General features: G+C 71.9%; 48 protein-coding genes (2 of these 48 only partly in view). 38 read left to right on the forward strand and 10 right to left on the reverse strand.

The window, feature by feature from the left end; translation table 11 throughout:
• Positions 1-567, forward strand: partial view of a PQQ-binding-like beta-propeller repeat protein gene (locus OG978_RS42825; RefSeq protein WP_326770500.1) — the 3' end only. 663 nt of this gene lie to the left of the window's left edge; 567 of the gene's 1,230 nt are visible here — the last part of the coding sequence; its start codon lies off the left edge, out of view; its stop codon occupies positions 565-567.
• Positions 568-711: 144 nt separating this feature from the next.
• On the opposite strand, the gene OG978_RS42830 is transcribed toward OG978_RS42825, so the two are convergent.
• Positions 712-1,701, reverse strand: coding sequence for a GNAT family N-acetyltransferase (locus OG978_RS42830; RefSeq protein WP_326770501.1), 990 nt, complete (start codon positions 1,699-1,701; stop codon positions 712-714).
• A gap of 52 nt (positions 1,702-1,753) precedes the next feature.
• Here OG978_RS42830 and OG978_RS42835 point away from each other — a divergent pair, with 52 nt between their 5' ends.
• Positions 1,754-2,353 (forward strand): TetR/AcrR family transcriptional regulator, encoded by a 600-nt coding sequence (locus OG978_RS42835; protein WP_326770502.1) that lies wholly within the window; start codon positions 1,754-1,756, stop codon positions 2,351-2,353.
• Between the two features lie 28 nt (positions 2,354-2,381).
• Here OG978_RS42835 and OG978_RS42840 read toward each other — a convergent pair whose 3' ends face one another.
• The 3 genes from OG978_RS42840 to OG978_RS42850 are packed head-to-tail and all read right to left on the reverse strand — an operon-like array spanning position 2,382 to position 4,232.
• Positions 2,382-3,041 carry an NUDIX domain-containing protein gene (locus tag OG978_RS42840; RefSeq protein WP_326770503.1) on the reverse strand — a complete coding sequence of 220 codons (660 nt, stop codon included), beginning with the start codon at positions 3,039-3,041 and terminating at the stop codon, positions 2,382-2,384.
• Entirely contained in the window at positions 3,038-3,415 is a 378-nt protein-coding gene (locus tag OG978_RS42845) for a DUF4406 domain-containing protein (RefSeq protein ID WP_326770504.1), read from the reverse strand. The genes OG978_RS42840 and OG978_RS42845 overlap by 4 nt, the downstream gene beginning before the upstream one ends.
• A gap of 31 nt (positions 3,416-3,446) precedes the next feature.
• Entirely contained in the window at positions 3,447-4,232 is a 786-nt protein-coding gene (locus OG978_RS42850; RefSeq protein ID WP_326770505.1) for a DeoR/GlpR family DNA-binding transcription regulator, read from the reverse strand.
• Between the two features lie 216 nt (positions 4,233-4,448).
• On the opposite strand from OG978_RS42850, the gene OG978_RS42855 reads away from it, so the two are divergent.
• Positions 4,449-5,861: an alpha/beta hydrolase family protein gene (locus tag OG978_RS42855; protein WP_326770506.1), complete on the forward strand. Its 1,413-nt coding sequence runs from the start codon at positions 4,449-4,451 to the stop codon at positions 5,859-5,861.
• A gap of 51 nt (positions 5,862-5,912) precedes the next feature.
• On the opposite strand, the gene OG978_RS42860 is transcribed toward OG978_RS42855, so the two are convergent.
• The gene (locus OG978_RS42860; RefSeq protein WP_326770507.1) at positions 5,913-6,515 is read right to left on the reverse strand and encodes a L,D-transpeptidase; all 603 of its coding nucleotides are present in this window, start codon (positions 6,513-6,515) and stop codon (positions 5,913-5,915) included.
• A gap of 237 nt (positions 6,516-6,752) precedes the next feature.
• Positions 6,753-7,145, reverse strand: coding sequence for an SgcJ/EcaC family oxidoreductase (locus tag OG978_RS42865; RefSeq protein ID WP_326770508.1), 393 nt, complete (start codon positions 7,143-7,145; stop codon positions 6,753-6,755).
• 103 nt (positions 7,146-7,248) lie between these two features.
• Here OG978_RS42865 and OG978_RS42870 point away from each other — a divergent pair, with 103 nt between their 5' ends.
• The 14 genes from OG978_RS42870 to trpD all read left to right on the forward strand — a co-directional run bounded on the left by OG978_RS42870 (position 7,249) and on the right by trpD (position 22,335).
• On the forward strand, positions 7,249-7,659 hold the full coding sequence (locus OG978_RS42870; protein ID WP_326770509.1) for a VOC family protein: 411 nt from the start codon (positions 7,249-7,251) through the stop codon (positions 7,657-7,659).
• Between the two features lie 79 nt (positions 7,660-7,738).
• Positions 7,739-8,365 carry a glyoxalase gene (locus OG978_RS42875; protein WP_326770510.1) on the forward strand — a complete coding sequence of 209 codons (627 nt, stop codon included), beginning with the start codon at positions 7,739-7,741 and terminating at the stop codon, positions 8,363-8,365.
• 124 nt (positions 8,366-8,489) lie between these two features.
• Positions 8,490-8,945 (forward strand): pyridoxamine 5'-phosphate oxidase family protein, encoded by a 456-nt coding sequence (locus OG978_RS42880; protein WP_326770511.1) that lies wholly within the window; start codon positions 8,490-8,492, stop codon positions 8,943-8,945.
• A 146-nt stretch (positions 8,946-9,091) separates the two neighbouring features.
• Positions 9,092-10,120, forward strand: a complete 1,029-nt coding sequence (locus OG978_RS42885; protein ID WP_326770512.1) for an aminoglycoside phosphotransferase family protein — start codon at positions 9,092-9,094, stop codon at positions 10,118-10,120.
• Positions 10,121-10,184: 64 nt separating this feature from the next.
• Complete coding sequence (locus OG978_RS42890) at positions 10,185-10,817, forward strand: hypothetical protein (RefSeq protein ID WP_326770513.1); 633 nt, start codon at positions 10,185-10,187, stop codon at positions 10,815-10,817.
• Between the two features lie 53 nt (positions 10,818-10,870).
• Complete coding sequence (locus OG978_RS42895) at positions 10,871-12,103, forward strand: serine hydrolase domain-containing protein (protein ID WP_442817881.1); 1,233 nt, start codon at positions 10,871-10,873, stop codon at positions 12,101-12,103.
• Between the two features lie 144 nt (positions 12,104-12,247).
• The gene (locus OG978_RS42900; protein WP_326770516.1) at positions 12,248-12,445 is read left to right on the forward strand and encodes an acyl-CoA carboxylase subunit epsilon; all 198 of its coding nucleotides are present in this window, start codon (positions 12,248-12,250) and stop codon (positions 12,443-12,445) included.
• A gap of 98 nt (positions 12,446-12,543) precedes the next feature.
• Positions 12,544-14,073 carry an acyl-CoA carboxylase subunit beta gene (locus tag OG978_RS42905; protein ID WP_326771053.1) on the forward strand — a complete coding sequence of 510 codons (1,530 nt, stop codon included), beginning with the start codon at positions 12,544-12,546 and terminating at the stop codon, positions 14,071-14,073.
• A gap of 332 nt (positions 14,074-14,405) precedes the next feature.
• Entirely contained in the window at positions 14,406-17,357 is a 2,952-nt protein-coding gene (locus OG978_RS42910; protein WP_326770517.1) for an AfsR/SARP family transcriptional regulator, read from the forward strand.
• Positions 17,358-17,435: 78 nt separating this feature from the next.
• Entirely contained in the window at positions 17,436-18,470 is a 1,035-nt protein-coding gene (gene sbnB, locus OG978_RS42915; protein ID WP_326770518.1) for a 2,3-diaminopropionate biosynthesis protein SbnB, read from the forward strand.
• A gap of 14 nt (positions 18,471-18,484) precedes the next feature.
• Complete coding sequence (locus tag OG978_RS42920) at positions 18,485-20,020, forward strand: anthranilate synthase component I family protein (protein WP_326770519.1); 1,536 nt, start codon at positions 18,485-18,487, stop codon at positions 20,018-20,020.
• Positions 20,017-20,655 (forward strand): anthranilate synthase component II, encoded by a 639-nt coding sequence (locus OG978_RS42925; RefSeq protein ID WP_326770520.1) that lies wholly within the window; start codon positions 20,017-20,019, stop codon positions 20,653-20,655. The genes OG978_RS42920 and OG978_RS42925 overlap by 4 nt, the downstream gene beginning before the upstream one ends.
• 265 nt (positions 20,656-20,920) lie before the next feature.
• Positions 20,921-21,211, forward strand: coding sequence for a hypothetical protein (locus OG978_RS42930; RefSeq protein ID WP_326770521.1), 291 nt, complete (start codon positions 20,921-20,923; stop codon positions 21,209-21,211).
• A gap of 20 nt (positions 21,212-21,231) precedes the next feature.
• A complete protein-coding gene (gene trpD / locus OG978_RS42935) occupies positions 21,232-22,335 on the forward strand; it encodes an anthranilate phosphoribosyltransferase (RefSeq protein ID WP_326770522.1) in 1,104 nt (367 codons plus the stop codon).
• Between the two features lie 91 nt (positions 22,336-22,426).
• Here trpD and OG978_RS42940 read toward each other — a convergent pair whose 3' ends face one another.
• The 3 genes from OG978_RS42940 to OG978_RS42950 all read right to left on the reverse strand — a co-directional run bounded on the left by OG978_RS42940 (position 22,427) and on the right by OG978_RS42950 (position 25,990).
• Complete coding sequence (locus tag OG978_RS42940) at positions 22,427-23,767, reverse strand: cation:proton antiporter (RefSeq protein WP_326770523.1); 1,341 nt, start codon at positions 23,765-23,767, stop codon at positions 22,427-22,429.
• Positions 23,754-24,290 (reverse strand): flavin reductase family protein, encoded by a 537-nt coding sequence (locus OG978_RS42945; RefSeq protein WP_326770524.1) that lies wholly within the window; start codon positions 24,288-24,290, stop codon positions 23,754-23,756. The genes OG978_RS42940 and OG978_RS42945 overlap by 14 nt, the downstream gene beginning before the upstream one ends.
• A gap of 86 nt (positions 24,291-24,376) precedes the next feature.
• A complete protein-coding gene (locus OG978_RS42950) occupies positions 24,377-25,990 on the reverse strand; it encodes a tryptophan halogenase family protein (RefSeq protein ID WP_326770525.1) in 1,614 nt (537 codons plus the stop codon).
• Positions 25,991-26,202: 212 nt separating this feature from the next.
• Between OG978_RS42950 and sbnA the strand changes: the two genes are divergently transcribed.
• The 13 genes from sbnA to OG978_RS43015 all read left to right on the forward strand — a co-directional run bounded on the left by sbnA (position 26,203) and on the right by OG978_RS43015 (position 48,874).
• On the forward strand, positions 26,203-27,252 hold the full coding sequence (gene sbnA / locus OG978_RS42955) for a 2,3-diaminopropionate biosynthesis protein SbnA (protein WP_326770526.1): 1,050 nt from the start codon (positions 26,203-26,205) through the stop codon (positions 27,250-27,252).
• Positions 27,253-27,362: 110 nt separating this feature from the next.
• Positions 27,363-27,626, forward strand: a complete 264-nt coding sequence (locus OG978_RS42960) for an acyl carrier protein (RefSeq protein ID WP_326770527.1) — start codon at positions 27,363-27,365, stop codon at positions 27,624-27,626.
• Complete coding sequence (locus OG978_RS42965; protein ID WP_326770528.1) at positions 27,623-28,915, forward strand: beta-ketoacyl-[acyl-carrier-protein] synthase family protein; 1,293 nt, start codon at positions 27,623-27,625, stop codon at positions 28,913-28,915. The genes OG978_RS42960 and OG978_RS42965 overlap by 4 nt, the downstream gene beginning before the upstream one ends.
• Before the next feature lie 35 nt (positions 28,916-28,950).
• A complete protein-coding gene (locus tag OG978_RS42970) occupies positions 28,951-30,045 on the forward strand; it encodes a beta-ketoacyl synthase N-terminal-like domain-containing protein (RefSeq protein ID WP_326770529.1) in 1,095 nt (364 codons plus the stop codon).
• Between the two features lie 145 nt (positions 30,046-30,190).
• Entirely contained in the window at positions 30,191-30,934 is a 744-nt protein-coding gene (gene fabG / locus OG978_RS42975; protein WP_326770530.1) for a 3-oxoacyl-ACP reductase FabG, read from the forward strand.
• Positions 30,935-30,969: 35 nt separating this feature from the next.
• Positions 30,970-31,686, forward strand: coding sequence for a 2-hydroxychromene-2-carboxylate isomerase (locus OG978_RS42980; protein WP_326770531.1), 717 nt, complete (start codon positions 30,970-30,972; stop codon positions 31,684-31,686).
• Positions 31,683-33,146 carry a condensation domain-containing protein gene (locus OG978_RS42985; RefSeq protein WP_326770532.1) on the forward strand — a complete coding sequence of 488 codons (1,464 nt, stop codon included), beginning with the start codon at positions 31,683-31,685 and terminating at the stop codon, positions 33,144-33,146. Before OG978_RS42980 ends, OG978_RS42985 begins: the two co-directional genes overlap by 4 nt.
• Positions 33,143-34,321 carry an FAD-dependent monooxygenase gene (locus OG978_RS42990; protein WP_326770533.1) on the forward strand — a complete coding sequence of 393 codons (1,179 nt, stop codon included), beginning with the start codon at positions 33,143-33,145 and terminating at the stop codon, positions 34,319-34,321. The genes OG978_RS42985 and OG978_RS42990 overlap by 4 nt, the downstream gene beginning before the upstream one ends.
• Before the next feature lie 162 nt (positions 34,322-34,483).
• Positions 34,484-34,699: an MbtH family protein gene (locus OG978_RS42995; RefSeq protein WP_326770534.1), complete on the forward strand. Its 216-nt coding sequence runs from the start codon at positions 34,484-34,486 to the stop codon at positions 34,697-34,699.
• Positions 34,700-34,767: 68 nt separating this feature from the next.
• Positions 34,768-39,903, forward strand: coding sequence for a non-ribosomal peptide synthetase (locus OG978_RS43000; RefSeq protein ID WP_326770535.1), 5,136 nt, complete (start codon positions 34,768-34,770; stop codon positions 39,901-39,903).
• Positions 39,900-46,454 carry a non-ribosomal peptide synthetase gene (locus tag OG978_RS43005; protein ID WP_326770536.1) on the forward strand — a complete coding sequence of 2,185 codons (6,555 nt, stop codon included), beginning with the start codon at positions 39,900-39,902 and terminating at the stop codon, positions 46,452-46,454. The genes OG978_RS43000 and OG978_RS43005 overlap by 4 nt, the downstream gene beginning before the upstream one ends.
• A 6-nt stretch (positions 46,455-46,460) precedes the next feature.
• Positions 46,461-47,474, forward strand: a complete 1,014-nt coding sequence (locus OG978_RS43010) for an ornithine carbamoyltransferase (protein ID WP_326770537.1) — start codon at positions 46,461-46,463, stop codon at positions 47,472-47,474.
• A complete protein-coding gene (locus tag OG978_RS43015) occupies positions 47,471-48,874 on the forward strand; it encodes an MFS transporter (RefSeq protein WP_326770538.1) in 1,404 nt (467 codons plus the stop codon). The genes OG978_RS43010 and OG978_RS43015 overlap by 4 nt, the downstream gene beginning before the upstream one ends.
• Positions 48,875-48,942: 68 nt before the next feature.
• Here the strand turns inward: OG978_RS43015 and OG978_RS43020 are convergent, their stop codons facing one another.
• Complete coding sequence (locus tag OG978_RS43020) at positions 48,943-49,929, reverse strand: hypothetical protein (protein WP_326770539.1); 987 nt, start codon at positions 49,927-49,929, stop codon at positions 48,943-48,945.
• A 281-nt stretch (positions 49,930-50,210) separates the two neighbouring features.
• Here OG978_RS43020 and OG978_RS43025 point away from each other — a divergent pair, with 281 nt between their 5' ends.
• The 8 genes from OG978_RS43025 to OG978_RS43060 all read left to right on the forward strand — a co-directional run.
• The gene (locus OG978_RS43025; RefSeq protein ID WP_326770540.1) at positions 50,211-51,002 is read left to right on the forward strand and encodes a Tat pathway signal sequence domain protein; all 792 of its coding nucleotides are present in this window, start codon (positions 50,211-50,213) and stop codon (positions 51,000-51,002) included.
• Positions 51,003-51,138: 136 nt separating this feature from the next.
• A complete protein-coding gene (locus tag OG978_RS43030; protein ID WP_326770541.1) occupies positions 51,139-52,326 on the forward strand; it encodes an inositol-3-phosphate synthase in 1,188 nt (395 codons plus the stop codon).
• On the forward strand, positions 52,323-53,384 hold the full coding sequence (locus tag OG978_RS43035) for an SCO3242 family prenyltransferase (protein WP_326770542.1): 1,062 nt from the start codon (positions 52,323-52,325) through the stop codon (positions 53,382-53,384). The genes OG978_RS43030 and OG978_RS43035 overlap by 4 nt, the downstream gene beginning before the upstream one ends.
• The gene (locus OG978_RS43040; protein ID WP_326770543.1) at positions 53,381-54,268 is read left to right on the forward strand and encodes a sugar phosphate isomerase/epimerase family protein; all 888 of its coding nucleotides are present in this window, start codon (positions 53,381-53,383) and stop codon (positions 54,266-54,268) included. Before OG978_RS43035 ends, OG978_RS43040 begins: the two co-directional genes overlap by 4 nt.
• Positions 54,265-54,924, forward strand: coding sequence for an EboA domain-containing protein (locus OG978_RS43045; protein WP_326770544.1), 660 nt, complete (start codon positions 54,265-54,267; stop codon positions 54,922-54,924). Before OG978_RS43040 ends, OG978_RS43045 begins: the two co-directional genes overlap by 4 nt.
• Positions 54,925-55,142: 218 nt before the next feature.
• Positions 55,143-56,000, forward strand: coding sequence for a TatD family hydrolase (locus OG978_RS43050; RefSeq protein ID WP_326770545.1), 858 nt, complete (start codon positions 55,143-55,145; stop codon positions 55,998-56,000).
• Positions 56,001-56,012: 12 nt separating this feature from the next.
• Positions 56,013-57,194 carry a metabolite traffic protein EboE gene (eboE, locus tag OG978_RS43055; RefSeq protein ID WP_326770546.1) on the forward strand — a complete coding sequence of 394 codons (1,182 nt, stop codon included), beginning with the start codon at positions 56,013-56,015 and terminating at the stop codon, positions 57,192-57,194.
• Positions 57,191-57,671, forward strand: partial view of a nucleotide pyrophosphatase/phosphodiesterase family protein gene (locus OG978_RS43060; protein WP_326770547.1) — the 5' end (the start) only. It continues 896 nt past the right edge of the window; only the first 481 of its 1,377 coding nucleotides appear in the window; the start codon lies at positions 57,191-57,193; the stop codon falls past the right edge of the window. The genes eboE and OG978_RS43060 overlap by 4 nt, the downstream gene beginning before the upstream one ends.

Below are 57,671 nucleotides of genomic sequence, written 5' to 3' on the forward strand. Positions count from 1 at the left end.
GCCGTCGGCGGGCGCCTGGTCTACACGGACTACCGGGAGAACGTGACCGTCCGTGACACGGCGACCGGCCGGCAGCTGTGGACGAAGAAGATCAGCCGGTCCAACAACCGCCGCTTCGCCGTGCACGAGGATCTGGTGATCGTGGCGGACGGCCAACGGCTGCGGGCGTTCGAACTGGCCGGGGGCAAGGAACGCTGGTCGCTCCGGACGGAGGAGTTCAGCGCGTTCAACGACCCGCATGTCCTGGACGGGGTGCTCTACGCGGCCGACAGCGCGCGCGCCATGTGGGCGGTGAACCCCGCTACGGGCAAACAGATCTGGCACAACGAGGATCTGCGGGAGTCGGCGACGCAGGCATGGCAGTTCGCCAAGGTGAAGGGCACCCTGTACGGCGCGACCGAGTTCGACAAGGACGGCGGCGTGCACGCCTTCGACGCGGCGACCGGGAAGCTGCGCTGGACCTACAACGACAAGACCGGCGACATCCAGCAGTGGTACGTGGTGGCGGCGGGCAACCGGCTGGCCGTGATGCACGGGAAGCGGCTCTACGGGCTCCCCGCCGTGTGATCCGCACACTCGGTCGCGCGATGGGACCTCGATCGGCGACCGGGTGCCGCAGCTCCTCGAGATGCCCATGTGGGCCCGCGAGACTCGAACCGGCCCGGCCGTCCCGTCCCGTCCCGCCCCGGGCCGGGCCGGGCCAGGGAGTGCCTACTCGTCTTCCCAGGCCAACGAGCTCATCCTCCAGCCGGTGGCCGTCCGTACGAACTGGGTGGTCTTGCGGCCAAATCCCTCGAACCGCTCGCCGTCGCGGATGCCGGACTTCCGGTATTCGCTGAACCGGTGCGCGATGGACCCGAAGACTTCGGTCCGTTCGGCGACCTCCCATTCGGAGAACTCGGTCAGCGTCCCATCGGTGAGCATTTTCTCCCGGGGCTCGATGAACGAGTCGAGGTCGTGGACCAGGGGTTCGTCCCCGATGTTCGCGATGATCGTCCCTTGCGGAATGAACACCTCACGGATGACGTCGAGATTCGGCCGGCCGCCGCCGGTGTTGGTGAACGCACCGAGGAATGCGTGCATCAGCCGGTCGAGCTCGGCCTTGACATCGGAAACGGACACTTCTCCGGCGGGCGCTTCTCCGACAGGCGTTTCTCCCACGGGCGACCACTCCTCGGCGAGGACCGACCAGACCTCGATGTCGCGCCGTACGCCCCGGTACTCGGTGTGCTTCCGCAGCACGCCGTCACGGGTCATCCCGAGCCGGCGCGCGACATCGATGCTGCGGGTGTTGCCCGCCGCGGCCCACCATTCGACCCGGCTCATCCCGCGCTCCGCGAAAGCCCAGTCGATCAACGCCCGGCACGCCCGGGTCACCAGCCCGCGGCCTTCCCCGGCGGCCTCCAGCCAGCAGCCGACCTCGCACACTCCGGAGGCGCTGTCGAAACGCGTGAACATGACGCCGCCGACCAGTGTGCCGTCCAGCCAGATCCCGTAGATCCGGGCGGTGTCCACGGCCTGTTTGTCGGCGTAACGCTGGAGGACGGCCGTGGCGGAAGCGAGATCGGTGCTGAACGTCGCCCAGGGTATCCAAGGGTCCACGTAGGGCCGTGCGCGGTCGATATGGGTGAGGAACTCCTGCGCGTGCCAGGGTTCCAGAGGGCGGAGCTGAGCGGTTTCGCCGAGCGGAAGTGTGAACACGGATACCTCGTCCCTGGGTACGTAACAAGCGTTCGGTACGTAAGGTAGCAGCATGCCGCCCGCACCTGGAGACCGTGAAGCCCGCCGCGACGACGTGTCCCGGGCGGTGTGGCACGTACTCGCCGACAAGGGATTCGGTGGGCTGACCCTGCGTACCGTCGCGGCCGCGATGGGCGTCTCGACCGGGATGCTCATGCACTACTTCCCGGCCAAGCGGGCCTTGATCGAGCATGCCCTGGATCTGCTGGAGAAGCGCACCGCGGAACGTCCCCGCCGCGACCGCCCCACCGAGGGCCTCGCCACCGTGCGAGCCATGCTGCTGGACATCCTGCCGCTGACCGCGGGCGACACCGCCCGCAACCGCATCTGGGTCAGTTCCTGGGATCTGGCCCTCGCCGACGACGGGCTGGCCGCGGACCAGGCCGACCGCTACACCCGGATGCGCTCGGCGATCCGCCCGCACTTCGAAGCCGCGCGCGGCCTGGGCGAGCTTCCGCCGGCCACCGACCCGGAGCAACTCGCCGCCACCGCGGTCGCGTTCACCCATGGGCTCGTCGTCCAGGCCCTCTTCGACCCCGGCCGGTTCCCCGAGGCCGTACAGATCGCCATGCTCGACGACTTCCTCGCCTCTATCGCACTGCCCCGGCCATGAAGGGTACGTACGCGAATCTTCACCGCGCTCATGGCGCGAACGGTCCGTCCAGGGCGGCCCATTGGAGCAGCATGATCGTCTTGGCGTCGGCGATCGTGCCGTTGCGGATCCGGTCGAGTGCCTCGGTGAAGGGCAGCTCCACGGTGGTGATGTCTTCGCCTTCGGCGGCGATCCCGCCGCCGGTGCCGGCGGGGATGTCGGCCGTGTCGTAGGGGGCAGCGAAGAAGTGCAGGCGCTCGGTGACCGAGCCGGGGCTCATATAGACGTCGAAGACGTGCTCGACGGTGCCGACAGCGTGTCCGGTCTCTTCGGCGGCCTCCCGGCGGATCGCTTCTTCCGGGCTGTCGCCGTCCAGCAGCCCGGCAGCGGTTTCGAGCAGCATCCCGTCGGGATGTTCGTTGACATAGGCGGGGAGGCGGAACTGACGGGTCAGCAGCACGGTGCGCCGGTCGGTGTTGTGGAGCAGGATGGTTGCCCCGTCACCACGGTCGTAGGTCTCGCGCTGCTCGCGGCTCCAGTGCCCGTCACCGTGCTGGTAGTCGAAGGTGGTCTTCCGCAGGACGTACCAGTCGCTGGAGAGCAGCTCCACCTCGCGGATCCGCACGTGCGGGTTGCCGGTGAGGTCGCGGCCGTGCTGGTCCAGGCCGGTGCGACCGCGCCGGTCGGGGGTGTCGACGCCGGCGGTCATCGGGCGTCGGGAACGGCGGCGAGGCCGGTGTAGACGTCCTTGCCCTGCGCAAGGGCCTGGGCGACCATCCGGTCCGCCCCCTCGGAGGGGCCGCCGATCCGCAGGACCGCGTCACAGCGGGAGAGCAGCCGCTCGGCGACGGGGTGGAAGATCTCCTGGAAGAGCGCGTCGTGAGGGCCGGTGCTGCCGGCTGTCTCCAGGAGCGGCAGGGCGAGGGCTTCGCCGGTGACGGGCAGGTGCCCGGCGCGGAACAGGACGAGAGCGGCTTCGTTCATAGCCCGCACGTTGGCTTCGAGTTTGCGGGGGTCGTCGTCGGTGCCTGAACGGTAGGGGCCCGCGACGAGAATCATCAGTGCGCGTGGAACGTCGGTCATGGGCGTTCATCACTCCTTGGGGACGGTGGATTCAGACCAGGAGGCTGTCGACGCCTGCGTCCCGCAGGGCCTCCAGGGTCTCCGGGCCACTGGGGTGGGTGGCGGCGTCCTCGGCCGCCTTGTCGGTGACGAAGCGGTGCACCGCGTCGAGGGGTGCGACCCGGCTGAACGCGCGCACTCCCAGCTTGGTCGCGTCCGCCACCGCGATCGTGCGGGTGGCCCGGGTGAGTCCGACCTGCTTGACGGCCGCGTCGTCCAGTGAGAACTCCGACCAGCCGTGTTCGGCGTGCACACCGCCGATGGACATCACGAAGCAGTCGAAGGCCAGGGACTCCAGGGTGCGCAGCGCCAGCGGTCCGACGAGGGAGCGTTCGGCGGGACGGGAGCGGCCCCCCACGACCAGCAGGTCGATGCCGGGCCGGTCGGCCAGGCTCAGTGCCGCCTGCAGGCTGAGCACAGCGACCGTCAGCGGGGCCCGGGCGGCCAGGTGCTCGGCGACGTGCACGGTCGTGGTCCCCGCGTCGAGCAGCACCCGCGATCCCGGCTCCACGAGCGCGGCCACGGCCGCACCCAGGCGGTCCTTGGTGGCCGCCTGCCACGGCTCCCGCGCGGAGAATCCCGCGTCCTCCTCACGCGGACGGGTGGCGACAGCACCACCATGCACCCTTCGCACCAGGCCCTGACGCTCCAGCGTGTCAAGGTCCCTGCGCACAGTCATCTCCGAGACGCCCAGGCGATGGGAGAGCTCCGACACGGAAACCCGGTCGGAGCCCTGCACCAATCGCAGGGTCAGGTCCAAACGATTGGCGACACCCATGCCTCAATTTCTACCATGTGTAGGTTTGAATGAACATTCTTGTGTGAGAAATGTTGATCGCGGGACGGCTTCGCTCACAGCCCCCCGCTGCCTCGGGGCGGGAGACCTGCACCAAACCCGCCATGGGCGAACGGCTCCGCGTGTTCCAGGCTGTTCGGGGGAACGACCTGTGTCGTGCGGGGAGGTGCGGGAAGCGCGGCTCCTACGGTCGCCGGTATGACTCACGTATCGCAGGAGGCATCCCGGTTGAGCCGGCGCACCGCGCTCACCGGGATCGTCGGTGGGGCCGGGGTCGCGCTCGCTGCCGGTTGCACGCCCGTGAACAGAGCCTCCTCCGCGCAAGGGCCCTCGCCCAGGCCCACGGCGTCGGCCACCGGCTCGTCGGCGGGTGCCGCGCCCGGGGTGATGACGCTCTTCCACGACCCGGCGTTCAACTTCAATGGCCTGTGGGCCCTCGGCGGGGCAGGGTTCGGCGGCAGCGAGGTGGGCGAGGTGCTCACCGCCGTGAACGCGATCAACAAGGCCGGCCTCACCGCGCAGACGTACGTCGAGACCTTCAAGAAGCTCGGCGACCAGCTGATGAGGGCGCCCGAAGGCAGCGAGCCCGACCGGCAGACCAGGCGCTTTCGCGCGTTGCGGGCCGCGCAGTACTACGCCCAGGCGCTGTTCTTCGTCCTCGGCTCCGACGCCCCCGCCGACGAGGAGCAGCTGTACAAGGCCGGGCGCGGCGCCTGGGACACGTTCTGTGAGCTGAGCGACCCGGTGCCGGTGACGTCGGACGTCCCGTACGGGAGGACCCCGCTGCCGGTGTGGTTCTTCCGCCCCGACGACTCCGGCAAGCAGCGGCCCACCGTGATCCTCACGAACGGCAGCGACGGGCAGAACGTCGACATGTGGGCCTACGGCGTCTCGGCCGCCCTGGAGCGTGACTGGAACGCCCTCGTGTACGACGGGCCGGGCCAGGGGCAGTTGCTCTTCGTGAACCGCGTGGTCTTCACGCCGCGTTGGGAAACGGTGGTCACGGCGCTCGTCGACTGGCTGGTCGCCCGTTCCGACGTGGACGCCGACCGGATCGCCCTGACCGGGCTGAGCATGGCGGGCAACCTGGCTCCCCGCGCCGCGGCCTTCGAGAAGCGGATCGCCGCGCTGGTGGCGATGCCCGGATGCCTGGAACCCTGGCTGGGCTTCCCGCCGGAGATCCGGAAGATCCTCACCCCGAGCAGGACGGAGACCAACGACATCTGGAACAAGGAAGTCGTCCCCGAGCTGCCCGCGGCCGATGCCGCGACGATGAAGAAGCGCTTCGAACCCTTCTCCGTCCCGGCGATGCTCGCCGCCCGCGAGGGCAAGGTCTTCACCGACTTCTACACCCCCGCCAAACGCATCGAGTCACTGACGCTCACGAGCGTCGTGGACCGCATCACGATGCCCACCCTGGTCCTCGACTACGAGTACGAGCAGTTCTATCCCGGACAGCCGCGCCGGATGTTCGACAGGCTGACGTCCCCCAAGGACTACGTGAAACTCACCGCGGCCACCGGAGCGCAGTTGCACTGCTCCCCGATGGCCCCGCAGCAGCACTGCGATGTCGTCTTCGACTGGTTGCAGGAGAAGTTGCCGGGGCGCTGACAGCAGCGGGTGTGTCCGGGCCCGCGGGCCCGGACACACCCGCTCCCGATGTCAGACGACGACGAGACGGTTGGGGGCCGCGCCCCGGCCGAGGTTGCGGAAGAGCTTCTTGATGTCCTCCGGGGCGAGCTTGATACAGCCCGCGGACTTGTAGTCGCCCACACCGTCCCAGCGCCGGCTCTCGGTGCTGCCCTGCCCTCCGGTACGGGTCATCTCGCTGTGGATGAAGAGTTCCGTACGTGTGGTCCGGCCGTTCTTGCACGTCTTGTTGCTCAGAGGGATGGCGTAGCCCTTGATGAAGTTGCCGTTGTAGCGGGTCTGACGGGCGCCGACGGTGTACGTGCCGACGGGCAGCCATCCCTTGGCCGAGGCGCATTCGTCACGCCCCTTGGCGTGGTTGCGGCCGAGTCCGGAGCCGGCGCGGAAGACGGCCTGCGTCTTGTTGTCGCGTACCACCAGCAGACGCGAGTTCTGAGGGTCAGCGGTGTTCCGTACGAACTTCAAGGTGGTGACGGCGGCGGCAACAGCCGGCCGGCCGCCGGCCGCGGGGGCGGCCTGACCGCTCGGGGCGGTGGCGGCGGCAACGGTCATCAGGGCCATGGCACTCAGACCGATGGCGGCGGCACGGACACGCAGGGGAGAGGTTGCGGACATGGGTGATTACTCCTTCGAGGGGGATGGAGCGGCAAGCCCCGGAGGTCCGGGGTGCCGTGGACCAACCATGGGCCCTCGGGGAGGCGGTACGGAACGCCCGGCGGCGATGCGCCGATGGGCGGTCATGTATGCCCACATGCGCGCCCCATGCACCGCTCCGGCCTGCGCTTATGCACGCCGGATGAAGTCCGGTCGCCGGAACGGCCCGGTTCCGCGCACGAGCGCTCGGACGGGCTCTCAGCCGACCCGTACTTCGGTGTTCTGGCCGACGTGCAGCAGCCAGGTCCCGTCACCCTGCTTCGTCATGACGTACAGCGGGGTGCCCTCCGAGTCGCCCTCTGCCGAGCGGTAGAGCTGCCGGACCTTGACGGCCGCCACATCGGGCCGCAGGAACTCCGTGTGCACTGCCTCGTACGTCACCTCGCCGTCCCAGTTCGAATTGGGAAGGATGACGCGGGTGAACTCGGCGATCGCGTCGAGGCCGATGAGGACCTTGCCATGGGCGGTCGTCCAGACGGCATCGGGATGGAAGAGCGCGAGGAACCCCTCGACGTCCTTGGCCCGCTGAGCGTGTTCGACGGTGGCCACGATGTGTTCGATGGCTTTGATGTCTGCGGTTTCGGTGTTCATGGGGAGCACTCTGATACCTCAAGTTCAGTTGAGGTCAAGTGCTGTGGTCGCCGAGCGGGATTCGCGAAGTGCGATTCACGGAGCCGCGCCTACCCTGATCGTTATGGACATCTCCATTCACACGAGCTTCCTCCCGCACGACGACCCGGACGCGTCCCTGGTCTTCTACCGTGACGTCCTCGGCTTCGAGGTACGCAGCGACGTCGGACAGGGCAAGATGCGCTGGATCACGGTCGGTCCCGTCGGACAGCCCAGTACGTCCATCCTCCTGGCACCGCCGGCCGCCGACCCCGGGATCACCGAGGACGAGCGCCGCACCATTGCCGAGATGATGGCCAAGGGCACCTACGGCTGGATCCTGCTGGCCACCCGGGACCTCGACGGGACCTTCGAGAAGGTGCAGGCCGCCGACGCCGAGGTCGTCCAGGAGCCGACCGAGCAGCCGTACGGCATCCGCGACTGCGCCTTGCGCGACCCCGCGGGCAACCTGGTCCGCATCCAGGAACTCCGCTGAGCCATCCTGCGGCAGCCCGGACCGAACCGATCAGGAATCGAGAAGCACCGGTCGCCGGGCCGTAACTAGCGTGAGGGACATGGCAACCATCGAAACCGTGACCCTTGAGGTGGCCGACCCCACGGCCGCCAACCGCTTCTACACCACCGCCTTCGGTCTGGACACCCAGATCCGCCTGCGGGCCTCGGAGGTACCCACAACCGGCTTCCGCGGGTTCACGCTCTCGCTCACGGTGTCCCAGCCGGCCAACGTGGACAGCCTCATCGACGCCGCACTCGACGCGGGCGCCACGCCGCTGAAGCCTGCCGCGAAGTCGCTCTGGGGCTACGGCGGCGTCGTGCAGGCCCCGGACGGGACGATCTGGAAGGTCGCGACCTCGGCGAAGAAGGACACCGGCCCCGCCACCCGGCAGATCGACGAGATCGTGCTCCTGCTGGGCGTCGCGGACGTGGTCGCGAGCAAGCGGTTCTACGTCGACCAGGGCCTTGTCGTGGCGAAGAGCTTCAGCCGCATGTACGTCGAGTTCGCTGCCGGGGCGAGTCCCGTCAAGCCGGCGCTGTACAGGCGCCGTGCCCTGGCCAAGGACGTCGGCGTCTCTCCCGACGGCACCGGATCGCACGGCCTCCTGATCGGCAGCGATGCCGGCCCCTTCACCGACCCGGACGGGTTCGCATGGGAGGCCGCAGCGACGGCGACCACGCCTTGATGCGCCACTGCTGCCCGTCAGTCCTCCCCGACCTGCCCGCCGGGGAGCCGGTAGGCTCCGGGCCACCGCACCGCGATCCCCTTCCTCTAGGGGAGGGGCTCGCCACGAAGCAACTGGAGGAAGCATGACGGGCGCGCCGCCGCGTGGACTTGAGGAAAGGCTGCGGGACACTCGCGCGAGGCTGGAGAGCGACGTCGATCTCTGGATCGCGACATCGGGCTCCCCGGGCGGCCCCTACCTCATCCCGCTCTCGTACCTCTGGGACGGGACCGCGTTCCTCATCTCGACGCCACGCGCCTCGATCACCGGCCGCAACCTCCTCGCGGACGGCCGGGCGCGACTCAGCCTCGGGCCCACCCGCGACGTCGTCATCGTCGACGGCACCGCCGAACCGGTGGACGTCGCCGGCCTCGGCCCGGAGGCGGGCGACGCGTTCGCCGCCAGGACCGGGTTCGACCCGCGCGAGCTCGACCAGCCCTACCAGTACTTCCTGATCCGGCCGCGGCGCATCCATGCCTGGCGGGAGGCGAACGAACTGCAGGGGCGCGACCTCATGCGCGACGGCCACTGGCTCGGCTGACCGCCGCCGGCAGCGGCACGCTCGTCGAGGCATCGCAGCCACGTGCTCGCCGCGTGCCCGCGTGCCCGCGTGCCCGCGTGCCCGCGTGCCCGCTTCCGGGCCGGGCGCTCCGCGCGGCGTTCGCCCGCGTGGAAGGATGAGCCCCCATGCGGTCGCGAATGCGGTTCGGGGACGAGTTACGGGCAGAGTTGGGCACTCCCAGGCGCTCTCGGCGTCTGGACAGCAGCCCGCGCTCACATGTGTGGCGCGTGGAGCTGGCCGGGGGACCGGCGGTGGTGAAGCAGTTCGTCGACGGTCCCGACGCCGAGGAGCGGTACGCCCGCGAGGTCGCCGCATTGCGGCTCGCCGCCCGGGCCGACGAGCCCGTGGTGCCGGCGCTGCTGGGCACCGATCCCGGTGAGCGGATGCTGGTCCTGGAGTATCTGGACCACCGACGCCCGCCCGGCGACTGGATCGTCGACTACGCGGCGGCGCTGGCCCGGCTGCACGCCGCTGCCCGGCCGGAGGACGCCGGAGTGCTTCCCCGCTGGCTGGGTCCGGGCGAGGCCGATGTCGAATCCTTCCTCGGGCTGGCCCAGGCTCTTGACGCCCCCGTCGCGCCCGGCGTGTCCGGCGAGCTCGAAGACCTCGTGCACCGGCTCGGCCAGGAATCGGGGCACGCCCTTCTCCACGGGGATCCGTGTCCCGGGAATGACCTGCACACCGCCGACGGGATCAGGTTCATCGACTTCGAACAGGCTTCGTTGGGCAGCGGACTGATGGAGCTCGCCTATCTGCGCATCGGCTTCCCGACGTGCTGGTGTGTCACCGCGGCATCAGCTCCGCTGCTGGACCGGGCGGAGGCCGCCTACCGCACGGCATGGCACACCGCGACCGGCACCGAACTCCACGACGACCTCGCCGACGCGTGCGCCGGCTGGCTGCTACGAGGCGACGCGCTGGTCCAGAAGGCTCATCGCGGAACCACCGACCACCTGGCCCGGATCCCGGACCGGGACTGGAAGTGGGGCACCGCGACCGCCCGGCAACGGCTCGTCCACCGGCTCGGAGTCGTCGGCCGGACGACTGCCGACCGCGCCGACCTGAGCGGCCTGAGCAGGCTCAGCACGGACATGCGTCAACGCATGCTCGCCCGCTGGCCCAAGCTCCCACCGGTCCCGTCGCAGCGCCCGTAGCCATGGCGGGTCCGGACGGTCGGGGCCACCTGGGCGCCACCGGCATACTGAGTATGCTCATGGAATGAAGATCATGATGCTCGGCCTTGCGACAGGGGCCGGGTTCGGTGCGGCCACCTCGCTCGCCAACGCGCTCTCCTCGCCGTACACAACTCTCGGCGCCCCACTGGCGGGTACGGTCTGGGCCGGCGCCGCCAAGGTGCTCAGTCTGCTCGTGGGTCTCGGCTGGGCGTGGGCAGCGCTCGCCGTGGTGATGGGGTGGCTGGCCAGGACGTGGACGCGAGGTGCTCCGGCGGCGGCGCTCGCGCTGGTCGCGGCCACAGCGGCGTACTACCTGATGGACGCGCTGGTCCGGGACGAACCGATCGGCTGGTACTGGCCGGAGATGCTCATGTGGTGGGCGGCGAGCGTGCTGTTCGGATCCGTTCTGGGTGTCGTGGGTGCGGCCATCGAGCGTCCCGGCGTGACCGGCTTGCTCGCCGGGCTGACGGTGCCCGTGGGTGGCGCAGTGCAGATGATCGTGCTGCCGCCCCGGCCGGGCGTCGCTTTCGCGCGGGAAACCGTGCTGGCCGAGGTTGTCATCTGGGCGGTCCTGGCAATCGGTGCGGGTCGGGCCGTTCACCGCTTCCGGGCCGCGAGGCGTGCGAGGACCGCCGCCCCTGCTCTTTCCTCTTCGGCTGTGCGCACCGGGGGGTAGCCCTACCTGAGCCGGGCGGTCAGCAGGATCGCCCCGGGCGGTCGCATCCGGAAATGTTGGGCCCGGCGCACAGCGCCGGTTTCCCGAGTTTCCGTAGGAGTTGGCACGTGCGTGAGCAGGCATGGCAGAGGTTCCGTTCTTCCGAGCGGCGGCGGGGCGGTCGGCGCGGAGCCGTGGCGGCCGCGGCCGCGGTGGTCGTGGGCGTCATGACGATGGGCGTCCTGGCGCCGCCCGCGGCGTCCGCCGCCGGGCCGGAAAACGTCCAACGGGGTCTGAACGCGCTGGTGCGATCCGACGGCCTGCCCGCCGCGCTGGCCGGCGTCAAGGACCGTGCGGGCCACAGCCGTACCTACACCGCGGGGGTGGGCGATCTGGCCACCGGCTCGAAGGTGCCCAGGGACGGGCAGGTGCGGATCGGCAGCAACACCAAGACGTTCACCGCGGTGGTCGTGCTGCAACTGGTCGGTGAGGGGAAGATCGACCTCGATGCCACGGTCGACACCTACCTGCGGGGCCTCGTACGCGGGGAGGGGATCGACGGACGCCGCATCACCGTCCGCCAGCTCCTCCAGCACACGAGCGGACTTCCCAACTACACCGACTACCTCGGCGACGACGTCCGGTACTACGACCCCCACGAGCTTCTCGGCATCGCGCTCCAGCACAAGGCCGACTTCGACCCCGGGAAGGACTGGAAGTACAGCAACACGAACTACGTGCTGGCCGGACTGATCGTCGAGAAGGTCACCGGCCGCCCCCTCGCCAAGGAGATGGACCGGCGCGTCATCAAGCGCATCGGGCTGCGCCACACCTACTTCCCCGCGCCCGGTGACGCGACCATCCGGGAACGCCATCCCAAGGGCTACTACCAGGATTCGGCAGGCGCGCCTCTGCAGGACATCACGGAGATGGACCCCTCCTGGGCGTGGGCGGCCGGTCAGCTGATCTCCACCGACTCCGATCTCAACCGGTTCTTCGGCGCGCTCCTGTCCGGCCGCCTCCTCCCGGCGGCCCAGCTCGCCGAGATGCGTAACGCCACCGTCCCCGCCGAAGAAACCTTCGGCCCCGGCGCCCGCTACGGGCTGGGGCTCGTGAGCAAGCCACTGCCCTTGTCCTGCGGCGGCGGCCTCTACTGGGGCCACGGCGGCAGTTTCCCGGGATACGAGACCCGGGGCGGCGCCACCGACGACGGCCGCGCCGCCAACGTCGCGGTGACCATGCAGCTGACCGACGAGGCAGCCAGGGAGCGTGTCGACAGGGTCGTGGAAACGGCCCTGTGCCGCTGAACCGCGCCTCCTGGGCGCTCCAACCGCAGGACGTGATGGCCTCCCCGGCATAGGAGCCGCGTAGCCCCTCGCAAGGAATCCGTCGTCCCCTGAAGGGCCGGGGAGTTCTCCGTCGTGAACTCCCCGGAGGCGAAGGAGGGTGAGATGGGCAGTTCGGACAGCTCCGAGATCGCGCTGAGTGTCGAACGGGGGCAGGCCACCGACGAGGAACTGGCCGCGCTCACCGTCGTGTTGCTCGCGTTGCAGGCCGAACGGGCGGAACCGCCCGAGGAACTGGCCGTCGCCGGGTCGCGGTGGTGGCGGTACGCGGATCGCTACAACGCTCCGCTCAGCTGGCAGTGAAGGGACCCGCCATGACGACGACGATCGACCCCTCCGCCTCCGTGAGCACCACGGAGCCCGCCGCCCCGCCTGCCCCGGCCGATGTCCGGGGGCGCGTAATGGAACTGCACGCCCTGCGTGAACTGGCCCGCAGCGGGCCGAGCGAGAAGGCGACCGAGGCGCAGCACGCCAAGGGCAAGCTGACCGCGCGCGAGCGCCTGACGCTCCTCTTCGACGAGGGCACCTTCTGCGAGGTCGAGCAGCTGCGCCGGCACCGGGCGACGGGGTTCGGTCTGGAGGAGAAGAAGCCGTACACGGACGGTGTGGTCACCGGCTGGGGCACGGTCGACGGCCGGACCGTCTTCGCCTTCGCGCATGATTTCCGGATCTTCGGGGGTGCGCTGGGCGAGGCCCATGCCACGAAGATCCACAAGATCATGGACATGGCCATCTCGGCGGGTGCGCCGCTGGTGTCGCTGAACGACGGCGCGGGCGCCCGTATCCAGGAGGGCGTGAGCGCGCTCGCGGGGTACGGCGGGATCTTCCAGCGCAACACCCGGGCCTCGGGTGTGATCCCGCAGATCAGTGTGATGCTCGGCCCGTGCGCGGGCGGGGCGGCCTACAGCCCGGCGCTGACCGACTTCGTGTTCATGGTGCGTGAGACCTCGCAGATGTTCATCACCGGTCCGGACGTCGTGAAGGCGGTCACGGGTGAGGAGATCACCCAGAACGGGCTGGGCGGCGCGGACGTGCACGCGGAGACCTCGGGCGTCGCGCACTTCGCGTACGACGACGAGGAGACCTGCATCGCCGAGGTCCGCTACCTGATCGGGATGCTGCCCTCCAACAACCGGCAGAACCCGCCCGTCCAGCCCACGCGTGACCCCGCCGACCGCCGCAATGACGGCCTTCTCGACCTCGTTCCCCTCGACGGCAACCGGCCGTACGACATGCACAAGGTCATCGAGGAACTCGTCGACGACGGCGACTACCTGGAGATCCACGAGCGCTGGGCCCGCAACATCGTCTGCGCGATGGCGCGGCTCGACGGTCAGGTCGTCGGCATCGTGGCCAACCAGCCGCAGTCCCTGGCCGGGGTGCTGGACATCGGCGCGTCCGAGAAGGCCGCCCGCTTCGTGCAGATGTGCGACGCCTTCAACATCCCCGTCATCACGCTCCTGGACGTCCCCGGCTTCCTGCCGGGCGTCGACCAGGAGCACGGCGGGATCATCCGCCACGGCGCCAAACTGCTGTACGCGTACTGCAACGCGACCGTGCCCCGGATCTCCGTCGTTCTGCGCAAGGCGTACGGCGGCGCCTACATCGTCATGGACTCCCAGTCGATCGGCGCCGACCTGACGTTCGCCTGGCCCACCAACGAGATCGCCGTCATGGGCGCCGAAGGTGCGGCGAATGTGATCTTCCGGCGGCAGATCGCCCGGGCCGAGGACCCGGAGGCGATGCGGACCCGCATGGTCGCGGAGTACAAGGCCGAACTCATGCACCCGTACTACGCCGCCGAGCGAGGACTCGTGGACAACGTCATCGACCCGGCCGAAACCCGGGAGGTTCTCGTCAAATCCCTGGCGATGCTCCGCAACAAGCATGCCGAGCTACCGTCCCGCAAACACGGAAACCCCCCGCAGTAAAAGGAAGCGCAGGGGTACGGGGCACGGGAGCCTGCCGTGCCCCGTTCGGCCGTGGTCCCGTCCGGGGCACGGGAGCCTGCCGTGCCCCGTTCGGCCGTGGTCCCGTCCGTGGCGGAGCCGGTCGGACGCGTGCGGATGTGACTGCATATGACAGGCAACCGCTCCGGAGAGGCGCGTCCGCGCCCGGAGCCGGAAACCGGCCACCGAGAGTTCGCCGCCGATCACCCGTGTCGAACTCCTGGACGGGTACTGTGATCCCGGAATTCCTCGGGGTGGGGGAAACGGGAGGCCCGGTGGGGGAACGGTTCTTGTTCAAAATCCTTGGCCCACTCATGGTGACGTCGGGCGAGCGAAAGGTGGTCATCGGCGGGGCACGTCAACGGACCACGCTTGCTCTGCTGTTGCTCAATCCCGGTCGAACCGTGCCGGTGGACACGCTGGTGCACGAAGTGTGGAACGGGAACCCTCCCGCCACCGCCCGTACCCAGATCGCCATCGTCATCGCCGCGCTCCGCAAGACGTTCAAGGCGCAGGGCGCGACCGACGACACCATCGTGACCACGCATCCGGGATACCTCCTCGATGCCGAGAGCCACTACATCGACTCGGTGGAGTTCGCCGAGCTCATCGCCCAGGCGGAGGCCGACACGCGGGAGCAACGTCTCGACGATGCGGCGCGCCGGTACCGGCGCGCCCTCGACCTGTGGCGCGGGCCCGCGCTCGCCGGGGTGTCCGGGCTGCTCGTCGAGGAGGAGGCCAACCGTCTCGGCGAGTACCGGCTCAACGCCTACGACGACGCCACCGCCGTCCAGCTGACGCTGGGGCGCCACTACGAGCTGCTGCCCGAACTGAGTGGTGTCGTACAGGAGAACCCGCTGCGCGAGCGGACCCGGTACCACCAGATGCTCGCCCAGTACCGGGCGGGCCGGCGCGCGGAGGCCATGGAGTCCTACCGGGAGGCGCGCGAGCAGTTCATCGAGGAGCTGGGTCTCGAACCGGGACCGGACCTTCAGGAGCTGCACGACCTGATCCTGCGCGACGACCCTTCGCTGGCCCCGGCCGACGGACCGGTATCCGTCGTGACCGGGTCCGCGCAGCCCGAGGTCGTCGTGGTCCCCTCCGAACTTCCCCCGGACGTACCGGGGTTCACCGGCCGTGAGACCGAACTCGCGGCCCTGGACGCGCTGCTGATCGCGTCCGATGCCGCGCTCCAGACGCCCACCGTCGGCCTGATCACCGGTGTCGCCGGGGTCGGCAAGTCCGGCCTCGCCCTGCGCTGGGCACACCGGGTCGCCGACGACTTCCCCGACGGGCGGCTCTTCGCCGACCTGCGCGGCTACGACGAGCAGCACGAGCCCGCATCCGTCGCCGACGTCCTCGGCCGCTTCCTGCGCTCGCTCGGCGTGCCGGGGCAGCAGATCCCCGAGGCGCTGGAGGAGCGGATCGCGCTCTACCGCAGCCTGCTCACCGACCGCCGCGCGCTGATCGTCCTGGACAATGTGCGCACCCATGCCCAGGTGGCCCCGCTGCTGCCGGGCAGTGGTGCCAGCTGTGTGGTCGTCACCAGCCGCGACCAGCTGGAACAGCTGGTGACCTGGCCGCAGGAGGCCCGCGTCCACCTGGGCGTCCTGCCGCCCGACGCGGCCATCGAACTCGTCGCCAAGATCACCGGCGAGGAGCGGGTCGCCGCCGCCCGCGCGGACGCCGCCCGGCTGGTCGAGCTCTGCGACCGGTTGCCGCTCGCCCTGCGCATCGGGGCCGCCCGCCTCGCGTCCAAACCGCACTGGTCGGTGCGGCACATGGTGGTGCGGCTCAGCGACGAGCGACGCAGGCTCGACGAGTTGAGCCAGGGCGATTCCCGTGTACGGGCCGGATTCGAGCTCAGCTACCGCTACCTCTCCGCCGACGCGGCTCGCCTCTACCGGCGGCTCGGCCTCGCCGACGTACCGGACTTCACGTCCTGGGTGGCCGCGGCGCTGCTCGACGTGGACGTGATCGACGCGGAGCTGCTCCTGGAGGACCTGGTGGACACCCAGTTCCTGGAGGTCGTGGGCGTCGACGCGACCGGCCGGCTGCGGTACCGCTTCCAGAACCTGCTGCGTCTGTACGCGGGCGAGCGCGCCCGGGACGAGGAGTCGGACGAGGCCTGGCAGGACGCCTGCCGTCGCGTCTTCCGCACCGCCCTGACCATCGCGCGCGAGGCCCACCGACGGGAGAGCGGCGGGGAGTTCGGCATCGTGCACAGCGGCACCGAGCCGGGCGCCATCGACACGGAGCTGCTGGAGGAGCTGCTCGCGGACCCCCTGGCCTGGTTCGAGGCGGAGCGGCTCTGCCTGGTGGGCATGGTCGAGCAGGCGGCCCGGATGGGCATGGCCGACCTCGCCTGGGACCTCACGGGCTCCGCCTCGGTGCTCTTCGAGACGCGCAGCTACGTGGAGAACTGGCGGAGCTGCGCCGAACACGCGCTGGACGCGGCCCGGACCGCCGAAGACCGCCTGGGTCAGGCGGTCATGCTGCACCACATCGGGGCCGCCGCGCTGATGCGGCAGAGCATGGACGAGGCGAAGGCGTGCTCCGAGGAGGCGCTGGAGCTGTACCGCGACATGGACGAGGGGCTGGGCCGGGCCCTGGTCCTGCGGAACCTCGCGGTCGTCCACCGCCTCCAGGGCGACCCCGACGCGGCCGCGGACCGGCTGCGCGAGGCCCTGCCCATCTTCCGCGAGGCCGGGGACCTGTCGTCGGAGTCGTCCGTCCTGCAGAACATGGCCCAACTGGAGCTGGACCGGGGCAACTACGAGGCCAGCCTCGGCCACGCCGGGGACGCGGTACGGGTCGCGGAGTCCATGGACCCCGGCGCCTCGCGCAGCCTCGCCCAGTGCCTGTACCGGCTGGGCAGCGCGCAGCTCCTGTCCGGGCGGGCGGAGGAGGCCGAGGCGTCGTACCTGCGCGTGGAGGAGCTGTCCCGGGCGAAGGCCGACACCCACGGTCTCGCGCACGCCCTGTACGGTCTCGGCCAGGCCCGCGTGGCGCTCGGCGCGCTCGAATCGGCCGAGGCCGCGTACGTCCAGGGGCGCAAGGTCGCCCGCAGGCTCGGCAGTCCCGTGGTCGAGGGATCGATCCGGCTGAAGCTCGGTGTACTTCTTCGGGAGCTGGGCCGGGACGGGGAGGCCCGGACCGAACTCCTGGGTGCGGAGGAGCTGTTCACCCGCAGGGGGGCCACGCACTGGCAGGAGGAGGTCGCGCGGGAGCTCAGTGACTTCCCGGAGGTGGGTTCCGGCGATTAATCCGGCAATATCACGCCGATAAGGCGGATGCCTAGCGTCATCACAGAGATTCAGTTTCCGAGAACTGTGGAGTCTGTGATGCCGCCTACCCCCGGGGTGCCCTCCTTCGCCGTGATCCCCGGCGCGCAAGTGCACCGAGTCCTCGACGGCCGGCACGAGGAAGTGGTCCGGTTGATCGAGTCGGCCTACCGCGTGCATGGTGCCGGTGACACGGTCAACCCGCCGTCCTACTTCCTGCGTTTCCCCGACCGCCCCGCCTCACGCATCATCGCCCTGCCCGCTTCCCTCGGCGGGGGCGCCCCCGTCGACGGCATCAAATGGATCTCCAGCTTTCCCGAGAACGTGGCGGCCGGGATACCCCGGGCCTCCGCGGTGCTCATCCTCAACGATCCGGAGACCGGCTATCCGCTGGCCTGTCTGGAGAGCTCCATCATCAGCGCGGCCCGCACCGCCGCCTCGGCGGCACTGGCCGCGGCCAGGCTCACCGAAGGGCGCGAGCGGCCGCGCCGCATCGGCTTCTTCGGGACCGGTCTGATCGCCCGGTTCATCCACCAGTACCTCGTGGGCACCGGCTGGAGCTTCGAGGAGACCGGGGTGTACGACCTGTCGGCCGAGCACGCCAAGGGCTTCGCCACGCACCTGGAACGCGAGGGCGACAACGGCACGGTGACCCTGCACACCGACCCCGAACAGCTGATCCGCTCCAGCGACGTCATCGTCTTCGCGACCGTCGCCGGAACCCCGCACGTCACCGACCCGGCGTGGTTCGGCCACAGCCCGCTGGTGCTGCACGTGTCGTTGCGCGACCTGTCGCCCGAGGTGATCCTCTCGGCCGTCAACGTCGTCGACGACATCGACCACTGCCTGAAGGCCGAGACGTCCCCGCACCTCGCCGAACGGCTCAGCGGCAACCGGGAGTTCATCGACGGAACCCTGTACGACGTGCTCACCGGCGATCTGAAGATCCCCGACGACCGGACCGTCGTCTTCTCGCCCTTCGGGCTCGGCGTCCTGGATCTCGCGGTCGGCAGACACATCTACGACACCCTGCGCGCCGACGGCGAACTCGCCGTGGTGGACGACTTCTTCCACGAGATGCGCCGATACGGCTGAGGAATGAGACGACAGTGACCACTCTGCTCGACAGCCCGCCCCGGCCCGCAGGGCCCGGCCGGGGCCCCATCGCCGTACGCGTGGAGGAGACCACCCTCGCCCCGCACGAACCGCTCGACCTGTATGCCGCGCTGCGTGAGCGGTCGGCGCACGACGTCTTCCTGCTGGAGAGCCGCGAAGGCCCCGGGCAGTCCCCCGGGGCCACCGTCGTCGGCCACGGACTGCTCGCCGAGATCCGGGTCTACGCCGACCGGATCCGTGCCGACGGTGCCGAAGCCGTCGTGGCCGCGGTCCTCACGGCGGCCGACGGGCTCGGCCTCACCCCGCGGCCCGGCAACGAACGCGGTCTGCTCCACGGCGACCAGGTCTGGCAGGTGCTGCGTGCCGTCCAGGCCCTGTTCACAGTGGAGACGAGCCGGCCCCACGACAGCTACGCCTTCGGATTCCTCGCCACCTTTGGCTACGGCTCCGCCTGGCACATGGAAACACTGCCCGACCGGGGCGACCGGGACGACGCCGAACCCGACATCGTGCTCGGCCTGTTCCGCGAGACCATCTGGTACGGCCCGGAACCGGACGCCGTGCGCAGGCTCACCGCGCACAGCGACGCCTTTCCCGACCCGGCGCCCTTCGACCTGGCCGAGGAGACCGTCGCGGCGGTCGCCGCGGTCGGCCGGATCCCCGAGGTCCTGCCCGAGGCGCCCCGGCCGCACTCCGTACGGGACACCTGCGACGAGGAGACGTTCCTCGCGCGGGTCGACCGCTGCCTGGAGCACATCGGCGTCGGCGACATCTACCAGATCCAGATCGGCCACCGCATCGACGTCGAGTCCGACCTCGAACCCTTCGAGGTCTACCGGCGGCTGCGCGGCCGCAACCCGTCCCCGTACATGTACCTCGTCCCGCGCGACGGGCGCACCGTTGTCGGCGCCAGCCCCGAAGTGCTCTTCCGGACCGGGGGCGGCACGGTCGTGATGCGGCCCATCGCCGGGACCGCGCCGCGCAGTGGGGACCCCGTCGTGGACGAGGCCCGGGTCGCCCGGCTCGTCGCCGACGAGAAGGAGCGTGCCGAGCACGTCATGCTCGTCGACCTGTGCCGCAACGACATCGGCCGGGTCTGCCTGCCCGGCACGCTGGAGGCCCGGGGGCTGATGACGGTCGAGACGTACTCGCACGTCTTCCATCTCGTCTCCACCGTCGAGGGCACCCTCGCCCCCGAGGACGACACCTGGTCCGTGCTGCGCGCGACCTTCCCGGCGGGCACCGTCACCGGCGCCCCCAAGATCCGTGCCATGGAGATCATCGAGGAGCTGGAGAGCGAGCCGCGCGGCATGTACGCGGGCGCCGTCGGCCTCGTCGACCTGCGCGGCTGGAGCCAACTCGCCCTGTGCATCCGGACCATCGTGCACGACGGCCGCAGCGGCACCTACTCCACCCAGAGCTGCGCGGGCATCGTCGCCGACTCGTCCCCCGGGGCCGAGTGGCGGGAGACCCTGCACAAGATGGGAGCCGCCTACTGGGCGCTGACCGGTGAGGAGCTGCTGCCGTGAAGGTCCTGCTCGTCGACGCGTACGACAGCTTCACCCACATCATCGACCAGTACCTGCGCACCCTCGGCGCCGACACCGACGTCGTCCGGTCGCGCACCCGCACCCCGCAGCAGCTCGCCGGCCTGCGGCCCGACGCGGTCGTCCTCGGCCCGGGGCCCGGGCACGCGGCCGACTCGGGACACGTGGAGCTGGTGCACACCTTCGCCGGGTCCGTGCCGCTGCTCGGCATCTGCCTGGGCCACCAGGCGATCTGTCTGGCGTACGGAGGCCGGGTCACGGTCGCCGAGCGGCTCAAGCACGGCAAGACCAGCCTCGTGAGCCACGACGGCGCCGGGGTGTTCGAGGGACTGGAGCCGGTCATGACCGCCACGCGCTATCACTCGCTGATCGCCGACGAACCGTTGCCGCCCCCGCTGATCGCCACCGCGCACGCCCAGGACGACGGCTATGTGATGGGGCTGCGGCACCGCACGCTCGCCGTGGAAGGGGTGCAGTTCCACCCCGAGTCCATCACCACCGTCGGCGGGCTGCGGCTCCTGGACAACTTCCTGACGGCCGCCCGCCGGGCCGGCCCCGCACGGGAGACCGATATGCGGAACTCACGGTCCGGGTCGACCGGACGTTTAATTCTATGAGGATCGGCGGAGTGGGTGAATCCGTTCAATATGCCGTCGGTCTATTTATGCGATCCGCCCCTCGCAGATCGCATGTGATCCCTTCGGCCCCGCCTTCCCGGTGGCAGGAATGTTCCGGTCCGGATTGGGGTTGAACAGCGGTTATATCAATTTTATTGTCGGGTCGTAGGGTGGGAAGTCCTGGCGATAATGCATCGAAACCGGCCCTTCCTAATGTTCTGGTTGTCGGAACGAACCGCAGCAGTTCATATGGGGGGAAGAAATCATGAAGCTCGACGCGATCACCGGAAAGATCCAGAAGACCGTTGTCGTGACGCTCGCCGGTGCGGCGATATTCGCCACCGTGCAGACCGTCGGAGACAACGGCCCGGGGGACCACGGCACTTCCTACTCCGTCACCGCTGCCACCCTGCTGGACGACCCGTGGCACCCCAGCACCGAGTCCGCTCCGGCGTCGACGCTGGACGACCCGTGGCACCCCAGCACCAAGCCCGCCCCGGCGTCGATGCTGGACGACCCGTGGCACCCGGCGCCGACCCCGACGCCGAGCGACTGACCCGAAGAAGGAGAAGACCAGTGAGCGCCACGACACCCGAACAGGACCGCTGCTGGCCCCCGTTGCTGGGGCAGGTGCTCGACGGCCGGGATCTGACCGCCGCCGACACCACCTGGGTGATGGACCAGGTGATGCGGGGCCGGGCGACCGACGCGCAGATCGCCGGCTTCCTGGTGGCCCTGCGGGCCAAGGGCGAGACCGTGGGCGAGCTCGAAGGGCTCGTACACGGCATGCTGGCCCATGCCGTACACATCGACGTGCCGGGGAGGACCGTCGACGTGGTGGGCACCGGGGGCGACGGCGCACACACGGTCAACATCTCCACGATGTCCGCGATCGTCGCGGCGGGAGCGGGGGCACGGGTCGTCAAGCACGGCAACCGTGCGGCGAGTTCGGCCTCCGGCTCCGCCGACGTCCTGGAGGCACTGGGCGTCACCCTGCGGCTGCCGCCCGAGCGGATCGCCGCCGTGGTCGACGAGGCGGGCATCACCTTCTGCTTCGCGCCGGACTTCCACCCGGCGATGCGCCACGCGGCGGGGCCGCGCAAGCAGCTCGGCATCCCGACCGTCTTCAACGCGCTGGGCCCGCTGACCAATCCGGCGGCGCCCACCGCGCAGGCGGTCGGGGTCGCCGACGCCCGGCTGCTGCCGCTGATCGCGGGGGCGCTGTCCCGGGCCGGCGGCCGGGGCCTGGTCTTCCGGGGCGACGACGGGCTCGATGAACTCACCGTCACCACCACGTCGACCGTGCTGACCGTGGACGACGGGGACATCAGGCGGGAGCGCTTCGACCCGCGCGACGTGGGGATCGCGCTCGCGCCGCTGGAGGCACTGCGGGGGGCGGACGCCGCGTACAACGCGACCGTCGCCCGGCGCGTCCTCGACGGCGAGCGCGGCCCGGTCCGGGACGCGGTCCTGCTCTCCGCGGGCGCCGCGCTCGTGGCGGGCGAACCCACCGGGGGCCGTACCGTCACCGAACGCCTCGGCTGGGCGGTGGAAGCGGCGGGCCGGGCGATCGACTCCGGCGCCGCGGCCGACACCCTCGAGCGGTGGGTGCGGGCCACCGCGGCCCCGCACCCCCCGGCCGTCGAAGCCCCGGTCACCCGGGTCGCGACGGCGGCGTGACCCGCCACTCGGGACGGATGCGGATCGTGGACGGCGCCATGGCGGTACTTCCCGGGAGACCGGTGGGTACGGCCATGGCGCGTCCGCGCGGTCACCGGGCAGCGGTGGGTTCGAGGGCCTGGTCCCGCTCCAGGTCCGCTCCGCCGGCCGTCGCCGGCTCCGCGTCGTCCCGGGCCGGCGGCCCGGACTCCGTCCGTTCGGAACCGCGGAACTTCTCGCGCCGGATCCAGGAGAGGGCCGGCGACGTGAGGCCCGTGGTGATCAGCGCCATCAGTACCAGCATGGTGAACAGATCGGGCCCGATCACACCGAGTTCGAGCCCCAGGTTCAGCACCACCAGCTCGGTCAGTCCCCGGCAGTTCATCAGTGCCCCGATCGCCAGGGAGTCGCGCCAGGACTGACCCGCCAGCCGGGCCCCGCCCGTGCTCCCGCCCCACTTGCCGATCATCGCGACGGCGAGCACGGCCAGCGCCCACAGCCACTGGACCGGGTCGCCGGCCAGCAGTGAGACATCGGTGCGCAGCCCGGTGGCGACGAAGAACAGCGGCAGCAGCACGGGAACCGAGAACGCGCGCAGCCGAGCCGTGCAGCGTTCGATGCCCCTGGATCCCCGAGGAGTGACCAGACCGAAGACGAAGGCGCCGAACAGCGCGTGCACACCGATCTTGTCGGTGGCCAGTGCGGAGAGGCACAGGCCGCTGAAGAGGACGACGAGGACCACACCGTCCACCATCCGCTCGGCCCGCTTCGCCCAGAGGGCGAGCAGCGGACGCAGCGCGTAGATCATGACGGCGAGGAAGACCGCGGCGAGCGCCGCCGTCGTCAGCGCCTCGGCCGGCGAACCGCTCGTCGACACCGCGACCACCGCCGCCAGCAGGCACCAGGCGGTCACGTCGTCGACCGCCGCGCACGCCATGGCCAGCGAGCCGATCCGGGTACCGATCAGGCCCCGGTCGGTGAGGACCCGGGCGAGGACGGGGAACGCGGTGATGCTCATCGACACGGCGATGAACAGCACGAACGGCAACCGGCCCACGCCGGGCGGCGCGAACGAGCCGAACATCGCGAGGGCCAGCAACGAGCCCAGGACCAGCGGCAGGACGATGCTCGCCTGACTGACCGCGACCGCGGTCCCGCGATGGCCGCGCAATGTGCCGAGATCCAGTTCGAGGCCGACCAGGAACATGAAGGCCAGCAGGCCGATGTTGCCGAAGGCGCTGATGAATGGCATCACGGACTCGGGGAACAGCCAGGCCTGTGCCGCGGGCGAGACCCAGCCCAGCAGCGACGGCCCCAGCATGATGCCGAGGGTGATCTCACCGATGACCGGCGGCTGGCCGAACCTGCGGAACAGCTGGGCGCCCGCCTGGCACACCAGGATGACCACCGGGATGGCGATCAGGAGATCGGGCAGGGGGTCACGTGCCGACACGGCCGGCTCCTTCCTTGGCGGCCGCCGTGGCGTCCGACCAGCGTGCGTAGCGGCGCCGCCCGTACAACAGCGGCTGGGCGGACTCGTCGGCGGTGAACCGCCGTACCTGGGCGAAGACGGTGGTGTGGTCCCCGACCTCCCGCGTACCGACCACCACGCAGTCGGCGATGGCGTGCGCGGCCTCCGTCAGGTGCGGGCCGCCCGCGCCCAGCGGCAGCCGCCACTCGCTCAGCGCGAACCGGTCGGGGTTGCCCGAGGCGAACAGGTTGGACGTGTCGTGGGCCTCCTCGTGCAGCAGGTTGAGGGCCAACTGCCCACTGGACAGCACGGATTCGGTGGTGGGGCTCGCCGTGCGCAGGCAGATCACGAGTGTCGGCGGGGAGAGCGCCACGCTCGCCAGTGAACTGCAGGTCATCCCGCGGGGCGTGCCGTCGGCGTCGAGCGTCGTCACCACGGAGACGCCGGAGGGGAAACTGCCCATCAGCGGGCGTATGTCGGCTTCCGGAACGGGCCGGTCGGTCATGGTTTCTCCTGTCGAAGACGTGTGCCGCGCGCCCGGCAGCCGGCCGGAGAGGAGCCCCGGCTGCCGGGCGACGCGGTGCGGCACGACTACTTGCCGTGCAGCTGGCGGAGCGCCTCGTGGGTGCTCGGCAGAGAGTTGAGGAGCTCCTTCTGCTCCTTCTTGACCTGGGCGAACATGGCCTGCGCGGCGGCCACGGACTCCGGCTTGTGGTAGAGGATCGGCAGCGGTGCGTCCGGCTCCAGACCGAGGCCGGCGAAGATGCAGTAATAGCGCTCGTTGGTCCAGAAGTTACGGAATTCCGCCTCGAAATTCCCGTAGTACGTCGTGTCGTCGGTGGCCGCGGGATTGACCGGAAGACCCGCCTTGTACGCGTCGATCTTCTCGCGAATGCTCGCGGGGAGTTTCAGTTCCTTGTTGGCGCGCCAGAAGGGCGAGTCGGTACGCGGCGCGAAGTAGAAGTGCGTCTGGATGAAATCGCGGGTGTCGTCGAACATCACCTCGATTTCCTTGTTGAAGTTGTCGACCAGGGCCTGGTTGAACGTCTTGTCCGGGAAGTGCTTGGCCAGCTGGTAGGCCGCGGCGGTGATGAAGTAGATGCCGGTGGACTCCAGGGGCTCCAGGAAGGCGCTGGAAAGGCCGATGCCGATGACGTTCTTCACCCAGGCACGGCGGTTTCGGCCGACCCGGAACTTCACGTGGTTGAACTCGGTGGTCTCGGGGTCCAGGCCCCACAGTTCGCAGAACTCGGCGGTGGCCTCCTCCTGCGTGGTGAAGCGGCTGGAGTAGACGTAACCGGTGCCGAAGCGGCCCGGCATCGGTATCTTCCAGGTCCACCCGGAGGACATGGCGATCGCCGAGGTGTACGGCTCCACTCCGTTGGCCTCGTCGTCGTGCGGCACGGCCGTGGCGACCGCGCGGTCGCACAGCAGCTGGTCGCTCATGTCGACGAAGGGCTCCTCCATCGCCTGGTTCATCAGCAGGCTGCGGAAGCCGGAGCAGTCCACGAACAGGTCCGCGTCCAGGACCCGGCCCTCCTTGGTGTGCAGGGCCTTGACGAAGCCCCGCTCGTCCTTCTCGACGCGCGTCATCTCGTCCTGGATGTGGTCCACGCCCTGCTTCTCGGTGGCGAACCGGCGCAGGAAGTCCGCGACGAGCGCCGCGTCGAAGTGCCACGCGTACCTGGTGGGGGAGGTGCCGTCCAGGTGCCGCGGCGCCTTCTTGGCGTCCATCAGTGGCGCCTCGCGGAAGCAGGCGTAGTCGTACGGCTCGTCCGTCTTGCCCTCGTACTTGTTCTTGAACCAGTAGTGCGACATCGGGATGTTGTTGTGTTCCGGGCTGATGCCGAACGGGTGGTAGAAGTGGTCCGGACCGCCCTTGTCGAGCTCACGCGGACCGCTCTGGCCCTTGCCCGGAGTACGCCAGTTGATGAAGCGGACCGCCATCTTGTAACTGGCGTTGCACTCGCGCATCCACTCCTCCTCCTCGATTCCGAGAAAGTCGAAGAGAACACGGTGCAGATTGGGCACGGTGGCCTCGCCCACACCGATGCGCGGAATGCTCGGCGCCTCCAGGACCGTGACGTCGACCGTGCTCTGGAGGGCCTTGCCGAGATAGGCGGCGGTCATCCAGCCGGCGGTCCCGCCGCCGAGGATCACGACCTTCTTGATGGCGTTGTCTGTTGCGGTGGAGGTGCGCGTCATATCGAATTCCCTCTTCTCACCGAAGTGGTGGTGTCGGAACTGTGGAGATGGCCAGAGTCGGCAGCGTCCCTACGGCACTTCTATAAACCGGCGGAAAAGGCTGAATGAGATCGTTGGGCGTCGGCACGTATGGAGTACGTATAGCGCGCGGGATCAGTCTGGGACCTGTTGATTCCGCACTCGTAACTCCCAGCAGAGGATGGCTGCATCACATGCCGTGCACAGAACGGGAGCCGGAGACGGGGCTGAAAGGCATCCTTTCCACTGTGGGAGGAACCCCGCTCGTAGAGCTCGAACGGTTGATACCGGGGTTCACCTCGCGTGTGTTCGCCAAGGTGGAGCGTTTCAACCCCGGCGGCAGTGTCAAGGACCGCTCCGCGCTGAACATGGTGGCCACGAAGATCCGGTCGGGAGAACTCGTCCCGGGCCGTTCGACGGTCATCGAGTCCAGCTCGGGAAACCTCGCGATCGGGCTCGCGCAGATCTGCGGCTACTACGGCCTGCGGCTCGTCTGTGTGGTGGACACCCGCACCACCCGGCAGAACATCGGGATCCTGCGGGCCTACGGGGCCGAGGTCGAGATCGTCACCGAGCCCGACCCGGCCACCGGGGAACTGCTGCCCGCCCGGCTGCACAGGGTCGCCGAGCTCGTGGCGACCACCCCCGACGCGTACTGGCCCGACCAGTACGCCAACCCGCTCAACCGGCGGGCCCACGAGACCACGATGCGGGAGATCGCCGAAGCCCTCGACGGCAAGGTCGACCAGCTCGTCGTGGCCGCGGGCACCAGCGGCACGCTCGGCGGCTGCGCCGAGTACATCCGCCGGCATCGCCTCGGCACGGCCGTCAACGCGGTCGACGCCCTCGGCAGCGTGCTGTTCGACTCACCCGTCGACTGCGCCCGCCTGGTGCCCGGCCACGGCGCGTCCGTCGCGCCCAAACTGCTGCGGCGCGACGACGCCGACCGGGTGGTGCACGTCGGCGACCTGGACTGCGTGGTGGGCTGCCGCACCCTGGTGCGCCGCGAGGCGATCCTCGCCGGCGGCTCCTCGGGCGCGGTCGTCGCGGCCCTGGCCCGGCTCGCCCCCGGCATACCACCCGGCTCCAACGTCGTGATCGTGCTGCCCGACGGCGGCGACCGCTACCTCGACACGATCTACGACGACACCTGGGTGCACCGGCACTTCGGGGACGTCTCCCACCTGTGGGAAGAGCCGCCGGTCGGGGGGCTCTTGGGCCAACTGGCCGATATAGCCCAGTAATAGCGCGTCGCCGCAGGGTTGTTCCACGACCGATCAGAACCAGAAGAACCAGAAAAACAAGAAGAACAAGAAGAACCAGCGAAACCCGAACCGAGACCCGGAGGCACCACATGACCACCCAGATCGCCGACCTCGGCACCGAGCGCAAGGCCGAGATCAAGGAAATCGTCTGCGACATTCTTGAACTGGAGCTCGACGAGGTCACCGAGACCAGCCTCTTCAAGGAGGAGCACGACGCCGACTCCCTGCGCACCATAGAGATCCTCGCCTCCATGGAGCGCAACTTCGGTCTCGTCCTGGAGCAGGCCGAGCTCAGCCGCATGGTCAACCTGGCGGGTGTGTACGCCGTGGTCGCGGAGGCCGAGGGAAAGTGAGCGGGGCGACGGGCGGCACGGCGCCGCGCACGACCCCCCGGCACCGGGTGGTGATCACCGGGCTCGGCGTGGTGACCAGCATCGGTACCGGGGTGGATGCCTTCGCCGACGGCCTGCGGGCCGGACGCAGCGGCGCCAAGCCGATCGGCGCCTTCGACACCACCGGTTTCGCGTACTCCAACGCCTGCGAGATCACCGACTTCGACCCCGACACGTGGCTGCGCGAACTGGCGGCCGACGAGCTCGGCCGGGCCGCGCAGTTCGCGGTGGCCGGCAGCCGGATGGCGGTCGCGGACGCGGGGCTCACCGAGGACGACGTACGGGCCAGGCGCACCCTGGTCTCGGTCGGCACCACCGACGGTGAGTCCCGCGACCTGGACCATCTGATCGGCTTGCAGGTCACCGAGGGCGAGGACCGGCTCGACGCCACCGTCGCCCGCCGGGTGTGGCCCGGCCGGCTCTCCGCGGGCATCGTCCGCGAACTCGGCCTGGAGGACGTGGAGACGGTCACCGTCCCTACCGCCTGCGCGGCCGGTAATTACGCGGTCGGCTCCGGTTACGACGCGATCAGCTCCGGCGACGTCGAGATGGCGTTGTGCGGCGGGGCGGACGCCCTGTGCCGCAAGACGTTCACCGGCTTCTACCGGCTCGGCACCATCGCCCCCGACGTGTGCCGTCCCTTCGACGCCGACCGGCAGGGCATCCTGACCGGCGAGGGTGCCGGGATACTCCTGATGGAGTCCCTGGAGTCCGCGCTGGCCCGCGGCGCCCGCATCTACGCGGAGGTCCTGGGCTACGGGCTGTCCTGCGACGCGAGCCACCCGGTCGCGCCCGACCGGGACTCCATCGCGCGCTGCATCACCGCCGCCCACCGCAACGCGGGCATCGAGGCGTCCGACGTGGACTTCATCTCGGCGCACGGCACCGGCACCAGGGCCAACGACGTCACCGAGGTCGGCGCGATCCGGCAGGTCTTCGGCGACGAACTGCCGCGCACCGTGTCGATCAAGTCGATGATCGGCCACACCATGGGCGCCGCGAGCGCGCTGGCCGCCGCGGCCTGCTCCCTGGCGCTCCGGGAGGGCTTCATCCCGCCCACCGTCAACCACCGCACGACCGACCCCGAGTGCGCGGTCGACTGCGTACCCAACGAGGCGGTCGAGGCCCGGCTGCGGGTCGTGCAGAACAACGGCCTCGCCTTCGGCGGGAACAACGCGGTCCTGATGCTCGGCCACTGGGACGAGAACGCGGCCGAAACCCTGCCCGCCGACGCGACAGCGGCGGCCTGAACCGGCCCGACGCGGCCTGAGAGGAGTTGGACGGAATGTCAGCCGACGCGGTCACCACCGCGCAGGACCTGGTTGTTTCGGGCTGGGCGGTGTCCTCCCCGTACGGGCTGGGCCGGGACGGGTTCATGGCCGGACTGCGCGAGCAACGGCGCGCGGTCGCCGCCCTGGACGGCGATCAGTGGCCGGTGCCCTACGAGGAGGCCGGACTCATTCCCGGCTTCGACATCAAGGCCGTCCTCGGCCGCAAGGGCACCCGTTCCATGGACCGGGTCACCGCCATCGCCGCCACCACCGTGGGCATGCTCCTGGAGGAGTACGGGACGGGCCTGGCCGCGGACCCCGAGGGCACGGGTCTGGTGCTCGGCACCTCCGGCAGCGTCCAGTCGATCATGGACTTCACCCGGGACGCGCTCACTGGCAAGGCGCCCTACCTGGTCGACCCCGCCAGGTTCCCCAACACGGTGATGAACTGCCCCAGCGGGCAGAGCGCCATCCGGCATGCGCTCAAGGGCCCCAACGTCACCGTCTCCGGCGGCGCCGCCACCGGTCTGCTCGCCCTCAACTACGCTTCCCGGCTGCTGCGGGGCGGCCACGCCACCGCTCTCCTCGCGGGCGCCGCCGAGGAGTTCTCGGTACAGCGCGCCCGACTGGAGCAGGTCGCCGACCACGGCGGCAGCGCCGCCGAACCCCTCGCCGAAGGCGCGGCGCTCTTCCTCCTGGAGAGCGGCGCGGCGGCCCGCGACAGCGGCCGTACCGTCCTCGCCACGGTCCTCGGCTGCCGTTTCCGGGCCTTCCGGACCACGGACCGCGCCTCCGCCGTGCTGAAGAGCTGCGTCGACGACGTCCTGGCCGCCGCCGGGGCCGTCCCCGACGACATCGCGCTCATCGCCCCCGGCAACCCGCCCGGTGCCTTCGGCAAGGAGGAGGAGGCGGCCCTGGCCGGCCTCGCCGCGCCGCGCCTCGCGGTCCGTTCCCTCCTCGGCGACACCACCGCGGCCACCGCGGCCTTCCAGGTCGCCGCCGTCCTCGCCGAGTCGTCCGCTCGCCCGGAGCTGGCGGACCGGCTCGCCCTGGTCACCGCCATCGACCGGGACGGCACCGTCGGCGCGGCCCTGCTCCGCCTCGGCTAGGGCCTGTCCGACCCTGATCCACCGGACAGGCCCTAGGTCCTGTCCGAGGCGCCGACGCGCCGAGCCGCACACCGCACGCACCGCACCGTCTCCGTTCCGTACGCCCCCATCCTCCCGCGCAGCACTCGCAGAAAGGGCACGCACCATGTCCGACACTCCCAGGCCGGTCGCCCTCGTCACCGGCGGATCGCGCGGCATCGGGCGGTCCGTCGTGGAGGTCCTGGCCCGCGACGGGTACGACGTGGCCCTGTGCTACCACTCCCGGGCGGAGGCGGCCCAGCTCGCCGAGAAGGCGGCCGGGGAGCACGGGGCCCGGACGCTGGCCCGTCGCGTCGACGTCACCGACCGGGACCAGGCGCGCGCCTTCGTCGCCGAGACCGAGGACACGCTCGGTCCGGTCGACACCCTGGTCACCGCGGCCGGCATCGTCCGGGACAGCAACCTGGCCACGCTCGGCGACGACGACTGGGACGCCGTGGTGCGCACCAATCTCGACGGCACGTACAACTTCGCGAGGGCGCTCGTCTTCCCGATGATGAAGCGCCGCCGGGGCACCGTGATCACGCTCTCCTCGGTCGCGGCCCAGGGGCAGGCCGGCCAGACCAACTACTCGGCCTCCAAGGCCGGGATCATCGGCTTCACCAAGGCCCTCGCCAAGGAGGGCGGCCGGGCCGGGCTGCGCGCCAACACCGTGGCCCCCGGCTTCATCCGTACCGACATGACCGGCGGGCTCTCCGAGAAGTACGCCAAGGAAATGACCAGGCAGATCCCGCTCGGCCGGTTCGGGGAGCCCGAGGAGGTCGCCGAGCTGGTGGCGTTCCTCGCCTCCGACCGGGCCGCCTACATCACCGGACAGGTCTTCTCCATCGACGGCGGCCTGGTCGTCTGACACCCCGGTCCTCCCGTGATCCCAAGGAGTTCGCCATGACCGCCCGCGCCGCCAAGCCGCCCCGGTTCTACTTCAACCTGCGCAGCCCCTACAACTTCTTCGCCCTCGCCGACCTGGAGCGCGACCACCCGGAGCTGCTCGACAGCGTCGAATGGCGCCCGTTCTGGGAGCCGGACCCGACCAGTGAGAAGCTCCTCGCCGAAGCCGCACCCGGCGTCGAGTTCCCGTTCCACCCGATGTCCCGCGCCAAGCAGTTCTACATCCTGCGCGACGTGCGCAGGCTCGGTGCCGCACGCGGCCTGGCGCTGACCTGGCCGGTGGACCGCAAGCCCTGGTGGGAGCCGGCCCACCTGACCTGGTTCATCGCCGAGCGCGAGGGACTCGGCCGCGCGTGGGTCGAGCGCGCCGGGCGGGCCCGCTGGCTGGAGGGGCGCGACATCTGCGACCCGGACGTGGTGCGCGAACTGGCCGAGGAGATCGGCCTGGACGGCACGGAGGTCGCCCAGGCCCCCCACCACCCGCTCGTGCGCGAGCAGGGCGTGCGGGCGCTGCTCGACGTGCACCGCGACGGCGTCTTCGGCGTCCCGTACTTCATCCACGGGAGCGAGCCGTACTGGGGCCTGGACCGCGTCGCCGACTTCGCCGCGTCCTTCGGGCCCACCCCTGCCCCCGCGAACACCGCCCCCGAGCCGCCCGCGGTGACCGCCGCCGGCCGGACCACCGACATGAGCCACGCGGGAGGCTGCGGATGAGTACCGTGACCGGAACCGACCAGCGCGCCACGGCCGAGGGAACCCTGCCGCTGACCGCCATCCAGGAAGCGATGTGGACCGCGTACCGCGTCGCACCGGAGAGCGCCGCCTACAACATCGTGATGCCCCTGCTGCTGCGCGGGCCCGTCGACCCGGACGCCATGGACGCGGCGGTCACCGCCGTCGGCGACCGGCAGGAGCTGCTGCGCTCCGTCTTCACCGAGCAGGACGGCACACCGGTGCGCACCGCCGCCGAACGGGCCCTGGTCGGCATGGAGTTCAGGGACCTGGACGGCATCGACGAGGACGGTCTGCGACGGGCCGTGGAGGAGGCGGGCGCCCGCCCCTTCCGGCTGGAGTCCGGCGCCTTCCGGGTCGTGCTGCTGCGTCGCTCCGACGACGAGTGGGCGCTCGTGACCGCCGCCCACCACATCGTCAGCGACTTCACCTCGCGCTGGCTGCTCGTCCGCGACCTGCTCGACGCGTACACCGGCATCTCCGCCGGCGAAGCGCCGGCCTGGCGGCCCATTCCCGGCTCGTACGCCGACCACGCCGCCGAGGAACTGCGCCACACCTCGTCCGAGGCGGGACGGCGCGGCGCGGCCCTGTGGCGCGATTCGGTCGCCGGGGCGCCCGCCGCCGAACTCCCCCTGGACCGGCCGCGGCCCGCCGTGCGCTCCCTCAAGGGCGGCACCGTGGTACGCGTGCTCGCCCCGGCCACCGCCCAGGGGCTCGACGCGGCAGCCGACGACGCGGGGGTCACCCCGTTCGCGTATCTGCTCGGCGTCTTCCAGGCACTCACCCACCGCTGGACCGGCCAGGAGGAATTCGTCCTCGGGGTGCCCGCGACCAGCCGGATGGGCAAGGCGCAGCGGGACGTGATCGGCTGCTTCCTCAACACCATGCCGGTACGGGCCGAGTTCGACGCCGCCAGCACCTTCCGGGGGACCGCCGCGCTGGCAGGCGAACGGGTGATGCGGGGCATGGTCAACGTCCGCTACCCGTGCGCCCTGGCCTTCCCGCAGGCCACCGTCTTCCGCACCGCGCTGTTCCTGGTCCAGATGGACCGGATGGACCCGCCGGTGCCCAACGTCCCGCCGGGGCAGGTCATCGGCCCGTTCCTCGCGTACAAGGGGCTGGACATCGCCCTCATCGACGTCCCGCAGCAGGAGGGCCAGCTGGACCTGCTGCTGCGTATCGAGCAGACCCCCGACGGCATCACCGCAGTCTTCTCGTACGACACCGACCTGCTCGACCGTGCCACGGTCGAGCGGTTCGCGGACGGCTACGAGCGGATGCTCGCCGCGGGCGTCGCCGACCCGGGCACCCGGATCGCCGACGTGGAACTGGCCGGACAGGACGAGACGGCCGCGCTGCTCGCCCTCGGCTCCACCTCCTTCGACGACTTCGCCGGCTCCGGCGACTTCGACTCCTTCGAGAACTCCTGGGACTACCGATGACCATGCGCATCGCGATCGTGGGTGCGGGCCTCGGCGGGCTGACGGCCGCCGCAGCACTGCACCACCGGGGCCTGGACGTCCAGGTCTACGAACGAGGGGAGGAGCTGCGCGAGCAGGGCGTCGGGATGCACCTCGGCCCCAACGGCACCAGACTGCTCCAACGCCTCGGCCTCGGACCGGAGTTGGAACGGTGCGCGGTGCGCCCCGAGGCCCTGGAGGTGCGGGCCTTCCACAACGGTGCCACGGTGGCCCGCCAGGAGATGGGCGAGGCGTGGCAGGAGAGGTTCCGCGCCCCGTACTACACCGTGCACCGCGGTGACCTGCACCGGATGCTGTCCTCGTGCGTCCCCGCCGAGCGGCTGCACACCGGCAAGGAGCTCGTCCGGTACGAGGAGACCGTGTACGGGGTCGTCCTGCACTTCGCGGACGGCACCGACGCGCACGCCGACGTGCTGATCGGCGCGGACGGCGTGCACTCGGCGGTCCGCCGCGCGGTCGCGGGCGCCGACGCCCCGGTCTACTCCGGCAACAGCGCCCTGCGCGGTGTGGTCGACGCCGTCGACCTGCCGGACCTGGACCCCGCCCTGATGTACATGTACGCGGGCCCCACCGCGCGGGTCCTGCTCTACCCGGTCACCGGGGGCCGGCAGTTCACCTACGTCGTGGTGACCCCGGCCGCCGAAGGTGCCGCCGAGTCGTGGACCAGCGCGGGTGACCGTACCGACCTCGACGCAGTGCTGGCGGGCTGGGACCCGGCCGTGCGCGCGCTCGCCGACGCGGCGGGCGAGGTGCGCCGCTGGGCGCTGTACGACCGCGAGCCGCTGGAGCGGTGGAGCACCTCCCGCACGACGCTGCTCGGCGACGCGGCCCACCCGATGCTCCCGCACCACGGGCAGGGCGCCAACCAGGCCGTGGAGGACGCCGTGGCGCTCGCGGTCTGCCTCGAAGAGGCGGCTCCCGGAGCGGACGGCATCGCCGCCGCACTGCGCCGCTACGAGGAGGCGCGCAGGCCGCACACCACCCGGGTGCAACTCGGCTCCCGGACCGGGCAGCAGCCCCCGAAGGACGCGTCCGCGCACCGCCGCATCGACGCCGAGAGCGTCGACTGGGTCCTCGACCACGACGTCGAGGCGGCCCTCGGTGGGGCGGAAAGCGTGCTGCACCAGGCGGCCTGACAAAAAAAGTCAGGACGCGTACGACCAGGGGTCCCTGGCGCTCTCCCCGCGCCAGGGGCCTCGTTGTGTCTCCGGGACGGCAAATACATGGCCGACATAGGGCCCGGATAGCTCTCCGTCCAACCATGGCCATAGCAGATCACATGAAGGGATACCGAACTGATGAGCGATCAGCAGACCGAAGAGACCGTGTACCGCGTCGTTCTCAACGACGAGGAGCAGTACTCGATCTGGTGGGCCGAGCGCGCCCTGCCGGCCGGCTGGCACACCGAGGGCACCGAAGGCACCCGCGAGGAATGCCTCGCACGCATCACCGAGATCTGGACCGACCTGCGCCCGCTGAGCCTGCGCCGCCGCATGGACGCCACCGCCGCCTGACCCGTACCGGCCGCCGGATCCGAGGCCCGTCCCCCGCCGCGCCGCCCGATCCCGATGGAGGAGAGACTGTGAACGACCACACGCTGTCGGGTTCGAACACCGGCGCAACCGCTGCCCGGACCACGACCGCACCCCTGCTGCCCGAGCTGTTCGCCGCGCAGCGCGCCCGCACGCCCGGTGCGCCCGCCGTGATCGACGCCGGAGGAAGGGTGGTCACGTACGCCGAACTCGGCGCACGTGCGGCCCTGTTCGCCGCCCGGCTGCATGCCCTGGGTGTGCGCCCCGGCGACTTCGTGGGCGTGTGCCTGCGCCGCGGCCCCGACCTGGTCGCCGGACTCCTCGGGGTCTGGCTGGCGGGCGGCGCGTACGTGCCGCTCGACCCGAACCACCCGGAGAGCCGGATCGCCCTCGTCCTCGACGACGCGCGGGCGCCGGTGGCCCTCGCCGAGCGGGCCACCGCCGGCAAGCTGCCCGCGGCCACCCGGCTGCTGCTCGCCGAGGACGTCACCGACGGGCCGGTGGATTCCACCGACGAGCAGCCTCTGGACGAAGCAGGTGAACGGCCCCCGGGCGCACCGGAGTTCGTGGCCGAGCCGGCCCGGCCCGCCTACGTCCTGCACACCTCGGGATCCACCGGTCGCCCCAAGGGTGTCGTCGTCCCGCACGCGGGCATCGCCAACCGGGTGCGCTGGCTCGCCCACCGCCACCGGCTCGGCCCCGCCGACCGCGTCCTGCTCAAGACGACCGTCGGCTTCGACGCCGCCGGGCTGGAACTGTTCTCCCCGCTCGTCAGCGGCGCCGCCCTCGTGCTCGCCCCCGACGGCGCCGAGCGCGACCCCGCGACCCTGCTCGCCGCCGTCGCCGACCATGGCGTCACCGTCCTGCAGGGCGTCCCCTCCGTCTACCGGCGCCTTGTCGAGGAGCCCGGCTGGGAGCGCGCCACCGCCCTGCGCCTGGTGTTCAGCGCCGGCGAACCCCTCCACGCCGACCTGTGCCGCCGGATCCTCGAACGCGTGCCCGGCGTACGGATCTGGAACACGTACGGGCCCACCGAGGCGTCCGTCGACATCACCGAGCACCTGTGGGACCCGGCCAAGGACACCGGAGCCGTCCCCATCGGACGCCCCATCGGCAACATGCGCGTGGTCGTCCTCGACCCGGCGGGACGGCCCGTGCCCGTCGGCGTCCCGGGCGAACTCCACGCGGGCGGCATCGGGCTCGCCCTCGGCTACCTCGGCCGCCCCGACCTGACCGCCGAACGCTTCGTGCCCGACCCGCACAACGGAGGACAGCGGCTCTACCGCACCGGCGACAAGGTGCGCTGGCGTGCCGACGGGGTCCTCGAATACCTCGGCCGCCTCGACCAGCAGGTCAAGGTCAACGGCGTACGCATCGAGCCCGGCGAGGTCGAGGCCGCGCTCGCCGCCCACCCCTGGGTGCGCGCCGCCGTCGCCGCCGCCGTGCCCGACACCGCCGCCGGGGGCCACCGCCTCGCCGCCTGGGTCCAGCCGCGCGGCGAGGCACCCCGCCCCGACGAGCTGCGCGCCTTCCTGCGCCGCACCCTGCCCGACGTCCTGGTCCCCTCCGTGTTCGTGACCGTCGACGAGTGGCCGCTCACCGCCAGCGGGAAGATCGACCGGGGCGCGCTGCCCGACCCGGCCGAGAGCCGCACCGAGACCGCGCACGTCCCGGTGCGCGACGCCGCCGAGCGGGCCGTCGCCGAGATCTGGGCGCACCTGATCGGCATCCCCGCGGGGGAGATCGGCGCCACCCACGACTTCTTCCAGCTCGGCGGCTCCTCGCTGATGCTGACCCGGCTCTCCGAGCTGCTGTCCGCGTCGGCGGGCACCCGCATCCCGCTGCGCGCCCTGTTCACCGCGACCACCGTCGAGACGCAGGCCGCGCTCGTCGGCCGCCGGGCCGACCCGGCGGGCGACCACGTTGCTGAAACGGTCCTTCCCGTACCGCGCAAGCCCGAGGGCCTGCCGCTCTCGCCCGGCCAGCAAGGCATGTGGCTCCTCGACCGACTGCGCCCCGGCAGCTCCGAGTGGAACGCCCCCGTCTTCCTCACCCTGCCCGCCGAGTACAGCGACGCCACCGTCGCCACCGCCCTCGGCGCACTCGCCGACCGGCACGAGATCCTGCGCACCCGGTACGTCCTGCACGGCACCGAGCCCGTCCAGATCGCCGACGCGCCCGGCACCCGGCCGCCGCGGCTGCGCACCGCCCTCGCCGCGACCGCCGACGAGCTGAACGCGCTGGTGCAGGAGGAGTTCGCCTGCCCCTTCGACCTGGAGAACGGCCCCGTCTGGCGCGCCCTGACCGTACGCCGGGGGACCGAACACCTGCACATGATCCTCTCGCTGCACCACATCGCCTGCGACGGCTGGTCCTCCGTCGTCCTGGAACGCGACCTCAAGGCGCTCGCCGAGGCCGCACACACCGGCACCGACGCCCGCCTGCCCGAGCTGCCGGTGCAGTACGCCGACCACGCCGCCCACCGGCGCGCCCGGCTCACCGACACGTTCGTCTCGCGCGAACTCGACCACTGGAAGCGGGTGCTGGACGGCATCGCCCCGCTCGACCTGCCCACCGACCGGCCCCGGCCCCCGGTGCGCGACGCGCACGGCGCCGTCCACCTCTTCACCGTCCCGGCCGCGCTCACCGAGCGCGTCGCGGCCCTCGGCCGCAGTTGCGGGGCGACCCTCCAGCAGACCCTGCTCACCGCGTTCTCCGCGCTCGTCGCCCGGCTCACCGGCCGCTGGGACGTCCCTGTCGGCATCCCCGTGGCCGGCCGCGAGCGGCCCGAGGTCGCCGAGGTCGCCGGATTCTTCCTCAACACCCTCGTCCTGCGCTGCGACGCCGACGCCGACGACACCTTCCACGACGCCGTCGTCCGGGTCCGCGACACGGCCCGCGAGGCCTTCGCCCACCAGGAGCTGCCGTTCGACCGGCTCGTCGCCGAGCTCGACGAGAGCCGCGACGCCGCCCGCACCCCGCTCTACCAGGTCATGTTCGACCTGCACGAGGAGGGCCGCACCGGCACCGCCACCTCGTCCGGCGACCTCGACGCCTTCCGGGGCGCCTGGCAGGCCGCCCGCACCGACCTCACGTTCGTCGTGCAGCGCCAGGACGACGGCTCCCTGCTCGGGATGGCCGAGTACGCCACCGCCCTGTTCGACCCGGCCACCGTCGAGCGGTTCTCCGCCTGCTGGACCCGGCTGCTGGAGGCGGTCGCCGACGACCCGTGGGTACGCCTGGGCACCGCCGACATCCTGCCCGCCCCGCTGCGGGCCGAACTCGTCGCCCACGGCCCCGGCCCCGCGGACCCGGGAGACATCCACACCGACGCCTCGGACGGCGGCGTGCACACCGTGATCGCGGAGGTGGCGCGGCGCTCCCCCGAGGACACGGCCGTCGTGTGCGGCGACGAGACCTGGACGTACGAACGCCTCGTGCGCCGCGCCGAATCCCTCGGCCACCGGCTGCGCGGCCTCGGCGCCGGTCCGGAGACCACCGTCGCCGTGCTGCTCGGCCGCACCCCCGACCTGCTCGCCACGGTCCTCGGCATCTGGCACTCGGGCGCCGCCCATGTGCCCCTCGACCCGGGCGTGCCCGACGACCGGCTCGCCCATGTGCTCGCCGACTCGCGGGCGGGCGTCCTCGTCACCGACACGGCGGGCGCCGCACGCCTGGCCGGGATCCACCGCGGCGCCGTCCTCGCCCTGGACACCGAAGCCGACACCGACATGGAACCGGCGGCCGGACTCGCCGCCGACGCCGAGCCGTTCCCGGCCGGCGACGGCGGGCGCCTCGCCTACCTGATGTACACCTCCGGCTCCACCGGCCGCCCCAAGGGGGTCGCCGTCGAGCACCGCGCCCTGCTGCGGACCCTGCGCGCCTTCCAGGCCCACCTGGACTTCGGGCAGGGCCCCGACGACGCCTACCTCGCCCTGGCACAGCCCACGTTCGACATCTCCTGGACCGAGCTCGTCATGCCACTCGTCGCGGGCGGCCGGGTCGTCCTCGCCCAGGAGGACGAACTGCGCGACCACCGCGCCCAGCTGGCCCTGCTCGACCGGCACGGCGTCAGCCATCTCCAGGCCTCGCCGCCACACTGGCAGATGCTGATCGACGCCGGGTTCGGCCGCCGCCCGCTGGTCGGCAAGACCGGTGGCGAGGACTGCCCGCCCGCCCTCGCCCGCGACCTCTCGCGCAGGCTGCGGCGGTTCATCAACGAGTACGGACTCACCGAGACGACCATCGCGTCCACCCGGTGGGACGCCCACGACACCGCGCAGTCCACCCCGATCGGCCGCCCCTACCCGCACTGCACGGTCCGCGTCCTGGACGAGCACCTCACGCCCGTGCCGTACGGGGTGACCGGCGAGCTGTGCATCGGCGGGGCCGCCCTCGCCCGCGGCTACCACGGCAGGTCCGACCTGACCGCCACCGTGTTCGTGCCCGACCCGTACGGCGAGTCCGGCGCACGCCTCTACCGCAGCGGCGACATGGCCCGCATGCTGCCCGACGGCACGCTGGAGTTCGCCGGGCGCGCCGACGGCCAGGTCAAGATCCGCGGCAGGCGCGTGGAGACCGGCGAGGTCCAGGGCGTCCTGGCCGAGCACCCCGCCGTCGCCCACGCCGTGGCCGTCGTCCACGGGACGGGCCCCGACGCCGGGCTCATCGCCTACTGGGTGCCCGCCGACGACACGCCCGTACCCGGCGACAGCGAACTCCTGGACCACTGCGCCCGCAGGCTGCCCGACTACATGGTCCCCGCGCTGCTTGTGCCGATCGCCGCCGTGCCGCTCACCCGGCACAACAAGGTCGACACCGCGGCCCTGCCCGTGCCCGACCTGACCGCCGCGCTCGCCGACGAGCCGTACACCGCGCCCGAAGGGCCCGTCGAGGAGATCATCGCCGGGATCTGGGCCGAGGCGCTGCACGGACCGGACGCCGTCGCCGGCCACCGGATCGGCTCCCGTCAGGGGTTCTTCCGGATCGGCGGCAACTCCGTGCGCGCCGCGCAGGTCATCGCCCGCATCCAGGAGGAGTTCGATGTCGAACTTCCCCTGCGCGCCGTCTTCGAGCACCCCACCGTCGCCCGGCTCGCCGAGGCCGTGGAAGAGGCCGTGACGGCCGAGATCGAGAAGCTCACCGAAGCCGAACTTGCCTTCGCCCACAGGGAGTACCAGCCGTGACTGCACCCACCGCGCCGACGCAGCCCACGCAGGAGGAGCTGCGCGCCGAGCTTCTGCGCCGCCGCCTCGCCGGGCGCGCCGGGCGCACCGCTGGAGCCACCGCCCGCCCCGCCGCGATCCCGCGCGCCGACCGCACGCAGCCCCTCGAACTCTCGTCGGGACAGCGCCAGTTGTGGTTCCTGCACCAGCTCGACCCGGACAGCCCCGAGTACCTGCTGCCGATGGCGCACCGGCTGCGCGGTCCGCTCTCGCCCGGCACCCTCCAGAAGGCGTTCGACGCGCTCGCCGCCCGCCACGAGATCCTGCGCACCCGCTACGTCCTGGACGCGGCCGTTCCCCGGCAGGTCGTCGACCCGGCCGGGCCCGTCGACCTCGCCGTCACCGACCGGCCCGGTCTGGACGCCGCCGCACGGGACGCGGCCGCCGTCGTCTTCACCCGGGCGCGCGCCACCGAGACCTTCGACCTGGCCGCCGACCACCCGCTGCGGGTACGGCTGCTGCGGTTCGCCCCCGACGACCACGTCCTGCTCGTCGTCATGCACCACATCGCCTGTGACGCGCTCACCCGCCCGCTGCTCCTGACCGACCTCGCCGCCCTGTACCGGGGCGAGGAACTGGCCGAACTGCCCGTCCAGTACGCCGACTACGCGGCCTGGACCGCCCGCAGGCAGACCGGCCCCGACGCCGACCGCGGCCTCGACTGGTGGCGCGGGCAGCTCGCCGGCGCCGAGCCCCTCGCCCTGCCCACCGACCGGCCCCGCCCCGCCGTGCGCACCTGGGGCGGTGCCACACACGGCTTCGACGTCCCCGCCACCACCGCCACCGCGCTGCGGGAGATCGCCCGCGACGGCGATGCCACACTCTTCATGGTCCTGCTCACCGCCTACCAGACCCTGCTCGGCCGCTACACCGGCAAGCGGGACGTCCCGGTCGGCACCGCCGTCTCCGGACGTACCCGCCCCGAACTGCGGGAGATGGCCGGATACGCGTACAACACCCTGGTGCTGCGGGCCCGTTGGGGCGCCGACCCGGCCTTCCGCGACGTCCTCGCCGCCAACCGCACCACCGTGCTGGACGCCTTCGACCACCAGGAGACGCCGTTCGACCGGATCGCCGACGAGCTGGAGCCCGAGCGCGACCTGTCCACCACGCCGCTCTTCCAGGTCATGTTCGACCTCGCGTCCGGCGAGAGCTCCGACGGACCCGAACTGCCCGGCATCGCCGCCGAGCCCGTCGCCGCCTCCGGCGCCATCGCCCGCTTCGACCTGACGCTGCACCTCACCGAGCGCGCCGACGGCACCCTGCACGGCAGCCTGGAATACGCCACGGCCCTCTTCGACGCGGCCACCGCCGCAAGGATCGCCGGGCACTACACCCGGCTCCTCGCGGAGATCGCCGCCGCCCCCGGCGCCCCGCTGTCCGCGCTCGACCCGATCGGCCCCGAGGAGCGCGCCCTGCTCCTCGACGGGCCGACCACCCCCGTCGGCACCGGCCACGCCCTCGACGACACCGCCCTGCGACCCGTCCTGGAGACGATCGTCGAGCAGGCCGCGGCCACCCCCGACGCCACCGCCCTGCACCACGGCGGTACCGCGTACACCTACCGCCGGCTCGCCGAGGAGTCGGAGCAGTACGCCCGCCGGCTCGCCGGGATCGGCATCGGCCCCGAGGACACCGTCGGCGTCCTCCTGGACCGCTCGCCGCAGCTGGTCGCCGCCCTGCTCGGAATCTGGCGCGCGGGCGCCGCCTACGTGCCCATCGACCCCGGCTACCCGGACGAGCGGGTCGGCCACATGCTGGCCTCCACCGACACCCGGGTCGTCCTCACCGAGACCCGGTACGCCGACCGCTTCGACGGCCCCACCGTCCTGGTCACCGACGACCCTGCCGAGCAGGCCGCCCGTACGGCCGCCACCGCCGCCCTGCCCACCGCCCACGACCTCGACGCGCTCGCGTACGTCATCTACACCTCCGGCTCCACCGGCCGCCCCAAGGGCGTCCTCGTCACCCACCGCGGCCTGGCCAACTACCTCGGCTGGACCGTCCAGGCGTACGCGGGCGCGGGTACCACGGGTGCTCCGCTGTTCTCGTCGATCGCCTTCGACCTCGGCGTACCCGATCTGTACGCGCCGCTGATGACCGGCCAGAGCGTCGACCTGCTCCCGCAGGACTTCGACACCGCCGACCTCGGCGCCCTGCTCGCCGCAGGCGCCCCGTACTCCTTCATCAAACTCACCCCCGGTCATCTCGACCTGCTCCAGCAGCAGTTGACGTCCGAACAGATCAAGGGCCTGGCCGGTCTCGTCATCGCCGCAGGCGACTCCTTCACCGCCCGGCTCGCCGAGCGGTGGACCGCGTCGGCGGGCCCCGACGGCACCCGCCTCGCCGCCGAGTACGGCCCCACCGAGATCACCGTCGGCAACTCGGCGTACTTCCTCGACGGGCCCGTCACCACCGAACTCGTCTCCATCGGCCGCGCCATACCGCACACCACGATGTACGTCCTCGACGAGTACCTGCGACCCCTGCCCGTCGGCGTGCCCGGCGAGGTGTGGATCGGCGGCATCGGCGTCGCCCGCGGCTACGCGGGCCGCCCCGACCTGACCGCCGAGCGCTTCGTGCCCGACCCTTACGGCCCGGCGGGCGCCCGGCTCTACCGCACCGGCGACATCGCGCGGGTCCTGCCCGACGGCAACCTCGACTTCGTCGCCCGCGCCGACCACCAGGTCAAACTCCGCGGCTACCGCATCGAGCCCGGCGAGATCGAGTCCGCGCTCACCGCGCACCCGGCCGTCGCCGAGGCCGTCGCCCTCGTCCGCGAGGACAGCCCAGGCGCCAGGGAACTCGTCGTCTACGTCGTCCCCGCCGATGGCGCCGACCCCGACGACCTCGCCCCCGCCGCACTGCGCGCCCACATCGGCGAGACCCTCCCGTCCTACATGGTGCCGACCGCCTGCCTCACCCTCGACGCCCTGCCGCTGACCGCCAACGGCAAGCTCGACCGGCGTGCCCTGCCCGCCCCGGGCCGCGACGACACCGCCGTCGGCGCGTACGTCGGGGCCCGCGACGCCACCGAACGCGCCATGGCCGAGGTCTGGGCCACCGTCCTCGGCCGCGACACCGTCGGCGTCCACGACAACTTCTTCGAACTCGGTGGCGACTCCATCCGCGCCGTCACCCTCGTCGGCGCCCTGCGCGAGGCCGGCTGGGAGACCAGCGTCCGCGACATCTTCGCGCACCGCACCGTGGCCCGGCTGCGCGCCGCCGTCGGCCCCGGTGCCGAACCCGAAGGCGCCGGCCCCACCGGCACCGTCGCCCGGTTCGCGCTCATCGGCGAGGAGGACCGGGCCGCGCTGCCCGCCGACGTCACCGACGCCTACCCCGTCTCGCTCACCCAGGCCGGGATGCTCGTCGAGATGTACGGCGAGAGCACCGAGAACCGCTACCACAACATCACCTCCTTCCGGATCCGCGACGAACTCCCCTTCGACCCCGAGGCGTTCCAGCGGGCCGCCGACCTGATCGTCGAACGGCACGAGGTCATGCGGACCTCCTTCGCACTCGACGGCTACTCCCGGCCGCTCCAACTCGTCCACGCCGCCTCACGGATGCCCTGCGTCTTCGACGACCTGCGCCACCTGCCGGCCGCCCGCCGCGAGCAGGCCCTGTGGGAGTTCGCCGACCGCGACCGCGACCGGCTCTTCGACCTCACCCGCGCGCCGCTCATGCGGATGGCCGTCCACCTCCTCGACGACGAGAGCTGGTGGCTCTCCATCACCGAGTGCCACCCCGTCATCGAGGGCTGGAGCTACCACTCCCAGCTGATGGAGATGGTGCGCGCCTACCACGCGCTGCGCTCCGGCGCCGAGCCCGAGCCTGCCCCGCCCGTGCCCGCCGTCCGCTACGCCGACTTCGTCGCGGGCGAACTGCGCTCCCTCGACGACCCCGCCGACCGCGCCCACTGGCGGCACGTCGTCGACACGTACGAGCGGTTCAGCGTCCCCGCCGGGTGGCAGGGCGACGACGAGAGCGACGAGCGCTACCGCATCGACGTCCCCCTCGGCGACGTCGAACCGGGCCTGCGCGCCCTCGCCACCGCCGCCGAAGTCCCCTACAAGAGCGTCCTGCACGCCGCCCACAGCAAGGTCCTGTCGCTGCTCACCCGCGCCGAGCGGTTCCGCGGCGGCATGGTCGCCGACGCGCGCCCCGAGGAGGCGGGCGCCGAACGCGTCTCCGGGATGTACCTCAACTCGGTGCCCTTCCCCTACGAGCGCACCGCCCGGACCTGGGGCGAACTCGCCCAGCAGGTCTTCGCCCGCGAGGTCGAGCTGTGGCCGCACCGCCGCTACCCCATGCCCGCCATGCGCAGACCCGGCGGCGAATCCCACCTCATCGACGTCCTCTTCCACTACCTGGACTTCCACCAGGTCGACACCGAACTCATCGACATCATGGCCAGCCGCGACGACAGCCCCAACGAGTTCCGGCTCGTCGTCGGCACCCCCGTGCGCGGCCACCTGTCCATCGCCTCGCGCACCCGCACCCTCTCCCGGGGCCGGGCCAAGCGCCTCGCCGCGCTCTACACCGCCGTATTCGCCGACATGGCGCGCACCGGAGCCGACGGCGACGCCCGTGGCGCCTACCCGGACGCCTACGAGCGCGGCGCCCTCGCCGCGCCCGCCCTGCCGCACTCCGACACACCCGCCGATGTGCTCGGCGCCTTCGAGGCACAGGCCGCCCGGACCCCGTCGGCCCCCGCCCTCTCCTTCGGGGCCGCCACCCTCCCGTACGCCGCGCTCGACGCCCGCGCCGAGGCCTTCGCCCACCGGCTGCGCGCCCTCGGCGCCGGGCCCGAAATCCGCGTCGCCGTGCTCCTGGACCGGGGCCCCGACCTGGTGGCCGCGCTCCTGGGCGTCTGGAAGGCGGGCGCCGCGCAGGTACCCGTGGACCCCGGCACCCCCGACGCCCGGATCGCGGGCATCGACTGCGCGCTCGCGGTCACCGAACGCCGTCACGCCGCCCGCCTGGGCGACCTCCCGCTCCTGATCGCCGAGGACCTCACCGACGAACCCGTACCCGCCAGGACCGCCACCGTCCACGACCCCGACCGGCTCGCGTACGTCCTGCACACCTCCGGGTCCACCGGGACCCCCAAGGGCGTCGAGATCAGCCACCGCTCCCTGTCCCACTACCTGCACTGGGCGGTCGAACAGTACGCGGCGGCGGGCACTGGCGGCGCACCGTGGTTCACCTCCGTCGGCTTCGACCTCGGACTCCCCGCGCTGTACGCGCCCCTGATGACCGGCCAGACCGTGCGGCTGCTCCCGCAGGACTTCGACCCGGGGGAGTTCGGCGCCGAACTCCTGAAGGGCGCGCCGTACTCCTTCGTCGGGCTCACCCCCGGCCACCTGGCGCTCCTGGAAGCCCAGTTGACCGACGACGAACTCGGTGGCCTGGCCGCGCTCGCCATCTGCGCGGGCGACGCCTACCCGGCCGCCCAGGCCGACCGCGTCGCCGCCCGCGTCCGGGCCGGCGGGATGCTCCTCGCCGCCGAGTACGGTCCCACCGAGGCCACCGTCGCCGCCACCGCACTGCGCGTCCTGCCCCGGTACGGGACCGCGGCGCGGCCCGTCGCGGCACCGGCGGGCGTCCGGGCCGGACTCCAGCACCCCGACACCATCCACGCCCCCGAGCGGACCCGCCTGCCGCGCACCCTCGTGGCCCTCGGCTCCCCGCTCCCGGGCGTCACCCTGCGGCTCCTGGACAGCGCGCTGCGGCCGGTGCCCGACGGCATCGTCGGCGAGGTGTACCTCGGCGGCGACGGGCTCGCCCGTGGCTACGCCGGACGCGCCGATCTGACCGCCGCCGCGTTCCTGCCCGACCCGTACGGACTGCCGGGCGCCCGCCTCTACCGCACCGGGGACCTGGCCCGCCGGCTCCCCGGCGGCGCCCTGGAGTTCATCGGACGCGCCGACGACCAGGTCAAGATCCGGGGACACCGCGTCGAGCCCGGCGAGGCCGAGGCCGAGCTCGCCGCCGACCCCTCCGTACGCGAAGCCCTCGTCGCGGCCGTCGACGCCGCCGACGGCGGCAAGCGCCTCGCGGCCTGGGTCGTGCCCGCCGAGGGGCACACCGTCTCCGTACCGGCCCTGCGCGACCGGCTGCGCGCCGTCCTGCCCGCCGCCGTCATCCCGGCGACCGTCACGGCCGTGCCCGCGCTCCCGCTCGGCGAGCACGGCAAACGCGACCGGTTCGCCCTCGTGGCCCGCGCCGCCACCGCCGCCGATGCCCCCTACGAGGAGCCGCGCACCGACACCGAGCGGCGGCTCGCCGCCGTCTGGGCCGAGCTCCTCGGCCTCGAACAGGTCGGCGTGCACGACGACTTCAGGGACCTCGGCGGCGACTCCCTGCTCATACCGCCCCTGCTGCTCGCCGCCCGCAGGGCCGGGCTCCCCCTCGACCTTGCGACGGCACTGCGCCACCACACGGTGGAGCGCCTCGCCGCCGCCCTCGATGTCCGCACGGCCCACGACCCGGCCCAGGAAGGCTGACCCACCATGCGTCATCTCATCTCCATCGACGACCTCACCGACGCGGAGCTGCGGCGGATCGTGGACCGCGGCGCCGAGTTCTCCGCCGGACCGGCCCAGCGGCCCGCGCCGCTGGACGGCCAGGTGGTCGGCGTCTACTTCGCCAAGACCTCCACCCGCACCCGTACCGCCTTCTCCTCCGGATCGCTGCGGCTGGGCGGCTCCCTCATCGCCTACGGACCCGGCGACCTCCAGCTCAACACCGGCGAGACCACCGAGGACACCGGCCGGGTGCTGGCCGGGATGCTCGACGTCCTCGTCGCGCGGACCGCCGGGCCCGAGGCCGAACTGCGGGGCTGGGCACAGCAGGGGACCATGTCCGTCGTCAACGCCATGACCGCCGAGGAACACCCCACCCAGGCACTCACCGACCTCACCACGCTGGTGCGTCACTTCGGCCACGTCGACGGTCTGCGCATCCTGTACGCGGGCGAGGGCAACAACACGGCGGCGGCCCTCGCGCTCGCCCTCACCCGCTTCCCCGGCGTCCACTTCGAGGTCCGCACCCCGCCCGGCTACGGCCTCGGCGACGCGATCCTGCGCCGGGCCCACGCGCAGGCCGCGCGCACCGGCGCCACACTGGTGGAGCGGCACGACATGGACGAGCTGACCGGTGGCTACGACGTGATCTACACGACCCGCTGGCAGACCACCGGCACCAGCAAGCCCGATCCGGACTGGCGGGACATCTTCGCCCCGTTCCAGGTCACGCCCGCCCTGTGGGAGACCAGTCCGAACGCCGTGTTCATGCACGACCTGCCCGCCCATCGCGGCGAGGAGACCGTGACCGAGGTCCTGGACGGGCCGCACAGCATCGCCTTCGCCCAGGCCACCAACAAGATGCACAGTGCGATGGCGGTGCTGGAGTTCGTCCGCACCGCTCCGGACGCCGGGACGTTCCCGTCCGAGACCGCTCCGTCCGAGACCGCTCCGTCCGAGACCGCTCCGTCCGAGGACCGCACCCTGGTGGCCGCGCGATGAAACCCGCGACCGAGTCCGTGAGCGACCCGGCGGTGCTGCCGTGGCTCCTGGCCGAGCAGCGGGGCGAAGACCTACCGCCCGATGAGGGGGCCGAGGAGCGGACGTCCGTACGGGAGGTCCGAACCGTGCCGGCCGAAGAGGCCGCAGCGGCCGAGAAAGCCATGCCCGCCGAAACGGCCGCGGCGTCGCCCCTACCGTTGCGGCGCAACCGTGACTACCGCCTGCTGTGGGGCGGCGCCGGCCTCTCCCTGCTCGCCGGGCGCGCCACCGCTGTCGCGTATCCGCTCGCCGTCCTGTGGGCGACCAGGTCGCCGAGCGACGCCGGGCTCGTCGGGACCGCGCTGCTGCTCCCACAGCTCGTGGTGCAACTGCCCGGGGGCGCGCTCGTCGACCGCTGGGACCGGCGGCGCATCATGCTGGTGGCGGGACTCGGACAGGCGGTGGTGGCCGGCGTGGTCGCCGCGCTCCTGCTGAGCGGGCACGTCCTGCTGTGGGCGCTGCTGGCCGCTGCGTTCGTCGAGGGCACCCTCGGTGTCCTGTTCCAGCTGGCCGAGCGGGCCGCCGTGCCCGCCGTGGTGCCGCCCGAGCAGATCGGCGCCGCCATGACCGGCAACGAGGCCCGCACCCGGGGGGCCGCCATCGCGGGCCAGCCCCTCGGCAGCGGACTTGTCACCCTTGGCGCCGCGCTGCCGTTCGTGGCGGCGGCGGCCGGTCAACTCGCCGCCGTGCTCTGCCTGTTCGGGGTACGCGGAAAGCTGCAGCAGGAGCGGACGGGCGGCACCCGGACGGCGCTCGCCGCCGAGGTCCGCGCGGGCCTCGTCTGGATGTGGCGCCAGCATTTCCTGCGGGCCGTGATGGCCGCCGTCGCCGTCTCCAACATCCTCTTCCAGGGCCTCAACCTGGCCGTGATGTCCGGGATCCAGACGGCGGGCGGCACCGAGTTCCAGGTGGGCGTCGTGCTCTCGCTCAGCGGAGCGGGCGGCCTCGTCGGGGCACTCAGCGGGGGCCGGTGGACCGAACGCCTGTCGATGCGTGCGCTGGTGATCGGCGGACTGGCGGTGTGGGCGCTGCTGATGGTGCCGGTCGCCGTGCTCCGTGACCCCTACGCCCTGGGTGCGATCTTCGCGTTGAGCGGCTACGTGGGCGGTGTGTTCAACGTCGCGGGCGGGGTCTATCTCGTCCGGATCGCTCCGGACAGCATGCGGGGACGGGCCAACTCCCTGGCCATGCTGGTCGGTGGCGGTGCGATGGCCGCGGGCCCGGTCGCGGCCGGCTTCGCCCTGGAGGGCCTCGGCCCGACCCGGACGATCCTCGGACTCAGCGTCGCGATGGCCGTGACGGCCCTCGCCGCCCTGATCTCCCCGGCCCTGCGCCGAGGCCCCTTCGCGGCGGCCGACTGACCGGTGGCGCACAAGGAGGAGGGGGCACCGCGACCGCGGTGCCCCCTCCTCCTTGTGCGCCGGGAGCGTCAGACCCCGGGTGAGCCACGCCTGTCACGCGACGCCGTCGCGAGGACCACGGCGACCGCCACCGCGACCGCGCCGACGAGTCCGGCGGCGACGGAGAGCGTGAGCCGGTCGGGTTCGAACAGCGGCTGACCCCGCTCCGCCTGCCACAGCAGCAGGGCGGTGAGCCCGGCATGACCGGCACCGCCGATGACGACCAGGGCCGTACGCGTGCCCTCGCCCCGCAGCAGCGGCAGCCGTCCGGCGAGCATCCCGAGGCCCACGGCGGCGAGCGGCAGCAGTTGCAGCGCGTGCAGGCCCACGAAGTGCGCCACTCTCAGGTCCCCGCCACCGGTCGACCAGCTGGTCAGCGGCATGCCGGAACCGCCGTCCAGCTGCCCGACGCTGTGCGCGCCGAGCGTGGGCGGGTTTCCGCCACCGTCCAGGGCCCGCTGCTGCGCGGCCGTGGGGGTGGTCATCAGATAGCCGATCGACATGCCCGCCAGGGACACGAACAGTCCGATCGGGATGGCCCACGCCAGCGGCCGGTCCACCTTGCGCTGCCACAGGAGGAAGACCCCGAGGAGCAGTGTCGTGGCCCAGCCCACGTACGCCGCGCCGCCCATCGCCTTGACCAGGACGTCGTTGAGCGTGGACGACACGTTGAAGTGGCTGCGCTCGCCCCGCGCGGCCTGGAACGTGATGATCGATATCTCCGGGACGATGAACAGCACCACGGTCACTGTGCCGATCCTGCGCAGTGTGCGCTGCCAGCGTTCCGTCCGGCCGACCATCCACGCCAGGGTGATCGTGTACAGACCGAAGGAGACCGCGAACTTCAGGGGTTTGAGCCATACCCCCTCACCCAGCACGGTGCGCCCGTCGAGAAACAGGCCGCACGTGGCGACCACCGCGAGCAGGGCCATGGCCGCCGCGCAGCAGGCGAGGGGGCGATGTAATCGGGGGGTGTCCTCGTCGTTGGTGTTCTTCCACTGGACCCGGGTGCTCATGAATGTGACCACAGTGTCTCTTTCACTGGTGGGGGCAGTGACCGGTAACGGCCCTTTGGGTGACCGAAAAACGATGTAGGTGCTCGTGCATCTGTTTCCGGAGGAACGTAATCCGTCGGTCTATCGTCCCGGCATCGCTGCGGCTTCGATGCCACCTGCACCTCCTGTGACCAGGTGTTTTCCCCCGGCCAGGGCCGCTATAGGACGCACATAGGCCGTCCCGTGAGAGTTGTCCCATCACCGCAATCCCCGTACCGCCCACTGACGAAGGAGATCCACCGATGCCGCAGAACACCATGGACCGCCGGGGCGTCCTCAGGGCCGCCGCCGGCATCGCCGGGGCGGCGGCCGCGGTGACGGTGGCCGGCGCTCTGCCGGCCGCCGCACACGGCCGGCCCCACGGCGGATTCCCCGAGGTACCGGGCATGGTCGGCGACCGCCGCGCGAACGAGTTCTGGTACGAGTACGACGAGCGCTTCTACTACAACCCGACGCCCGAGCTCGTCGAGGCCGTCGACGTCATATGCAAGCCGTTCGGCGACTTCACCAAGGTCGACTCGGGCTGGGCCGCGACCCGTTCCGGCGGTCGCTACCCGCGCAGCTACCTGGAGCTCATCCGCCCCAACCGTGACGCCTTCGCACTTCTGTCGGACGCCCAGCGCAAGGTCTACCGGGAGTTCTACGGGCACAACCCGCTCGGTCTCGTCCACGCCTTCCAGGAGTTCGGCCAGGGCGTCCTGTTCGACCCGCGCCGCCCGGCCGGCAACAAGGTCCACATGATGAACTTCACGCCGCCGGACTTCACCCACGCCTACCACCGCTGGCACCCCTTCCTGGCCGGCTTCCGGCTGCTGAACATCGACGAGCAGTGGTGGACGCACATCAACCGGCTCGCGGGCGTCGCCTGGGAGTTGCAGTCCATCGGCCAGCCGGTCACCGACGCGAACGACAACAAGCACCTGCCCCGGCGGACCGTGCACGGTGTCACCCGCAAGTGGCTGCACCGCAGCGCCAACCAGCTGGACAAGGCCTTCGACAGCTACCCGTACCCCGTCGACCTGGGCAAGTTCTAGGGTCTTTCGTTCGGATCAGGCCGGATCAGGCACCGGGGCACGCGAGCCCGGCCTGATCCAAACGAGAGGCCCTGGGGCCGGACAGGCCCTGGGACCGCACCTCACCACCCGTACGACTCAGGAGGCACAGCCCACCATGCGAGCCACGACCGGAACCCAACCCCGCATCGGCGTCTGGATGATCGGCGCACGAGGCTCGGTCGCCACGGCCGCGACCGCAGGCGCCGCCGCGATCGTCGCGGGCAGTGCCTCCTCCGACGGATGCGTCACGGACCTTCCCCCGTTCCGTGACGCATCTCTCCCGGCCCTCGCCGACCTCGTGTTCGGCGGACACGACGTCGTCTCCGTCCCGCTGACGGCGAGGGCCGGGCAACTCGCCCGGGCGGGCGTCCTGCCCGCCGCACTCATCGACGGTGTGCACGGCGCCCTGGTGGCCGCCGACCGCGAGATCCGCGACGGCTCGCAGCGGCCCGACGAGCCGCAGGCCGCGGCCGCCGCGCGCTTCGCGGCCGACATCGTCTCCTTCCGCGAACGGCACGCCCTGGAACAGGTCGTCGTCGTCAACGTCTCCTCCACCGAGCCCCTGCCCGACCCCGACCCGGCGTTCCTCGACCTCACGGAGCTCGACGAGGTCCTCGCCACCAGCACCGACCTGCTGCCGCCCAGCTCGCTGTACGCCTACGCCGCCTTCCGCGCGGGCTGCGCCTACGTCAACTTCACCCCGTCCGCGGGCGCTTCGCTGCCCGCCCTGGAGCAGCTCGCCCGCGCCTGCGGCGTCCCGCACGCCGGGCGCGACGGCAAGACCGGCGAGACCCTCGTCAAGAGCGCCCTCGCCCCGATGTTCACCCAGCGTGCCCTGCGCCTGCGCTCCTGGTCCGGCACGAACCTGCTCGGCGGCGGCGACGGCGCCACCCTCCAGGACCCCGAGGCCGCTCGCAGCAAGACCGAGTCCAAGCAGCGCAGCCTGGAGGAGACCGTCGGCCACCCGGTCCAGGGCCAGGTCCACATCGACAACGTCCCCGAGATGGGGGAGTGGAAGACCGCCTGGGACCACATCTCCTTCGAGGGCTTCCTCGGCATCCGGATGTCCATGCAGTTCACCTGGCAGGGCTGCGACTCCGCCCTCGCCGCCCCGCTCGTCCTCGACCTCGTACGGCTGGCCGCCCACGGCCGCCGCCGCGGCGACATCGGGGCGCTCACCGCACTCGGCTTCTTCTTCAAGGACCCGGCCGGCTCCCGCGAGCACAACCTCACCCTCCAGTACGAGGCCCTGACCGCGTGGGCGAACGCCCCGGTCCCGGCCGCGATGGGCGCCCCGCGATGAACCCCACCCTGCGCACCTACGCGGAACTGGTCCGGGCCCCGGCCGCGATCACGGTACCCGGCGACGTCGTCGCCGGGGCCCTCGCGGCGGGCCGCCCCGGAATCCGCCGCACCACCGGCCTCGCCGCGTCCTCCGTCGCCCTGTACTGGGCGGGCATGGCCCTCAACGACTGGGCGGACCGTGCCGAGGACGCCGTCGAACGCCCCGAGCGCCCGATCCCGTCGGGCCGCCTCAGCCCGGGCGCCGCCCTCGCCACCGCCGTCGGCCTCACGGGCGCGGGCCTCGGCCTCGCCGCCCTCGCCGGCGGCCGCCGCACCCTCCTGCGCCGCACCCTGCCGCTGGCCACCGCCGTCTGGGCGTACGACCTCGGCCTCAAGTCGACCCCGCTCGGCCCGGCCGCCATGGCCGCCGCCCGCGCCCTGGACGTCCTGCACGGCACCGGCCCCGGCCGCGCGGCCCCCGCCCTCCCGGCCGCCGCCGCCGTGGCCGCGCACACCTTCGCGGTGACCCGCCTCAGCCGCCACGAGGTCGACGGCGCGCCCACGAGCGAGCCGAAGCTGTCCCTGGCGACGACGACGGCGATCACCGGTGCGGGCGCGGCCCACCTGCTGGCCGGTGCGGGTGCCGGGTCCGTCTCCGCCGTCGTCGCCGACCGGCCCGGGGGCCGGCCACCCACCGTCGCCCGGCTGTTCTCCGCGGCGGCGGGCGGCGCCCACCTCGGCCGGCCCGCCGCGGGAGCCGTGGCCGGGCTGCTCGCCGCCGCCGGGCGCGCCGGGACACCTGGACCCTCGACTTCCGCCGCCCGCAGGCCCGTCGACGCGCTGACGACGGGCGCGGCCCTCGCCACCTACGCGGGCACCTGTGCCCGGGCCCAGACCGCCGTCGTCCGCGACCCCTCGGCCCCACGCGTCCGCGCCGCCGTCGGCGCGGGCATCCACGCCCTGCTGCCCCTCCAGGCCGCCCTGGTGGCCCGCGCCGGGGCGCCCCTGCTCGCCCTGCCGCTCGTCGCCGCCCTGCCCCTGGTGGGCCGGCTCGCCCGGAAGGTGTCCTCGACATGAGCCACATCCCGGGCCCCCCGGCCCCCGCCCCGCGCTTCGCGTACGGTACGAACGGCTTCGCCGACCACCGGCTGCCCGACGCGCTGCGCGTCCTCGCCGACCTCGGCTACCAGGGCGTCTCCCTCACCCTGGACCACCAGCACCTCGACCCCTACGCCCACGACCTGCCCCGGCGGATCGCCGAGACCCGGCGCGCCCTCGACGCCACCGGCCTCGCCGTCGTCGTCGAGACCGGCGCCCGCTACCTGCTCGACCCCTGGCGCAAGCACCGCCCCACCCTGCTGTCCGCCGATCCCGAGGGCCGCGACCTGCGCCTCGGACTGCTGCGCCGCGCCATCGGCATCGCCGCCGAACTCGACGCCGAGGCCGTCCACTTCTGGAGTGGCACCCCGGACGAGGACACCACCCCCGAACAGGCCTGGCAGCGGCTCGTCGACGGCTGCGCCGAGACCGTCGCGCACGCCGAAGCCACCGGAATCGACCTCGCCTTCGAACCCGAGCCCGGCATGCTCGTCGCCGACCTCGCCGGCTATCGCAGGCTCCACCGCGAGCTCGGCCGGCCCGACCGCTTCCGCCTCACCCTCGACATCGGCCACTGCCGTTGCCTCGAACCCCACAGCGTCACCCGCTGCGTCGAACTCGCCGCCGACAGCCTCGCCCACGTCCAGATCGAGGACATGCGACGCGGCGTCCACGAGCACCTGCCGTTCGGCGACGGCGAGATCGACTTCCCGCCGGTGCTGCATGCCCTGGGCGCCGCCGGGTACCAGGGGCTGGTCTCCGTGGAACTGCCCCGGCACAGCCACGCCGCGACCGCCACCGCCCGCCACAGCATCGAGTTCCTGCGCACCGCAGTCCTGTCGAAGGAGGCCGAACCGGTATGACAGCACCGACGATCGCGGTGGCACCGACCACCGTGCACGACACACTCACCCTGCGCACCCTCACGGAGGGACTGGGGTCGGCTCTCGGCCACGAGCACCGTACCCGCCTCGCCCAGGACCTCGCGGCCGTCGGTGAACAGGGCCCCCGTGCCCTCGACAGCCGTTTCCCCGCCGCCGGCCGCGTGTACGGCCGGGGCCGGCTGCCCGGCTGGGCCGGTTGGACCGTCGAGGACGGCGTGCGCACCAAGCTGCTCGTCCAACTCTCCCTGGGCGGCGTCGAGTTGGCGCGGGAGGTCACCGAGCGCTACCGGCACGGCGACGCGGCGGAGCGGCGCGGCGTTCTGTGCGCCCTGCCTTTCCTGCCCCTCGGGCCGCACGCCGTCCACCTCACCGACGACGCGCTGCGCACCAACGACAACCGGCTCATCGCCGCCGCGCTCGGCCCCTACGCGCGGGCCCACCTCGACCAGTACCGCTGGCGCCAGGCCGTTCTCAAGTGCCTGTTCACCGGGATCCCGCTGGCCAAGGTGGCCGGCCTGGACGAACGGCGGGACGCCGAACTCGCCCGCATGGCCGTCGGGTTCGCGACCGAACGCCGCGCGGCCGGCCGTACCGTGCCCGCCGACCTGTGGCTGGTCGCCACGCACGAGAGCTAGTGCCCCTCCCGGCAAGCTATGCCCCGTCGCGTCGTCCAGCACGCACGCTCGCCGCGTTGGCCAAAAGCCCTGGTAGCTCCGCTGCCAGAACTTCCGGCCGCCTTGCGATCGCATGCACCGGACGACGCTCCTTCCGGGCAGACATTGCCGGTCACGGCACCGGCCCCGCACCCGGCCCCGCACGCGGAAGCCGGGCCACACCCCGACGGAGAATGGCCATGCGCATATTCGACCCACACATCCACATGACGTCCCGGACCACCGACGACTACCGGGCCATGTACGACGCAGGCGTACGCGCACTGGTGGAACCGGCCTTCTGGCTCGGCCAGCCGCGTACCCATCCGGCCAGCTTCGCCGACTACTTCGACGCCCTGCTCGGCTGGGAGCCCTACCGTGCCGCCCAGTTCGGCATCCGCCACCACTGCACCATCGGCCTCAACCCCAAGGAGGCCAACGACCCGCGCTGCACCCCCGTGCTCGACCTGCTGCCGCGCTACCTCGCCAAGGACTCAGTCGTAGCGGTCGGGGAGATCGGCTACGACACCATGACCGACGCGGAGGAGCACGCGTTCGCCGCGCAGCTCGGCCTCGCCGTCGAGTTCGGGCTGCCCGCACTGGTCCACACCCCGCACCGCGACAAGGCGGGCGGCACCGCACGCTCCCTGGCCGTCATCGAGGAGTCCGGTATCGATCCCGGCTTCGTCGTCCTCGACCACCTCAACGAGGTCACCGTCACCGAGGTGGTCAAGACCGGCTGCTGGATGGGGTTCTCCATCTACCCGGACACCAAGATGACCCCGCAGCGGATGGTCGACATCCTCAAGAGGTACGGAACCGAGCACATGCTCGTGAACTCGGCGGCGGACTGGGGACACAGCGATCCCCTGCTCACGAGGATTACGGCCGAAGCCATGCTCGACGCAGGTTTCGACGAGGATGATGTCGACCGCGTCATGTGGCGCAACCCGCTCGCGTTCTACGGGCAGTCGGGCAGGCTTGATCTGGACGGTTACAACGATGTGCAGGCCGCGGGGCTGTACGCCGGAAACTCGATCGCCCGCGGCGGCAGCTGAGGTCGATACATCATGCGTCTGATCCACTCGGACTCCACCACCATCCACCTCGCCTACTGCACCAACGTGCATCCGGCGGAGACCCTCGACGGGATCACGGCCCAGCTCACCGATCACGCGGAGCAGGTACGCCAACACCTCGGCACCGACCTGGTCGGCCTCGGCCTCTGGCTTCCCGCCGATGTCGCCCACCACCTCGCCGACAACCCGGCCGACACCGAAGCGCTGCGCCGGGCCCTGACCGTCCGCGGCCTGGAGACCGTCACCCTCAACGGCTTCCCCTACCGGGGCTTCCACACGCCCGTCGTCAAGCGCGGCGTGTACTTCCCCGACTGGTCCGAGCCGTCCCGCCTGAACTACACGCTCAACCTCGCCAAGGTGCTCGCCGGACTGCTGCCCGATGACGCCGCCCGCGGCTCCATATCCACCCTGCCCCTGGCCTGGCGCACCCCCTGGACCGGCGTGCAGCGCTCCGCCGCCGCCCGGCAGCTCGACGACCTGGCCGCCGGACTCAAGCGGATCGAGGCCGAGACGGGCCGCACCATCCGCGTCGGCCTGGAACCCGAGCCGGGCTGCGTCGCCGAGACCACCGCCCAGGCCGTCGAGGCCGTCGCCGGCGCCGACCACGACTGGATCGGTCTGTGCCTGGACGCCTGCCACCTCGCCGTCCAGCACGAGGACCCGCAGAGCGCCGTCGACGCCCTCGTCGCCGAAGGCGTGCCCATCGTCAAGCTCCAGGCGTCCTCCGCGCTCGTCGCCGACACACCCGCCGAGGCCGAGTCCCGCGAGGCGCTGCGCCCCTTCGCCGAACCCCGTTTCCTGCACCAGGTCCGCGAACAGCACCCCGACGGGACCCTGCGCGGCTCCGACGACCTCGCCCCCGCCCTCGCGGGCGCCCTCCCCGGCGACAAGCCCTGGCGCATCCACTACCACGTACCACTGCACGACCAGCCCGAGCCGCCGCTGCGCAACACCAGCGACTCCCTCCAGGAGATCCTGCTGGCGGCGTTCGGCGGGGAGCGCGCCCTCACCGACCACGTCGAGGTCGAGACGTACACCTGGGACGTCCTGCCCGCCGGGCTCCGGCCCACCGGTCCCGCCGGGATCGCCGCCGGTATCGCCACCGAACTGGAGTGGACCCACGACGAGTTGATCCGTCTCGGCCTCACCGAACAGGCGGGAGCCACCCCATGACGAACCGTCGCGTGGCCGTCCTGTGCACCGTCGGCCTCACCCCCCGCCTCCTCGGCGAGATGCCCCATGTCGCGGCCATCGGCCAGGAGGGCTTCACCGCCCGCCTCGACACCGTATTCCCCGCGGTCACCGCCACCGTCCAGGCCACCCTCACCACCGGCCTGCTGCCCCGCGACCACGGGGCCGTCGCCAATGGCTGGTACCACCGCGACCACGGCGAGGTCATGATGTGGCGCCAGCACAACGCACTCGTCCAGGGCGAGAAGGTGTGGCAGACCGCCCGGCGGCAGGACCCCGACCACACCACCGCCTACCTGTGCTGGTGGTGGGCCATGGGTGCGGACGTCGACACCGTCCTGACCCCGCGACCCGTCTACCACTACGACGGCCGCAAGTCTCCCGACTGCTACACCAAACCAGCCGGACTGCGCGATGAACTCACCGCCCGCCAGGGCGAGTTCCCTCTCTTCCAGTACT

Source organism: Streptomyces sp. NBC_01591, assembly GCF_035918155.1.
Classification (GTDB): Bacteria; Actinomycetota; Actinomycetes; order Streptomycetales; family Streptomycetaceae; genus Streptomyces.

What these genes read in the sequence shown, in the direction of transcription:
- OG978_RS42835 (WP_326770502.1), top strand. Translation starts at nt 1,754, where the DNA reads ATGCCGCCCGCACCTGGAGACCGTGAAGCCCGCCGCGACGACGTGTCC.
- OG978_RS42985 (WP_326770532.1), top strand. Translation starts at nt 31,683, where the DNA reads ATGAGTACCGTGACCGGAACCGACCAGCGCGCCACGGCCGAGGGAACC.
- OG978_RS43025 (WP_326770540.1), top strand. Translation starts at nt 50,211, where the DNA reads ATGCCGCAGAACACCATGGACCGCCGGGGCGTCCTCAGGGCCGCCGCC.
- OG978_RS43020 (WP_326770539.1), bottom strand. Translation starts at nt 49,929, where the DNA reads ATGAGCACCCGGGTCCAGTGGAAGAACACCAACGACGAGGACACCCCC.
- OG978_RS43045 (WP_326770544.1), top strand. Translation starts at nt 54,265, where the DNA reads ATGACAGCACCGACGATCGCGGTGGCACCGACCACCGTGCACGACACA.
- OG978_RS43010 (WP_326770537.1), top strand. Translation starts at nt 46,461, where the DNA reads ATGCGTCATCTCATCTCCATCGACGACCTCACCGACGCGGAGCTGCGG.
- OG978_RS43050 (WP_326770545.1), top strand. Translation starts at nt 55,143, where the DNA reads ATGCGCATATTCGACCCACACATCCACATGACGTCCCGGACCACCGAC.
- OG978_RS42860 (WP_326770507.1), bottom strand. Translation starts at nt 6,515, where the DNA reads ATGTCCGCAACCTCTCCCCTGCGTGTCCGTGCCGCCGCCATCGGTCTG.
- OG978_RS43040 (WP_326770543.1), top strand. Translation starts at nt 53,381, where the DNA reads ATGAGCCACATCCCGGGCCCCCCGGCCCCCGCCCCGCGCTTCGCGTAC.
- OG978_RS42900 (WP_326770516.1), top strand. Translation starts at nt 12,248, where the DNA reads ATGGGCAGTTCGGACAGCTCCGAGATCGCGCTGAGTGTCGAACGGGGG.
- OG978_RS42895 (WP_442817881.1), top strand. Translation starts at nt 10,871, where the DNA reads ATGTTGGGCCCGGCGCACAGCGCCGGTTTCCCGAGTTTCCGTAGGAGT.
- fabG (WP_326770530.1), top strand. Translation starts at nt 30,191, where the DNA reads ATGTCCGACACTCCCAGGCCGGTCGCCCTCGTCACCGGCGGATCGCGC.
- OG978_RS42990 (WP_326770533.1), top strand. Translation starts at nt 33,143, where the DNA reads ATGACCATGCGCATCGCGATCGTGGGTGCGGGCCTCGGCGGGCTGACG.
- OG978_RS42840 (WP_326770503.1), bottom strand. Translation starts at nt 3,041, where the DNA reads ATGACCGCCGGCGTCGACACCCCCGACCGGCGCGGTCGCACCGGCCTG.
- OG978_RS42845 (WP_326770504.1), bottom strand. Translation starts at nt 3,415, where the DNA reads ATGACCGACGTTCCACGCGCACTGATGATTCTCGTCGCGGGCCCCTAC.
- OG978_RS43015 (WP_326770538.1), top strand. Translation starts at nt 47,471, where the DNA reads ATGAAACCCGCGACCGAGTCCGTGAGCGACCCGGCGGTGCTGCCGTGG.
- OG978_RS42875 (WP_326770510.1), top strand. Translation starts at nt 7,739, where the DNA reads ATGGCAACCATCGAAACCGTGACCCTTGAGGTGGCCGACCCCACGGCC.
- OG978_RS42980 (WP_326770531.1), top strand. Translation starts at nt 30,970, where the DNA reads ATGACCGCCCGCGCCGCCAAGCCGCCCCGGTTCTACTTCAACCTGCGC.
- OG978_RS42960 (WP_326770527.1), top strand. Translation starts at nt 27,363, where the DNA reads ATGACCACCCAGATCGCCGACCTCGGCACCGAGCGCAAGGCCGAGATC.
- sbnB (WP_326770518.1), top strand. Translation starts at nt 17,436, where the DNA reads ATGCCGCCTACCCCCGGGGTGCCCTCCTTCGCCGTGATCCCCGGCGCG.
- OG978_RS42995 (WP_326770534.1), top strand. Translation starts at nt 34,484, where the DNA reads ATGAGCGATCAGCAGACCGAAGAGACCGTGTACCGCGTCGTTCTCAAC.
- OG978_RS42970 (WP_326770529.1), top strand. Translation starts at nt 28,951, where the DNA reads ATGTCAGCCGACGCGGTCACCACCGCGCAGGACCTGGTTGTTTCGGGC.
- OG978_RS42950 (WP_326770525.1), bottom strand. Translation starts at nt 25,990, where the DNA reads ATGACGCGCACCTCCACCGCAACAGACAACGCCATCAAGAAGGTCGTG.
- OG978_RS42890 (WP_326770513.1), top strand. Translation starts at nt 10,185, where the DNA reads ATGAAGATCATGATGCTCGGCCTTGCGACAGGGGCCGGGTTCGGTGCG.
- OG978_RS42850 (WP_326770505.1), bottom strand. Translation starts at nt 4,232, where the DNA reads ATGGGTGTCGCCAATCGTTTGGACCTGACCCTGCGATTGGTGCAGGGC.
- OG978_RS43035 (WP_326770542.1), top strand. Translation starts at nt 52,323, where the DNA reads ATGAACCCCACCCTGCGCACCTACGCGGAACTGGTCCGGGCCCCGGCC.
- sbnA (WP_326770526.1), top strand. Translation starts at nt 26,203, where the DNA reads ATGCCGTGCACAGAACGGGAGCCGGAGACGGGGCTGAAAGGCATCCTT.
- OG978_RS43030 (WP_326770541.1), top strand. Translation starts at nt 51,139, where the DNA reads ATGCGAGCCACGACCGGAACCCAACCCCGCATCGGCGTCTGGATGATC.
- OG978_RS42880 (WP_326770511.1), top strand. Translation starts at nt 8,490, where the DNA reads ATGACGGGCGCGCCGCCGCGTGGACTTGAGGAAAGGCTGCGGGACACT.
- OG978_RS42910 (WP_326770517.1), top strand. Translation starts at nt 14,406, where the DNA reads ATGGTGACGTCGGGCGAGCGAAAGGTGGTCATCGGCGGGGCACGTCAA.
- OG978_RS42855 (WP_326770506.1), top strand. Translation starts at nt 4,449, where the DNA reads ATGACTCACGTATCGCAGGAGGCATCCCGGTTGAGCCGGCGCACCGCG.
- OG978_RS42870 (WP_326770509.1), top strand. Translation starts at nt 7,249, where the DNA reads ATGGACATCTCCATTCACACGAGCTTCCTCCCGCACGACGACCCGGAC.
- OG978_RS42945 (WP_326770524.1), bottom strand. Translation starts at nt 24,290, where the DNA reads ATGACCGACCGGCCCGTTCCGGAAGCCGACATACGCCCGCTGATGGGC.
- OG978_RS42885 (WP_326770512.1), top strand. Translation starts at nt 9,092, where the DNA reads ATGCGGTCGCGAATGCGGTTCGGGGACGAGTTACGGGCAGAGTTGGGC.
- eboE (WP_326770546.1), top strand. Translation starts at nt 56,013, where the DNA reads ATGCGTCTGATCCACTCGGACTCCACCACCATCCACCTCGCCTACTGC.
- OG978_RS42865 (WP_326770508.1), bottom strand. Translation starts at nt 7,145, where the DNA reads ATGAACACCGAAACCGCAGACATCAAAGCCATCGAACACATCGTGGCC.
- OG978_RS42930 (WP_326770521.1), top strand. Translation starts at nt 20,921, where the DNA reads ATGAAGCTCGACGCGATCACCGGAAAGATCCAGAAGACCGTTGTCGTG.
- OG978_RS42905 (WP_326771053.1), top strand. Translation starts at nt 12,544, where the DNA reads ATGGAACTGCACGCCCTGCGTGAACTGGCCCGCAGCGGGCCGAGCGAG.